Genomic DNA, 57,671 nt, shown 5'->3' on the forward strand with positions numbered 1-57,671 from the left:
GCCAACCTGTAATACCTTTCAGTTAAAAACTTAATAATTTAAGAATAATTTATATTAGTATTACAAATAGATTTTTTGGCTATATTATCTATCTACCTTAACACGTTTAAAGAAACTCTTCTTCAACATAAAAACTCATTTGCAGATTATTGCAAATGAGTTTTTAATCCCTAACTGACCACTATTTTTTATTTTTCTTAATTTAATTATTTTTCTCCAGACATTCATAAACAGCCATCATTTCCCGCTTATTCAACTCACGAATTCGATTAAATATTAGAATATCTGCAACATCCTCAGTTCGTAAGCCTTCATCCACAACATCACTAACTTTTCCAGTTAACCATGTTTGCACATCTATGCCATCAACAATTTCTTTAAGCCCTTCATCATTGATACCACTTGCATTACAAGTTACACATGGAATTGTTAATTTAAATACGCCATCATGCAGATTATCTTCGGTTATAGCTTTCTTTCCGTTACAGAATGCACATGGGTTACTTTTTTTAATTTTATTAATTTGGGTAACTAATTTTTTGTAACCAAATGCTTCATACACATATGTTAGTTTTTTATATTTACCATTTGTGAAATACTTATCTATAATGGTTTCTCTTGTTTCATAAACATTAGGAAAATCACAAACAGTTATTTGATTATTAACGCTAATGGATTCTATATTTCCTTTTATTTCGTCCCAGAATGGTAATACATTTTGCAACACCATTTCATAATTTGAAAAACTTGCCTGTTCTAATTCAAACATTTTCAATGCAGCTTGTGCTTTTCTTGGCAATAATGATACATCTTCTGTCAATCTCATATCGCCACCTACAATAGACTTTAATTTAACGAGTGCTGGTAAATCACCAACTGTTTTCAATACTTCATCAATAGGATGATTGATTATTTCGCGAATATCTGAGATGCCAAATTTAAGTGGTTTATGATGATTTAAAACAGTCCCCTCACAAATTGGGCATGTAATCATTTCTTTAGATTCCTTAATTTGTTCTTTAATAGCTGCCTTGGAAATAACAATATACCCACCAATAATTGTATTAAATCCTACCCATGTTCTACGTGTCTTACCTTTCTTATCATAAAATGACTTATCAAAATAGCCGTACCAAAATGTATGTTTTTCTTCTTCTGACATATCATTATAGCTCTTTGACAAATCGTGACCAAGTTCATTTTTAATTTCTTCAAATAGAAATTCTATTTTTTCATACTGATAAAATTTTAATACTTTCATGATTTCTGGATCGAATAGACCATCCCAAAATGGAACGTTTTTATCTTGAATTGTAATTTCTTTATCAAAGACTTCAATCTTAAGACGTCCTGAACAAGATGGACAATGCTTATCCTGTGAATAGAAATCAAAACTTCTCGTATCTTTATTAGTCGGATGGGCAGCTACAATATGATTAATCAATCCACCAAGTTCATACAAGAAACTATATTGACTATACAAATGTCTTTCAAGATCAATTGCAACAACAGGTGCAATTGTATCAGATTCGAATTCACCGTAAATTAATCGTGCCATTGAAGATAAACTTTTTAAAATACCACCCTTATAGATGTTTTCTGCATTTTTAAAATAAGCAATATGATTTTCTTCTAAATAGTTAATTCCATTTTGTTGATTGAGTGTTGAAGAAATTTGTAATGGACTAACTTTATCTACAGCATCTTTTTGACGATAATACTCAACATGACTCACAACATCAAGATGTTCTACAGATGCATGTTCTCTTTTACCAAAATCAACGATAAAATCAGAGTTTTCTAACATATAGGCATTATGTTCAATCATTACGATAGAAACTGATTCATCTTGTAAAATAGCCCGGACACTATCGATAAATTGATTTAAAATATTTTGTGATAAACCTTTTGAAGGCTCGTCAAAAATAAATAGTGTATGTGGGTTTCTTGAGTTTGCAAATAGCTCCGAAACTAAATGAACACATTGAAACTCACCAGTTGATAATGTTTGTGTTTTTCGTTCTAATGTCAAATAACCAAGTCCAAGTTTAATTAATAGGCTCAAGCGTTTATAAGCAATATCTTCATTAGGAAGTTCATCAATGATATCTTCAATCGAGCGTTCAAAAATGTCATCAATATCTTCACTATATTTAGTAAGTTTCTTTTTAATATCAAGAAAAGTCGCAACGGTTGAACGACTTGTAATTGATTGGTTTCGATCTTGTCCTACCATAACTAGTTTATCTTTTGGATATCGTTTCAGGAAATCTTTGGATATGCATTCATTAACAAGTGTTGATTTACCACATCCTGATTCACCTGTAACAGTGACAAGTCTATTTTTAGGAATCTGAAATTCAGTCATTTGGATGTTACGGCAATATAAATCATGGAATGCATAATATTCTGTTGGTATTTCATGATTTATTTCCCAAATTATTGGCTCTGGTCTTGGTGATTCTTCAACAATTGTTCCGCCATATTTCCCGCTACCTGGTCCAAAAAACAATTGCTCATCAGTTGTATCAAGCACTGTGTCTGAATGATCAATAACCCAAATTTGATTCTTACATCCTAATTGTTTAATCTCTTCTAAAATTTTTAATAGTGTTTTATGATCAAGACCTACTGAAATTTCATCAATGATAATTACAGTATTTTCACTTACTGCCATAAATTCTGCCAAGTACAGTCGTGTGATTTCTCCACCTGACAATGTACCCATAATCCGATTTAATGTTAAATAACCAATATTCATATTAACAATGTTTTGAAGCATATGTTGTTTCGCTTCGCTAATATTTAAAACTGCGGCTAATGAAAGAATAGATTCTACACTTAAATCATTAATATTTGAAATTGTATGTGGTTTATCAAATAATTCAATTGTATATTGTTCAATTTCTTTACTATATCTTCTTCCTTCGCATTTTTTACACTCAATATTTTTAGTAGTGCCGCGTCCTTTACAATCAGGACACCAACCTAACTGATTATTAAATGAAAAGACCTCAGGAGAAAGATTATATTTTTCAGCAAGTTGTTCACGTATCTCTTTAAAAACACCTGTATGAGTACCAATCGTTGAACGTGGATTAGAAGAAATAGATGATTTTCCTAGAAAAAGTACTAAAGGCATTTCTTCCATCTTAATAGCACTGAAATTAGTTTCCATAATATTAGGGAATAAATACTGATATTCAGCCTTTGGTAATAAGGAAACAAGGCGCTTTTTGGATTCTTCACCAATTGTTTGGCAAAAAGTTGTTTTACCAGATCCAGACAATCCAGCAATTCCAAATGATTTATTTACCGGTATTTCTGTGTCTAATTTATTTATATTGTTCGCAATTAATTGATTTACTTTCATATTAGCCTCTATTCTTATTGTTTTAAAAAAACGTTTTTATAAGATAATAATTACACAATAAATATCGATTATAGAATTAATATCCTTTCAACTCATCGGTCTTAACTTTATATTTGTCAAACCAATATTCCCACTCATCTTTTGAAAATTCTTTCTCTTCCTCTTCTAAAACTGAAGAAAAAAGATCTAAACAAATATGCCACCCTGCAACATCTTTCGGAGTATGATCTGTTAATTCATGAATAAATTCTTTAAGTAGTAAAAGTGAACCATTTTCCTCTTTATGTATTTCAAATCGGACACGATCTTTATCCCATGTGAATTCTAAAACTGAATTCATTTGACATTCTAAGATATCAATATTTATAAATGTACCATCCATCATATCAAACTTTATAATTCCACCTGTCCTAAGGTCTTCTATTTGTAAGTTAGACATCCACTTTTTTAACTTATTATTATCTGTTAATACAGACCAAAGTTCTTCTATCGAATGTGGAAAATGGCGATTAAATTGTACTACGTATTCATTACTTTGTTTATCTATTACAGCTAACATTATTAATTAACCTCCTTTTCACCAAAACGAATATACGTTCTGTTTTTATTTTACATGATTTCATTTGAAAAAGAAATCTCTATTACACTCCAATTAATTTAAGAAGTTTTTGTTAGCTCCAAAATTGATTGACTTATTATATACGAGGGCTCTAATCTAATTTCTCCCCCCTGACAAAATAAAAAGCAGAAAGAATATTTTCTGCTTTTTATAATAAATGGTACATTTCATATTGTGCTAAAGAGTTTTTTTCAAATCGACACTTTTTCAAATACCCCTGAATTAACCCATTATTAGGAAACCCCATTGATAAACTTGATAACTTCAATTCTTTACTTGCAAATTGTAATAATTGCGTCGCCATACCATTATTTCTATAGTCTTTATCTACAAATATAAAGCTAATTTTCCCTTGTTCATTTACACATAAAGAGCCTTTTAAATCATTATCGATATATGCCCCGTAAAATCTATTATTTGTTTTTTCGATATAATCCATATCATTTTGCCAATTTATATGGAAGTTAAGCCATTTCTGAATTTCGAATTTAAATGGTTGAAATTCTATTTGTTTTACTTCAATATCTTTAAAATCTTTATTAATTATTTTAGTTAGATCATTTAAATTATAATAAGAAAGTTCATATACTTTTTCATAACCAAATTTATTATAAAAATGCATCGCTCGATTATTCCCTACAATTACTTCAAGAAAAAGTTGCTTGCATCCATCTTGAATCGCCTCTTCTTTATGCAGCCCAAATAACTTTTGACTTACACCAATGCCGCGATAATCCGGATGAACCGCTAAAGTTCCACAGCGCATTGTTTTTATACTTTCATAAACTTTTATACCACCAAGTATTACACCAACAGATTTATCACCATCTAAAGCAAGAAAGGAGTGTTCTAACGAATTTCCTTCTGGACCAAAAAACCTTTTTATAAAATCTTCTTTTGAAACTTCCATTTTAATAATGTAATCTGAAAACCCGTCCTTAAAAGCTTCATACACTAAATCTATACTCACTTCACTACATCTTTTGTATTGAATCATATAAGTATAATCCTCCGCTTTGGCTTGTTATTTACTACATTCAAACACATGAAATGAATTCCCTTCACCATATCCATCCTTTATTTCATGAACAACAATTTGACTAAATCCATTAGCAATAAGTATATTTTCAAATTCTTTTAAATCATATAGTCTTATAGGAAAATCCATAATCTCAGTTTCTGCTATTTTCTCATCATGAATAACTTCATATTTTAGTTTAATATTTAAAAGTTTTTGTGCCTCATCATATGACACTTTTCTATACTCAACAATTAATTCATTGTTAATTTCTTTTCTATTTGTCTCTATCCAATCTAGAATTTGTTCTGTTTCACTTCCACCTTGTACAACAGTAAGAAGTAATTTTCCATTTTCCTTTAAGTTGTTTTTCATATTTTTAAGACTAATGTCTACTATATTATTTGGTAAAAGTGAAAATGAACCTATAGGAATCATAATAAGATCGTATTTTTTATCACTATAGTATTCTTCTATTCTTCCTTGTGACACAACCGGTTTTAAGTTTAATTTTTCTGCTTTATCTTTACAAACTTTAAGCATATCTTTCGAAATATCGAATCCTTCTATATTCACACCATTTTGCATAAAAGGAATTAACATTCTACCATTTCCACACATTGGTTCTAACACTTGTATGTTTTTGTCTTTTGCAAAAGAAAGATAAAAATCCAATTCTTTTCCACTCGCAATTGATTTATCACTTTCATATATTTTTGTACAAAGCTCTCCATAATACGTAATCAATATTATTTCACCTCTTAATTTGAAATAAATGGACATTCTCCTACTATCCATTGTTTACTACAGTTATTTCATAAACACGTAAAAAAGTAATTAAATGCTCACATGCTCTTTCACATGCTAACATTTTAAAAACCTTTTGTTCTTCTTTCGTTTTGTCATTCGCTTGATCTGAGGCAGCTTTTAAACATAGAAATGGTTTTTTATTTATATGACATACATAAGCGAATGCTGCCACTTCTTGATCAACGGCTAAAGCACCGTAAACAGTATGTAGTAAATATCTCATTTCTGAACTACGAATACGCTGATCTCCAGATAGAAATGTACCAAAATGGACCGGGTCATACGAACGCAATTTCTTCATTCGTTTTACGAGTGATTTAGTTGTTTCAATAGGTGCTGTTCTACCATCATATAGATTAAAACTATCTTCTCCTGAACCAGCCGCTGTAACATCATGCTGCAAAGTATTAAGAGCTACAACGATGTGTCCATTTTTCACTTTATCTGATAAACTCCCGCAAATTCCTGTCATAAATAACTGGTCTGGCTGAAATTCACTAATTAATAATTGTACACAACTAGCACAACTTACTTTTCCAACACCTGTCACGACTGATATCACTTCTAATTCATTAATAGAATGAAAATGAAATTCCCAAGCTGCTATCTTCTCTACACGCTCACTTGGATAATGTTGATGCAAATACGTAAGTTCTGGTTCCCATGCGGATACGATTGCGATACGTTTCATTACACGCTTCACTTCCCCTATTGTCATTGAAATAAGCTATCTATACTTTCTCGTTCATAATCTGGTATCCACTCTTTATACTTCTCATATAAATCCCGTATCATTTCTTTATTCTTCGCGATTACTTCACATCCTCTATCATCATAAATAAACATGATGATATCCTTTGTTACATTTATAAAAAATACATCTGGATATGAAATTTCTTTTTTTCGTCCTAGGCGTGGACGTAGGTCAGGGAAATCCTCATGATTAACAGCTTCAATAAGCGGTTCATATTTAATATCTTCCGCAAAACATTGTAAAGAAAATTGATATGTACAATATAATTCAGCTTCTTCATCTTCAAATAGAAAAGGGAATGTTTCTTGTCTTATATGAAACTTTAAATCCCTCTTTTTAATAAATCTATTGTATACATTTATTTTCTGCGAATTTTTTATATTTTCCTGTTTAAATCGATAAACATTTGTGACTAAAAAGACGGTATCTTCTTTTGAAAATATATCTTTAAAAAGACTTTTATTATACCTATATAGTTGTATGAAATATTCCATATTATACGTGTTACCATCTTCTTTGAATTGATATTTATCTTTCCCAAAGTCAAAATGAAGATGATTTTCCCACTGAAAGTACATGGACGGTACGAATGTAACTTCTGGGAATGTTTGATTCATATATTCTTTTAATTGCATTTTTATACCCTTTCTACTCTACAATTTCTTTTAAATGCCAATATGCTTCTTCTAGCCACGGGTGTATGACTTTTAATGTATCTTTTCTTTCCCACAAATATGAAATATATACAAAAGCAGCATGTTCTAAAGAGTTTCCTAAAGCTTTTTTTACATTTATCAAATATGAAGGTGTCCCTATTTGATCCCATTCTAATTTATCAGCAACAAATAGTACTAAATCCATCTTTGTAGCATGTTTACGCAATGTAGTGTGGCAACAGATAGCATTTAAAACTTCTTCGTCCTCTATTTTAAATATCTCTTTTGCAATTACTCTCGATAATTTTTGATGAATAATCATTGGAAATTCTCGTTCTTCTTGTAATATTTCTATTCCGAATTTTTCAGCAACTGCAATCCGCTCCTCGTTCGGAAAGATTGCACTAATATCATGTAAACACCCTGCAATCGCTGCTTTTTCTTCATCTTCATAAAATGTTTACGCAATTTTTCTTGCCTCATTTGCAACACGAATTGAATGTTTATATGTAACTTCTTTATTGTATTTTAATAGAAAAGCTTTAATATCATTTTCTATTTTTCCAGTTGGAGTAAATGAATATATATCATTATATAACATAGAAAATCCCCCTTATAACTAACTTTCATTATAATGTGGAGTTTAAATATCCTTCTTATTTTGTATTCGTTATGAATGTTTTAATTCCCTTTTTAATACGATACATGAAATTTTATGTAGAAACATTGCTACAAAATACATAAATGTTTGATATTATAGTAATGTTGATTAATTGTAAGGAAAGGAACTAACTATATAATGCATAAAAACATATTAATTATTGATGATGATAAGGATATTGTAGAATTACTCGCTGTTTATTTACGAAATGAAGGCTATAACATTTATAAAGCTTATGATGGTGATGAAGCATTACAAATGATATCTACATATGAAGTTGACCTTATGATTTTGGATATTATGATGCCAAAACGAAACGGATTAGAAGTTTGTCAAGAAGTGCGTGAAAATAATACTGTACCTATCCTTATGCTTAGTGCAAAGGCTGAAGATATGGATAAAATTTTAGGACTTATGACAGGCGCAGATGATTATATGATTAAACCGTTTAATCCACTAGAATTAGTTGCTAGAGTGAAAGCTTTGTTACGAAGATCCTCTTTCCAAAACGCTGCTACACCAAATAATGAAGATGGTATCATTCGCATTCGTACAGTTGAAATACATAAACATAATCATACCGTTAAAGTAAATGGTGAATATATTAAGCTCACCTCTATCGAATTTGATATTTTATATTTACTTGCGAGTAATACTGGAAGAGTATTTAGTTCTGAAGAAATATTCGAACGTGTTTGGAATGAAGATGGTTATGGTTCTAATAAAACGGTAATGGTCCATATTAGTAATTTACGGGATAAACTTGAAACAGTAATGAATGGTGAAAAACTGATTCATACGGTTTGGGGAGTAGGCTATAAAATTGAGAAATGAAGCATTTGATATATTAAAAGATATTCCAAAATGGAAGATTATTCTTTGGCTTTTATTAGCTATCACTCTTACACCTATTACCGAATTAATTATATATCGCCTCGTTACGAGTGTAATTGAGAGTTCACTTACTCTAAGCGAACTAAGTAAAGAATTCATTCGAATTTTTGGTTATGAAAAGTATAGAGGGATAAAGGAATCTTTATGGATGATGATCGTTTCTTATTTGTTTTTATTTACTATTTTTTCATCCTATCTTTACCTTTTTTATCGTCACGAAAAAAAACTATACTATGAAACTTGTATAAAAAAAATGATTGAGGAAATCCGTTATATTGCGAACGGACACTTTAATCATAAAATTTCAATTGCACATCATGAATACTTAGAAGAATTAGCAACTGGGGTCAATCAAATTGTTGAACAGTTAAAAGTATCAATTGATGAAGAAAGACAGGCGGAACAAGCAAAAAGCGAACTGATTACGAATGTATCACATGACTTACGAACGCCTCTTACATCTATAGTTGGATATGTAAATTTAATCCATCATGATAATTATAGAGATGAAGTGGAATTGCGTCATTACATACAAGTCATTTACGATAAAGTAACCCGTCTCAACGCATTAATGAATGATTTGTTTGAATATACACGTGTTCAAAATAAAGAGTTAAGTTTAAATTCTGTTCCCATTGATATTATAGAATTGCTTGGACAATTAACTGTCCAATTTCGGATACAGCTTCAAGAAGCTAATATTGATTGTCGACCTTCTTTCCCATCTCAAAAACTAATGGTACTAGCTGATGGAGATAAGTTAGTACGTGTGTTTGAAAATCTAATCATAAACGCTATTACTTATGGAAATGATGGAGATCATATTGACATTATCGCTTACGAAAGCAATAATACGATCGCAATTGATATAACAAATTACGGACAAGCTATCCCAAGTACTGATTTACCTCATATTTTCGAACGTTTTTATCGCGTAGAGAAATCACGATCGACAAACACCGGTGGATCTGGGCTCGGATTAGCAATTGCAAAAAGCATTGTCGAACTGCATAAAGGAACAATTGAAGTATATAGTGATGATGAAAAGACAACTTTCACTGTAAAATTACTTCCATACACATATTAATAAGACATATTTCTAGGTTCAATTTCTTATATGATAAGAAATTGAACCTTTAATTTTCCATCAAAATCCAAAATTAAAGAATTCCTTGAAATTCTTTAGAAATTCTTTACCTTTTCTTTCTTCCTAATTAAGCATTCCTTCTTACAATAATATTATTGATGTCATAGTAGGAGGATCGCTTATGCAATTCTTGAAAAAAATAACAATTTTATTATTATCTTTTCTTATTACTGCACTTATCGTTTTATATTTTTATCTTTATGTAAATGGTCCAATTATTCAAGCTAAATCAGCTATTTTAATAGATACTAATTCTGGTGAAATTGTTTATAAAAAAAATGAAAGTACTCCCATTCAGTCGGCCACTTTATCTAAATTAATGACAGAGTATATTGTGATGGAACAACTGAATGACGGCAAAATACAATTAGATGAATCAGTAAAAATAAGTAACGAAGTGTTCCAAGCGGAAGCGAGTCCTATTCAAGTAACATCAAAGGATAAAACGACGGTTCGCGATTTACTTCATGCATTGCTTTTAACAGGAAATAATCGTTCCGCACTTGCACTAGCGGAACACATTGCTGGAAATGAAGATAGCTTTACAATGATAATGAATGAAAAAGCAAAACAACTAAAGTTATCACAATCATCTCCATTTCTAAACTCTACTGGAGTAAATAACGATACAAATAAACAACCTAGTACAACAGCGATAGACGCAGCTAAACTAGCAACACAATTAGTAAAAGATTTTCCAGATGTGCTGAATATTACGAAACTAACCTCTTACAAATTTACCTTCAAAGATTTCCAAGTTTTTAACACGAATAAGATGATTTATTCCCTTAATGAAAAAATTAAACTTCATGGTGTTGATGGTTTGCAAACTAGTTTGTCAACTAACGGTAATTATAGTTTTGTTGGTACAGCAAAACAAGGAGATACAAGGTTTATTTCTGTAGTATTAGACGCCAATGAAGAAAACACGGCTTTTGTTGAAACAAAAAAGTTACTTCAATACGGTTTTGAACCTACCTCATATTCTGCACTCCAAGCTTTCCAAGACGCTATTACATCTTGGACCATTTTACTTCAGTTTAAAAATTTAATTATACAAACGATTATGATCTTTTTAATCATTACCACCTTAATGTTTTTACATATACGTCAGAAAAAATCAGAGGATTTTAACTAAGATTTCTCTTTTATATAAAAGCCGACTTGCATTTAAACAAGTCGGCCTCTAAATCTATAATCCTCTTCCAATTAAATTCGCTGAAATGGGCTGAAGGTTTAACTCCCTCGCCCATATAGATATCTGACCAATATGATGAATTTCATGTGCAATTACATGCCTTAAAACTTCACCGTATTTATATGTTTTATCTGTCCATGAAGCTTTTAATATTTTTGATTCGAAGTCGCCAGACCATAATTGCAAAAAGCTTTCTAATTCTCGTCTATATAAATCAGATAACGCTTTCACTTTTTTGATTGATTGATAATCTTTAAACTGTGGTTCGTTGTCTTCTTTTTCTTGAAGCGCACTAATCCAGCTGTACTCTACATCTACAATATGGAAGAGTGTTTCTAAAATACTCTCAACACCGCCAACACGTTTGCGAAGCAATTCTTCCTCAGTAAGCTGCTCACACAACTTAAACCAGCACATTTATCACTCCCCATATCTATTATCCACTTCACAGCATCTATTACATAACGAGAACTCCCATATGGAGTAAAGCAGCCTAGCGAAAGCTACCTGCTTTTTTTATTAAATAACTATTTTGTTAAATTTATAAAATACAATCACTTGTCTATTTCACTTTGTACCCTTCATTATCTTTTCTATAATTACAATGCCCTATTAGTAACTAAGTATTGATTATATGTCCCATAAGAACATCTCCATTTTGTTGACATATACTTTGAAAGAAAAAATATTTTTGAACATTTCACATTAAACATATGCCACAAATACTTTAAACTCATTTTCTAATTTAAATTATCAAGAAATACTTAACATTTAAATTTTTCAAAAGGAGGTATTTATGAGTCACAACAAAAAGTCAAACCCAACAAATCCGTGTGAAAAATTCCAATTCCCCTGTGTTATTCCTGTATCCCCTTGTAATCAAAATAATTGTTGTATACCTGTTTTTTTCTCAAATTCCCAACAACAAGAATTATTACAAATAATAAACAAATTAAACCAAGCCATCCTTTCTTTTTTTACAACACCAAATCCGACAACTATACAAATACTTCAATCAGCATTGCAGGCATTAAATGATTTATTAATAGCAGTACAACCAAATACACCAAATAGAAATTTAGTTATAAGAACTATAAATCAATTAATCAATTCTTTACCTACTGCATCTCTCACTCAAATCTCAGCATTATTCCAATTTCTATTCCAAAGTTTGTCTTCACTTATTAGTTGTTCAAATATATCGGACCCCTTGTTACAGCAGACATTTAACTTAATTCTACAAGGCGTCTTGAATAGTTCACTATTAAGCGTTACTGGACCAACGGGCGCAACTGGACCTACTGGACCTACTGGGACGGGAACTGGAATTCCAGGGCCTACTGGACCTCAAGGTATTCAAGGACCACAAGGACCTCAAGGCGTTCAAGGTATCCAAGGGTCTGAGGGACCTGAAGGGCCACAAGGACCTCAAGGTGTGCAAGGCATTCAGGGACCTCAAGGACCACAAGGACCTACTGGTTCGGGGACAGGAATGGGAGTTCCTGGGCCGCCAGGACCAACCGGACCTCAAGGTGTGCAAGGTATCCAGGGACCTGAAGGGCCTGAAGGACCAACAGGACCTCAAGGTGTGCAAGGTATCCAGGGACCTGAAGGGCCTGAAGGACCAACAGGGCCTCAAGGTGTGCAAGGTATTCAAGGACCTACTGGTCCAGCAGGAGAATGTGAGTGCCCAACTGGTCCAACCGGACCAACCGGACCAACCGGACCAACCGGACCAACCGGACCAACCGGACCGACTGTCCCTCCATGCAATTTCCTTGTATATGCTACAAATGCAGGAGCTATCGATGATCCTGCAGATGATACAGTATCTGTAATTAACTCTGGAACAAATACAGTTGTCGCTACAATTACTGTAGGAAATGCCCCACTTGAAGTAGCAGTTTCACCAAATGGGGTTCGTGCTTATGTTACAAATCTTTTTTCTAATACTGTTTCCGTTATTGATACTGCCACTAACACAGTTATCGCTACCATCCCTGTTGGAATTAATCCAATTGGTGTAGCTGTTTCTCCAGATAACACAACTGTTTATGTTGGAAACCATGGCAGTAATACCGTTTCTGTCATTAATGCTGCTACCAATACAGTCACTACTACCATCCCTGTTGGAATCAATCCACAAGGGATCACATTCAATCCAACTGGAACTCTTGCTTATGTTGCAAATGAATTAAGTAATACGATTTCTGTTATTGATACTGCTACCAATACAGTTATCGCTACCATTCCAGTCGGTAGCCGCCCTAGAATAATTGTCTTTACACCAGATGGCACTCTTGCTTATGTCACAAATCAAGCTAGTAATACCGTTTCAGTTATTAATACTGCTACTGATACAGTTATTAATACAATTAACGTAGGCGTCGAGCCTGTTGGTATAGCTATTACACCAGATGGTACTCGCATTTATGTTGTGAATAAAAATAGTGATAATGTTTCTGTAATAAGCACATTGACAAACACAGTAATTGATACCATTCCTGTTGCACTATCCCCGGATCAAGTAACCATCATACCAGATGGCACTCGTGCCTATGTTACAAATCAAGCTAGTAATACTGTTTCTGTTATTGATACTGCTACTAATGCCGTTATTGCTACTGTCCCGGTGGGTGTTGCTCCAACTGGTATAGCAACCGGAACTATTTGCAAATAATATAAAAATCAGAGTTAGTCATGTTTCTGTTTATAATTATGTCGAGGGAAAAAAATCACCCGGTACACGTACACTTCAGAAGATAGCAAATTATTTAAAAGTCCCAACCGATTATTTGTTAGGTTTATCTGATTCACCAGGTTTAACAGCGGACCAAGATTTACAGCTAACAAAAGAAGCACACGAAATTCTTCAAATCATTAATGACTTACCCGAAGAACAACGTAAAAAAACATTAGAACAATTAGAGATGTTTGTGAACTACGAGAAATCTAAAGGGAATATTTAGCGTAAAAAGACTATCCAAAAGTTAGATAGTCTTTTTACTTTACTTTTTCTCTTTTCTGTTCACTCAAACAGATAGAAAATAATGTCTCTTTCGGATTATCCTCTTCTTGCAAAATTAATAAAGCTTGTTTAATTAGATTAACTTCCCCTTCCTTGCTCTTCACCTTCTTCTATCTCCCTTTTTATTTTTTGTATTTTTTTACAAAAATTTCACATTGTTCCATTCGTATTCTAACATACTCATTTCCCATAAGTTCCAATACGTATCTCCTACTTTTCTCGCATCTCTTAATAAACCTTCTTTTACAAACCCTATTTTTTCGTAACATGAAATGGCTGACGTATTAAAATCATAAACACCAAGAGTAACTCTATGCAGTTTCAATTCTTCAAAAGCAATATGAGGTACTGCTTTCATCATATGTTTCCCTATAGAACGTCCTCTCATTTTCGTATCACCAACTAACACTTGTCCAATTCTAGCAGACTTATTTATATTATCTATTTGCCCAAGAGAAATATGACCAATAACTGTTTCAGTCTCTTCATCTATTACTTTGAATGCGAGTGTATTTGCACTTTCTGTGTATTCATCTAATTGCTGTTCATTTAAAGGGTATGTAAATGCATTTCCCGACCATTGTATTAAAAACTCTTCGGAATCGATCCAATTTATTAATTGTTTGAAATCGGACCTTGTAAATTTTTCAAGTTTTATCATTCCCATTCTCCTTTGATACACTCTTTTATTTACACTCAAACTTATTTCTATTTGAAAAATATATTCCCTTTTGTACAAAATAAAAAGCCATTCATAAGAATGGCTTTACACACAAAACAGCATAATTATGCTTTATTTGCTACGTCAACACCGTTAAAATCAAACTCAGCAGTAACAGTTGTAGCAGGTGGTAAAATTGCTTCAATTTTACAAAGAGATATAATTGCTGCGACTGAACCAGGAATAGCAGCTAGCTTAACAACATCGCAAGTTACCGAAGAAACAGTACCTATATAAGTACGTCCTTCAGTATTAATTCGCACTGTTTTATCAACTAATTTTTTTAGCTCATCTCTAATTCCTTGTACACAAGAGTTGTCACATTTCTCATGCTTTTCTTTTTTACACTCTTCAAAAATGTCCCAACAATCATCATGCTTACACGTACATTTCTTTCTACAATTATTAAATCGAGAACCCAAAACCTCACCCCCTAATCCTTTCTACTAGTAAAGTATGTCCAATAGCTTAAAAGTGTACGAGACAAAAGCATAGAAACAAAAAAAACAAACACTTGTACTAAACCTTCTTATTTATACCTTTAAAAACAAATATACTACTGTATGAATCCTCAATTCAAATACTCCAACTATGTAGCATTATTAGTATAAAAGTGCTTTCAACGACAATAAACATTCTTTTCTATATTAATTATAAAAACGGGCCTCTAACAATTAGAGGCCTGTTTAATGAGGGAACTTGAATTTAATTCTGCTGAATTTAAAATTTAGATAACCTCTTTCTCAAACGAATCTTTTTTCTTTTAATAAGCCGGCTCCTTTAAGAAGGACCAGCTTTTCCTATTACTTCACATTTACATAGGCTTTGTTTGCAGTAATATAGTATGTTTTTCCTTTGCTGTTGTGAAATATACATTCAGAAAAGCGTACTCCAAAATAAGATATTATTTAAAATCAGAACGTTTTCTTCAACAAGTATTTGTTGATCAATATCATAACCAGTAGTTCTCTCCACTATCTCTTGAAAATTAGCATAGTTTGTATGAATTCTATGTCTAGTAGAAAGCACTCTATCATATAAAGGTAAAATGATAGGTTAGTAAACAAGCCGTTTTTTTAATTTTTTGAAGGATTTTATTTAGTAACTTGCAAATCACATCTAACTTCCATAATATTACTTTTTGTGTTTTTTTCCGATTTACTTATCAGATGTTGACAAATTCTATCCAACTTACTATCTCGTTATATACTATCTATGCATCCAGATTGTCACCTTTAGATCGAACAGTTAGCTTTCGCTAGCTGTTCTTTTATTGCTTGTCCACTTCAACCCATTCACCATCGTATATCATCCAACCATCATGATCGTAAAATTCTGCTTGCATTTTCCTTTTACTTCGCTTCTTACTCTCGATACGTTCTTTAATTTTTCTTAATTATTCTTGCGCTTTTATATAATCGCTTTCCAGCTTCGTGATTTGCTTTTCGCTAAATTCCCCTCCTATGACGAGCAATCATAGGAGGGGAATTTATGATTTACGTGGAGCTGCTGTTGAATCAAGTTTAATTGCTTCAACACTCCCACCTATTCCCCCATTCACTTTACCAACAGGACCAACAGCAGTAGCGTGTTGTCCATGTACTAATGTTCTTGACAACCCTGGATTTGATGAGCTACCAATAATAACCGATCCAGTTCCTGGTTGGAATCAAACTGGGGATGTTACAGAAGTAGGTGCTCCAAACGCTCATAGTGGTCGTATCCTGTCAGATGGGACACTTAGTCTCTTAGCTGTGTCAATTGGACCAGGTGGAAGTATTAATCAATCAGTTGATGTTGACGAAGGCTGTTGTTTTACGTTTTCTTTTGCTGCAGATGTAAGGGATAATGCATTTCTTATAGCTTCTGTATCTTTTCCAGAACTTGGACATGGATGTCCTCCTCTCCCAATAACTCTTGGTCCATCAAATATTCCACATATTATACCTGTTGCGAATCAACCGCAATCCCTTTTCCAACATTATATTCTGGTTGTGTGTATACCTCCTGGTGTGACTACAGCATGTGTTGCTTTCCAAAATATTGCTACAGGTGGGGAAGGCGCAACAGCTTTTATTGACAATGTCGTATTTCAACCTACTGGTGGACCTTGTACTTCATGTTCACAAAATTTCTAATATATTGATGCACTTGCAGCTTTTCGTTTTGTTGGCGGACCCCATAAATATTAAAGAGAGCCTTTGGGCTCTCTTTAATATTAAGAATCACCATATATCCCCATATACTGCGCGCATTCCTGTATAGTCCCGATACATATGAGTGATTCACCTTTGTAAATGGTATACTCCTTTAGGTGCACTATTCCGCCCCCTGCTATTAAAATAGCGTTTTTGTTCGGTTATCATTTTCACTTCTTCCACGTTTACAATTCGATATGCAATATTCCATTTTTTATTATTGTAATATCTCTTTATCAACTACCGATTAATAGAACCTCATCAATAACACGCGATAAATCAACATTTGTAATTTAATTCCTTATTTTAATTCGACGATTTTATTTTTAAACGCTATATCTGGATAATTATATTGGGATTTCTCGCTCTACACATATATATAATTTTCGTTTATTATGTAGCAGAAGAGTAATTAAAAGACTTACTCTTTGCTATTGAGGGAAGAGCCTGAGAGCCATATCAGGCTCTTCTTTGTTTATATACCATGTAATCAAATAACGATTTTGCTTTAATCTTCTCCTCTATAAATGGCACTAATGTCATCTGCATTAAATGCACAAGGCAGATATAATCCATTTTTTAAATCAAAAAGCATAGTAAATTTTTCTTCATTCAAAAGATCCATAATGTCGCTAAAACTTTCATTACTAAATAGTGTTAACTGCTCTTTATTACTTTTTAGTAACACATATAAAGTCCGATACTTATCCAAGAGTTTCACCCATTCGCTACAAATTAAGGATTTTGTTAAACTCTTACACACATTTAATTTTCGTTATATAATGAAATCACTAATATATTAGAGGTGTTAAGTATGTCAGAAACAATAATGATTTTGTTATACATTTGCTTTGGAATGAGTGCTGTTTTTAGCTTAATAAAAGAATTTCGAAAGCCACAGAAAAACCAATTTTTGATTTTATTTGAATCTCTAATTTTGATAGGAGCTATATTTTTAATAGCTAACATCTTCATCTAAATTACATAACGAGCACTCTCCAGGGAACGGAGCAGCTAGCAAAAGCTAACTGCTTTTTTTATTAAATAACTATTTCATTTAAATATCTACCACTATTATTAGTAATATTAGATAATTGCCATGTTCCTCTTAAATACTCAATGAATATATTAATAATGAATCAAATAATAGGGGGTGAAATTTATGAGCCAATTTAATAAAAACCCACATTTACCATTCCCGTGCACTTTCCCTTTACCTGAAGTACCAAATGGATTACGACAATTTAAAGTGGGAGTTAACAGCGCTTCCCTTCCAAATTTAACAAGTTCAACATTTGTTCCTCTTTCAACAGTAAGCATCACTATTAATAATCCTAACGATATCATCAGATTCATGGCAACAATACAATCGCAAACTCTTTTCTCATCTGTAAGTTCTACTCCACTTAATGCAACTGTTGTCGGCTTTCGAATTAGACGTATAGCACCAGCTGCAACTATCCAATCTGTTCAAAATACGGATTTTGATGAATTAACTACTACTTTTACAGCTTTTGATAAACCCGGAGTCGGAACCTTTTTCTATGTATTAGAAGGAAACTTGGTACGTAGAACTACTCCTACGCTTATTGAAGGTATAGTATCTGTTATCCTCACTGCCGAAGAAATAGCACCTAATTAGCAACCGATAACTCTGATTATCCAAACATAAAGTCCCTTTTAATTTTTCAAAGGGACTTTATTAAAAATGTTTACATACACTTGACCCCAATCAGTAAGGCCATGTTAATCTTTTTAATGGTTCATATATAAATTGCTCTTTTTAGGCATGCAGAATTTTAATATCACATAACGCTTTTATTAAGAACTAATGATTTTTATATTCTTTAAGTTTGTCATCACAAATAATTTTTATAATTAGTTAAGTTCTCAATATAGTTTATGTATATAATTCCATTCAAAGATACATAATACCCACGTAACTATATAAAAATACATCGTTTTTATATCTAAGTTCAAAAAGGGGCTATATAACATGGATAAAAAAAATCTATTAAGTCAACAACTTGATCATGTGTCATCGGATGCGCTGAATACTCCTAGTAAAGCCCAAGAGCAAATGCAAGAAACATCTCAGGAGGCACATGATTCAAAAAAAAAGGACAGTACTCAAGCTTTACATGGCGAAGATTTACCAATTTCAGATGTATATAGAACAACGAACAAGCAGTAAATTTAAAAGGGGAAAATCTTAAGAACGAGTGAACTTAATTCTTTTCCCTTTTCCTATTTAATTAACACTTTTATATGAAACCCGTACACATTTTTGACACATCCACTATCACAATCTCCTGAAAATTCGTGATAATATTAATTTGTCGGATACGCCAAATTTCGACATTGAACGACAACGATATCTCCCTTATTGAATCCCTGTCCCCCAGGGATTTCTCCTTTTATTCATTACTTTTTTCTTCACTAAATTTTCATTCTTAACAAAATTCAATCACTCCATTGAATAGATATGCCACAGTATACTATTTTGATAAAAACTATAAAACAAACAGACATACTTAACACTTATAGTAGAATTTTTCTACTTCAAATTTACTTTTTCTCTCTCTTATCTTTTTGTAAACATTAAAAATGAGCTCTATTTACATAGAGCTCATTCGTAATTTTATAGTTGGCTAGACTGCAACCCCTGAATAAACGGAACTACTTCAGGATTTACTAGCGACGATAAATCTCCTAATTCTTTTCCTAAGTAAGCAGCTTTAATGACACGTCGCATTACTTTAGAATTTCGTGTTTTTGGTAAATCTTCTACAACGTGGATGTCTTTTGGGCATAATGCTTTTCCAATATGAGAGTTTACTAAACTCATTAATTCTTTCTTTAATTCTCCTGTGAATGTTACACCGTCTCGTAATACAACAAAACAATGACAAACTTCACCTTTTATATCGTCAGGTACACCGATTGAAGCAGCTTCTATTACATCATTATGTTTCACAAGAATAGATTCATATTCAGCAGGCCCAATGCGTTTTCCAGCAATGTTTAACGTATCATCTGAACGACCTGTAATGATATATTGCTCACCGTCATAAATAACCCAATCCCCATGGACCCATTTATTTTCAAAGCGTGACCAATATGTGTTTACATAACGCTCATCATCTTCCCAGAAACTTTTCGTCATACCTACCCAAGGTTTTTCTAAACATAACTCTCCGACTTCATCACGAATAGGTTTACCTTGATCATCAAGTACAACCGCTGCCATTCCTGGTAAAGACGCGTTAAAACTAATCGGTGCAATTGGTTTAATAAGGACGTTTCCGAAAATCCCACCAGAAATTTCAGTTCCTCCTGAATAGTTACAAATTGGTACTTTACCTTTACCAACTGTATTAAATAACCACATCCATGGGTCTGGATTCCAAGGTTCTCCTGTTGATGCGAATACTTCTAAACTCTTTAAAGAATGTTTATTCACATACTCATCACCTTTTGCCATTAAAGCACGGATTAATGTTGGTGAAATACCGAGATGTGTAATCTCATATTTATCGACTGTTTCCCATAAACGGTCTGCTTCTGGGAAGTCTGGGACACCTTCGTACATAACCATCGTTGCGCCATTAATTAAAGAGCCGAATAATAAAAATGGCCCCATCATCCAGCCCATATCTGTAACCCATAATACGCGGTCACCTTGTTTTATATTCATTCCAAACCCTGCATCAAATGCAGATTTCAAAGGGAAACCCGCATGTGTGTGTACTGTTCCTTTCGGTTTCCCAGTCGTTCCAGAAGTATATATGAGCATTAACGGATCAGCACTATTCATTTCTTCAGCATGTGTAAATGGTTTTTCTTTTTCTAACGTACTCCATGAAAAATCGTAATTATGCGGTGTAAAATCATTTCCTGCATGACGAACAATTACAACTTTTTCAACAGTTGGGCAATGTTCACAAGCTTTATCTACTTCATCTTTTAAAGAAACGATTTTCCCACGGCGTGAAAAGCCATCTGCGGTAATAATCATTTTTGAACCCGCTGCTTGTACACGTGTCATTACTGCATCAGCAGCAAAACCTGAGAATATTGGTGAAATAATCGCTCCAATTTTCATTACTGCTAACATAGCAACAACTGTTTCAGGAATCATTGGCATGTAAATTGTTACACGATCACCTTTTTCAATACCAGCATGTTTCAAACCGTTGGCAACACGGCTTACCCAGCTGTCAAGCTCTTCATATGTAAATGATTTCGAAGTTCCATTTTCCCCTTCATACATGAGTGCTGCTTGTGTTTTCATTTTATCGTCTGCAAGCCAGCGGGATAAAGCAGATTCTACAACGTTACAAGTGCCCCCAGTGTACCACTGTGCAAACGGTGTACCATTTTCTAAATCTAACACTTCTGTATATGGTTCCATCCACTGATAGCCAACTGCTTTCTCAGCCGCTCCCCAAAACCAAGCTGTTTCTTCAATTGACTTATTATAAAAAGCTTCGTAATCTTCATAACCTAATGATTTCATCCAACTAAATAATCGCGTTTTTTCTTTATACTCTTCTGTTGGAAACCAAACTGCTTGTTTCAATGTTTTCCCCTCCTTGACTTTTTGAGCAAGAAAGCCCTAAATAGGGCTTTTAAACTGGATATACAGGATGTTTACGATCCGTGAATACTTGATATTTGCTCATATACATTTCGAATCGTCCTTTTAACTCTTCACGTAAATTATTTGGATGAACAATACCATCAATCACCATCTCTGATGCTAAACGGTAAATATCAATATCTTTCTTATACTCTTCTCGTTTTTCAGCAATAAAGCTTGCACGCTCTTCTTCTGGTAAAGCAGCAATCTTATTTGCATATACAGCATTAACCGCTGCTTCTGGACCCATTACTGCAATAGAAGCTGTTGGTAATGCTAAGCAGCAATCTGGTTCAAATGCTGGGCCTGCCATAGCATATAAGCCAGCTCCATACGCTTTTCGAACGACGATAGAAATTTTCGGTACAGTTGCTTCACTCATTGCAGAGATCATTTTTGCACCGTGACGAATAATTCCGGCACGTTCTACTTTTGTACCAATCATAAATCCAGGTACATCTGCAAGGAATAATAATGGAATATGGTATGCATCGCATAAATTTATAAATTTCGCTGCTTTATCAGCTGAATCGTGGAATAATACGCCGCCCTTCATACGCGGCTGATTTGCAATAATACCAATTGGCTTACCATCAATACGTGCTAAACCTGTGATTAGCTCTTGAGCAAATAATTTTTTCACTTCAAAGAAAGAACCTTCATCAATAATTCTGTTAATGAGATCTTTCATATTGAAAGGAGCATTTTGATTTTCTGGAATGATTTCTTCTAACGTTTTATCGAACTGTTTCGGTTCTTGAGGTGTAATCAAAGGAGTCTTTTCTAAGTAGTTGCTTGGAAAATATGAAATGTATTGTCTAGCTTGCGTAATTGCATCTTCTTCTGTCTTACATAATACATCTCCGCATCCTGATACAGAGCAATGCATACGAGCTCCGCCCATCTCTTCTAAAGTTACCTTCTCGCCGATAACCATCTCAGCCATACGTGGAGACCCTAAATACATAGATGCATTTCCTTCCACCATCATAACAACATCACAAAATGCTGGAATATACGCACCACCAGCTGCTGAAGGCCCAAATAATAAGCAGATTTGCGGTACTTTACCTGATAATTTCACTTGATTATAAAAGATTCTTCCTGCACCGCGGCGTCCCGGGAACATTTCTACTTGATCGGTAATACGTGCCCCAGCAGAGTCAACTAAATAAAACAATGGCACACGTAATTTTTCAGCCGTTTCTTGAATACGTAAAATCTTTTCAACTGTACGTGCCCCCCATGATCCGGCTTTAACTGTTGAATCATTTGCCATTACGCATGCAGTACGACCATGTATTTTACCAGTTGCAGTTACAACACCATCAGCTGGTAATCCTGTTTGTTCACAATTTGCAAATAATGCATCTTCCACATATTCGCCATTATCAAATAGAAGAGCTAAACGATCTCGAACAAAAAGTTTGCCTTTTGCGTTGTTTTGCTCATGATATTTCGGTGCCCCGCCTTGCTTAATTGTTTCAACTCGTTCTTCAAATGAATTAGATTGTTGTTTTTGATCTAACATATTTACTCCCCCTTATACATTGGTTTGCGTTTTTCCTTGAATGCCTGTAATCCTTCTAATCTATCTTTCGTATGAATTACGCCTTCATACGCTTGTTTTTCCATTTGTAATCCGGTATGTAAATCTACTTGAATACCATTTGAAATTGCCTCTTTTGCTAATCGAACGGCAATTGGACCATTATTAGCAATTCGATCTGCAATTTCAATTGCTTTCTCTTCTAGTAAATCAGCTGGTACTACGAATTCTACTAAACCGTATTCTTTCGCTTCTTGCGCCGAAATACGTCTTCCTGTATAAATTAATTCTTTTGCTCTACCAACTCCAATTAATCTAGGTAAGCGCTGAGTACCACCCGCCCCAGGTATAATTGCAAGGGAAGTTTCAGTAAGACCTAGACTTGCAGTGTCAGAAGCAATTCTAAAATCACAAGCTAAGCTTAATTCAGTACCTCCACCAAGTGCGATTCCATTAATAGCAGCAATAACTGGTTGTGGTAATTGTTCAACCATCTCCATAGTAGAACGAATCATACCCACAGCATGGCGAACTTGTTCTTCATTCATGTTTGCACGCTCTTTTAAATCCGCACCAGCGCAAAACGCTTTTTCGCCAGCACCTGTTAAAATAACAACACGTGTATTTGATTCTTCGTTTATTTGAGTTAATATAATTTGTAATTCTTCTAATAATGCCAAAGATAATGAGTTTGCTTGTCTTTCACGATTTAACGAAATCTTTACAACGTGCGGTGTAACATAGTCAACGGAAATGTTTTGTAATTGTAGCATCTTCTCACCTACTTATCGTTTTATGTTGAAGCGCTCTATACACATGACTCGGTAATTGGATATTTAACTTACTTTGAATAAATTGACTAGCTCTCAATAACTTTTCTTCGTCTATATTTGTTTGGACACCTAACTTATGGAGCATATATACTAAGTCATCAGTAGCAACATTACCCGATGCTCCTGGTGCATAAGGGCATCCTCCAAGTCCACCACAAGAACTATCAAACGTTGTAATACCATGTTCTAAAGACTTAACTACATTTGCCAGTGCCATTCCATACGTATTATGAAAATGCATTGCAAACTGCGAAGCATCATACTTCTTTAATAAATGTTCTAATACTTGCTCTACTTGTAACGGATTCGCTACACCAATCGTGTCACCAAGAGAGATTTCATAAATGCCATATGAAAATAGTTGATTACATATTTCGTCAACCGCTTCAATACTTATATCTCCTTCATAAGGACATCCAAATACAGTAGAAACATAGCCCCTTACCTTTTTCCCTTCGAATGTTGCCTGTTTTGTTATATCTTCAATTACAGCTAATGCTTCTTTAATTGATTTATTAATATTACTTTTATTATGAGATTCACTTGCTGATAAAAAAACATTCACCTCATCTACATTTTGCAAAAAAGCTCGTTCCAAACCATTTTGATTTGGAACAAGCGCTGCATATGTAACATTTGGATCCCTTATTAGCTCAGAAAATACATCATTTGCATCCGCTAATGCAGGAACCCATTTGGGGTGAACGAATGAGGAAACTTCAACGTACGACAATCCCGCTTCTGTAAGTAGTTGAATCCATTTTACTTTATCTTTTGTGCCAACAATCTTTTTTTCATTCTGTAAGCCATCACGTGGCCCTACTTCTTTAATGACAGCAAAATTAGGTAGTTTCAATTCGCTTCCCCCTATATCTCCCTATTCAATTTCTAGTAATACATCTCCTTCATTTACAAAATCGCCTTCTTGTACGTTAATTTTCATAACAGTTCCGGCTTCTTCTGAAACGATTGGAATTTCCATTTTCATAGATTCCAAAATGACGACATCCTGTTCTTCCTCTACTGTGTCTCCTACTCCTACAACAATCTTCCAAACATTTCCTGCCATCGATGCATATACTTTCGTCATCATTTTTTCCCCCTTAATATTCATAAATCTTATTTTTTAACAAGTTGTTTCGTTACAAAACCCGTTGTATAAATACCACTTTTGAACACATCATCTTCCAATACTTGTAGTAGCATTGGTGTGTTTGTTTTAATACCTTCTACTTTTAACTCTTGCAACGCATCCTGTAATTTTGAAATCGCTTCTTCACGAGTTTCACCATGAGCGATTACTTTCGCAATCATTGGATCATAGAAAGGTGTAATCGTTACTTGATTCTCCAAAAAGTGATCAATACGTACACTTGTCGGTAACGTTAAATCTGTAATTTTCCCAGGTGATGGGAAGAATGTTTTCGGATCTTCTGCATAAATACGAGCCTCAATGGCATGACCACTACGTTTTACATCATCCTGTGTAAATGATAGCTTCTCACCATTTGCGATACGGAGTTGTTGTTCTACAAGGTCTAACCCAGTAATTTCTTCCGTAACCGGATGTTCTACTTGTAATCTCGTATTCATCTCTAAGAAATAGAAATTCTTCTGATCATCTACAAGAAACTCAACTGTGCCAGCATTTGTATAACCAAGGGCTTTAGCAGCTTGTACAGCAACTTCTCCCATAGCTTTTCGTGTACCTTCATCTAAAAATGGTGAAGGTGCTTCTTCAATTACTTTTTGATTTCGGCGCTGCACTGAACATTCGCGTTCCCATAAATACACTGTATTACCATGTGTATCTGCTAAAAGCTGAATTTCGATATGATGTGCATCTGCAATATAGCGCTCTAAATACATTTCTCCATTACCAAAGAAATTTTGCGCTCTTGTTTTATTACTTTCAAATGCTTTGGTGAGCGTTTGCTCAGTTTCCATCAACTGCATACCAATGCCTCCGCCGCCCGCGGATGCCTTAAGCATTAATGGATAACCAATTTGTTTTGCAATTTCAATTGCTTCTTCAGCAGTTTCAATATTTGTAGTAATGCCTGGAACTACTGGCACATCTGCTGCTTGCATTGCTATACGTGATTCAATTTTACTTCCCATCTTCGTAATGATCTCTTCTGAAGGACCGATAAATACGATTCCTTCTTCTTTACAGCGAATTGGAAAAGATGGATTCTCTGATAATAATCCGTAGCCAGGATGGATTGCTTCAGCATTTGTTTTTTTAGCTATTTCAATAATTTTTTCAAGGTTTAAATAGCTTTCTTGGACACGTGGGCCGCCTACTAAGTAAGATTCATTTGCCATTTTTACATGAAGGGCATTTTCATCAGCCTCAGAATAAATAGCAACAGTGCGAATGCCAAGTTTTTGACAAGTTTTCATAATACGAACTGCGATTTCCCCGCGATTAGCAATTAATATTTTTTGAAACATAGTGACTCCTCCTTTTTATCTACATCCTAAATGTCTTGCAATTACGAGACGTTGAATTTCAGAAGTTCCTTCACCAATTTCTAAAAGTTTTGCATCACGAATATGTCGTTCAACTTCATATTCACGCATATAGCCATATCCACCATGAATTTGTACCGCATGATTCGCGATACGACTAGCTGCTTCAGATGCAAACAACTTTGCCATAGCCGCTTCTTTACCGAAAGGTTTATCGTTATCTTTTAACCAAGCTGCTTTATGTACTAAAGTACGCGCTAATTCCACTTCAGTCGCCATATCAGCTAATTTAAATTGAATCGCTTGGAAATTAGAAATTGTTTTACCAAATTGTTGACGTTCTTTCGCATATTGTAATGCACGTTCAAATGCAGATTGTGCAATACCTACTGCTAATGCTGCGATTGAAATACGTCCTCCATCAAGTGTATGTAAGAATTGTTTAAATCCTTTATTTACATCACCAAGAATATTTTCTTTCGGTACACGCACACCATCAAGTACGATTTCACAAGTATTAGAAGCTCGAACACCCATCTTATCGTACGGACTTGAGATCGTTAATCCTTCACTAGTCGTCGGTACAATAAATGCAGAAATACGTTTCTTACCATTGTCTTCAGCACCGTTGATAGCGGTTACAATAATTGTATTTGCATACTCTGCATTTGTGATCCAACACTTTTCGCCACTAATTACATATTCATCGCCATCTAATATTGCTTTCGTTTGTGTGCCTCCTGCATCAGATCCAGCGTTTGGCTCAGTTAATCCGAAAGCACCTAATGTTTTACCTGACGCCATTGGGACTAAATACTTTTGTTTTTGTTCTTCTGTACCGAAATAATAAATTGGAGAAGCACCTAATGAAATTGTTGCAGCATAGCTTAAACCAGTACCACCACAAGCACGACCAATTTCTTCAACTGCTAACGCATACGATAACGTATCGCCACCTGAACCTCCATACTCTTCTGGGAATGGGATGCCTAATAATCCTAGTTCGCCCATTTTTTGAAATGTTTCATATGGAAATTCCGCAGTTTTGTCATAATATACAGCTTTCGGTGCGATTTCCTTTTCAGCAAAGTCACGTACCATTTCTTTAATCATTTGTTTTTCGCGAGTTAGAGTAAATTCCATTCCGCTACACACCCCTTATCGAATATTGAGTTTCGACAGCATGCGAGTTTCTACTACAAACATTACTTCTTAAAAGACACGAATATTAATTAGACAATTGCTATAATTCTGTCATAACTTAATTTTAAAACAGATTCTGTACCAATGCACAAAAAAATTCCTACATTGTTCTACAACAACATAGGAAGTTTTGTGTCGAATTGTGTAATTTATTGTTTAATAATCTCTACCTTTTCCCGAATCAGAAATTTCTACTAGCCCTTCAGGGTATGGCTCAAAATATGTTTGTCTTAATAAAGTGAAACTTTAATCAGTGGGGGTTTAGTTCATCCTCCACTGATTATTAGCCCGCACCAATCGGGCTTTTACGGACAGTTGATCTCCCACTTAACTTCTTTGCTTTACAGCCGAATTTTAAGGTGGGAGTCTTACTGCCCGTTAATACGGGATAAATACTTTTTATCAAATCAAATGGCCCCTGATTTTAAAATCATGGGCCATTTGCGAAGTGATATTTTCTTTTTAAAATACATGTGTAGAAGTTTTAAAAAATGAGCTTTTCTTATTATTTAGTTTCGTTTTGGAATATACAAAATATGCTCACATACATTTATATTTAATGTATATTGCTGTATGCACATTAATAATTCGTATAAATTCCTCGCATAATTCTCAAAAACAAACTCAGTTTGTTCTTGAGTTTGATTCGCAATAATACTCCCTAATTCTTTTTATTTCACTTGATTATATGCCCTAACAAATATATATTATCTAGTTAAATTTCTACGATTTGTTTCATATTATTAATCAGTTTTAAATGAGTAATTGGATACAAACTTAAAAGGAAATGCTCTCAAGTAATAAAATTCGACAATTTACCTTCTTCTTCAATTGCAAGGTGCTAAAAAAATTAAATACTGCACCGCAAAACAATCCAGCATTTTATTACCTCCGTGGTGTTAATCCGTACAATATAAATTGAATCGTATTTTCAATTTCCACTTCATCGTCCCATTTCTCTTCAGGCAATAATAAAAACCGAGTTAAAAGAAATCCTAAAACAGCTGATAAAGTAAGACGTAATACGGAAGATGGTGGCATTTCAATAATTTTCCCTTCTTCTTGAAACTTTACAATCAACTTTTTAAAATGTGAAAGTAGTTCTGTTTCTACTAATTGTTGTATTTCACTTTTTAGTTCCGGCTGAAATGGTACTTCTTGAATTAATATTTTTATCATTGGAAAGTGCTTTTTGGCAAATTCAAACCTATTATGAATTACTACTCTTAAAAGTCCTTCATACGATTCATAATTTGTTTTAAATATTTCCTTCGCAAAAGCTTGTATGAAAAATGGAGCAACGAACTTTGTTAAAGTCGGCATTACAACTGCAAACAATAAATCTTTTTTCGTTTTATAGTAGCGGAAGATTGTTCCTTCCGCTACACCAGCTCGCTTTGCAATTTCACTTGTTGAAGTTGAGGCGTACCCTTTTTCTCCAAACATATCAACAGCTGCCTCTAATATACGCATTTGACGTTCATTACGTTTATCAGTATTCGTTGCGGCAACTAATTCTTCCAGCCAATCCTTCTCCATCTATAATGCTCCTTTTTGTCGTTATTATATTTTGCGATGTTTCTTTAAAGCAAATACATTTCCTACTGCAAATAATAGTGAAAAAAGAAGTAAAACAGTAAGATCTAAAGCAATTTCTGCAAATCCTTGATTCCGAATCATTACTTGTCTCATAGCGTCAGCACCATATGTGAGTGGAAATAATTTACCTAACATTTGTAACCATGTATTCATGGATTCCATTGGAAACAACCCAGAAAAGAAGACTTGTGGCACGATAACAAGCGGTATAAACTGAATCATTTGAAATTCATTATTTGCGTATGCCGATAGAAATGTGCCTAATGTTAGTGCAGTTAAAGAAAGCATACATGTTATAAGTAGCGTTAGCCATATTGAGCCAGCTACATATAAATCTAAAATATAAACTGAAAAACTTACAATTATAATAGATTGTATAAATGCAAAGATTCCAAAACCAATAATATATCCTACAACTATTTCCCATCTTCTCACTGGTGTGGACAATAATCTCTCTAATGTACCACTTAAACGTTCTCTTACGAAAGAAACTCCGGACAATATAAATACAAAGAAAAATGTGAAGAAACCTATTAACACGGGACCAAGTCCATCAAACATCGTAATATCTTTAGAGCCATGTAAATAATCCACTTCAGGCTTCATCATTGATACATCATTCTTCTCTGTACTCTTTTGCAATACTTGAAGTACCGCACGATTTTTTGATGAATCACTACCTTCTAATAGAAGATTCATTTTTCCATTCTCTAGATGAATTACTGCATCTACCTTTTGCTTTTCTAACTCCGAAATTGCCTTGTCTTTACTATATTCATAAATTGATGCTTCTTGATTTTTCATTGCTTTTACTATAGGAGCAGGCACATCGACTACAGCAATATGCGGTATGTAGTCTTTTTGTGTAAATACTAGAGACAATAACCAAAGCAATAACATTGGTGCCCCAAACATCATTGCTAAAGAACGCTTATCTCGAAAAAATTGACGAATGATACGGATGACTACACCGTTAACTCTCATGATTCAATCACTCCTTCTAACATAAAGACATCTTCAATTCTTCCAGAAGATGTTTGTTTTTTCAATTCCTCCGGTGTGCCAATCGCAACTAAATTTCCTTCTCTAATTAGCCCTAGACGTTCGCAAAACTCAGCTTCATCCATAATGTGCGTTGTTACAATAATAGTTGTTCCTTTCTTTTTAAGATCATAAAACTTCTCCCAAATCGATTTTCGAAGAAGAGGATCTATCCCAACTGTTGGCTCATCTAAAATCAATATTTCAGGTTCATGAAGGAGTGCTATCGCCAATGATAAACGTTTTTTCATTCCACCTGAAAAATGCTGTACTTGCTTTTTCATATGCTCTGATAATTGTACAAGTTCAAAAACTTCTTCGATTCTCTCTTTCTTACGCTTACCTTTTAACCCATACATCGTTGCAATAAAATCTGCATTTTCATATGCCGATAGTTCTTCATATAATGCATCAGCCTGAGCCATATAACCAATTCTTTTCATTTCATTTAAATTAGGCATGTTTGTATTAAAAACAATGACATCCCCTGTAGTTGACTCATTAATACCTGCAATCATTTTAATAAGTGTTGTTTTCCCTGATCCGGAAGGTCCAACCAAGCCAAAAATCTCTGCTTTTTCTACTTGCAACGAAAGGTTATACAAAACTTCTTTTTTTCCAAATTTTTTTGATACATCTCGTAAAATAATTGAAGATTGCTGCACACTAAATCCCCCTTTTCTATAAAATGAGTGAGTACTCACTTTTATTTTACTCTCGAGTTATTATATGTCAAACAATACTAATAAATATTTTTTCTGTTAATTATTAAAACAATGAAACAGAGTCGACATTAGAATATCTTTTCTTAAAGTCGACTCTGTTTCATTGAAAATCATTCGATTTTTGTTATGTTTTTAAATTTAAATACCTTCTAATTCTAGCAACATCTAAAGAATATTCGATAACTATTTGCTGTATTGGTAAAATAACCGTTTCCGGATATAAATGTGCATATTGTAACGTTTCTGCATACTTTTCTAACCGTTTTTCTAAATACTTTACAATTTGTTCAGGATGACTTACTAATAAAGACGTACTATAATAATGAATTTGCTCCTCGATCGCCGTATATTCTTCAATTTCAAATTCTTTATGCATTTGTACACCCCTTTATATTTTTAATATCGTTTAATAATAACTATTTTAACTCGACTAATTTTTATTTTTTTGATTATTTACACTATAACAAACTCAATAGGTCAAATTTTGTTACTTTATGTAACGTTGAAAAATTTTAACAAAATTGTAATGGAAATTTGTACTGAAGAAAAACTACCTTTAAATTATTCCCCTGAACAAAAAAGCCGTACAGATTAATTTAACTGCACGACTACAATCTCAGGTCTATTAAAAATTCTTTGCGGAATGATACTATTGCCTAATCCTCTACTAACTATCATAGACGTATTTTGTTTTTCATATAAACCCGCTGTATATTTGGGCAGTATTCCTTGATTAGGAGCAACTAATCCCCCAATAAAAGGTAACCGAACTTGTCCCCCATGTGCATGACCCGATAAAACTAAATCTACTTTCTCGTCAGCATACTCTTCTAAAAATTCAGGCCTATGGGATAATAATACATTATACCTATCTGGCTGCGTTTCAATTTTTGCTTTTACAATTGCATCTTTTACAATACTTCCTTCATCAATATCTCCAGTATTAAATTCCGGATCATCAATTCCTAACAAGTTTATTTCGTGTCCTCCCTTTTGTATTATTACATGTTCATTTCTTAAAACAGTGACATGCTGTTTCTTTAATTCTTTTTCTAAACTGTTATATTTTCCTGACCATTTTTCATGATTTCCTGTCACAAAATATACCGGATATTCCTTTACAAGTTCTCGTATTACTTGCATACTAATTTCTGCATCGTACGATTTACTGTCTATTAAATCACCCGTAATAGCAATAATATCTGGATTTATGCTTTTTACTTTTTGAATTAAAACGTCTTGATTATCACCAAATTTTTTATTATGTAAATCTGAAATTTGTAGTATTTTATATCCTTTAAAAGAAGAGGGAATTTTACTAGAGGTTATTTTAACCTCAGTTATACTTATTAAATTGTTTTGTAAATATAAAAAGATACTAATGCCTACTAATATACCAATAATTAATATGATTCTTTTAGTCTTCTTGTTCATATTTCCTCCTAAAATCTTGATCAGTACTACAGTTCACAATAAATATTACGTGCCCTTCGCATTCAGAATAACTGAAATTTTTTAATTGATTTGTAGTATTTGTTATAGTTTTATACGCCACTTATAAAATTTTTCAATCGCATGCGTGTATGATGTCATGCTCATTTTTCAGTAATTTTATAGCAGATCACTGGAATCTCTTTATAATATTAACATTTATCTTACTTAGTTTGATAACTATATCATGATAATTCCTATAGTTTTTTATAAAAATATTGTGTACTTTTCTCGAAATATATACGACATTTGATTACAAATATATTATTACCACTACGATTTTAATTTGTTTAAAACGTACAAAGAGAGAATTGAAACACTAAATTGCCTTATGAAAAGGTATTACTGTATTATTTGTTAGAAAATTGAAAAAACATGTGTAGATAGCTATCATTGTAAGTGCATATATAATTAACTTTAATTTTCTGACATAATTTCACATAATTCTTAAACTAGTTTTTTGCATGCATTATGAAATAAAATATTGCCCCATGTCAGTCTTTAAAAAATTATATATCATAACTTTAAGGGAGGAAGAAAACTATGAAGATGAAAAGAAAAATCATGATGACGACAGCACTTGCAGCTACATTGGCTACAGGTGCACTACCAAGTACATCGGTGTTTGCTGCTGAAAAAGAGGCTCCTATCCAACAAGAAGAGACACAGATGAGTATTCAACCATTTGCACAAAATAATTTGGAAACAGCAGTTAAAGCTGCCTTAAATGGTCCAGAAGTTAAAAAAATTAAAGTATTTGAGCATGAATTTAATGTAAAACCAATTGAAGTAGTAAATTTAGGTGTCGGTAAAACATATGTTAAGGGACAAATTTCTCATCATTTAAGTTTTCGTCCAGATGATCAATTTTATTATGAGTTTACAGTGCAAGATGGAAAGGTAATAGATAAGCCTGTATTTAATATTGATAGAGGTGGTTGGACACCTTTTGCCGCTCCACTTTTATCAATTCTTGCTGCGTATAATGGGATTCCAGTTAATCCAAATGATTTAAATGCACTTGGTCAACAAATTGGGAAAGTTATAGATGGAAGCTGGGAACACGCAGCCCAATCTATCGCAACTGTAGTTAGTTTAAGTTTCAATGAGTAGAATTTTTTGATTTTTATAAGCCTTGCAGCGGCCCGTTTTTCGTAGATAACCTTATTATAAGAAATTCTGAAACAGCTATAAATAGATTTATACCACTCAGTCACATTATCTTGATTTGTTAACCACCTTATCATTCATTATATGTCACAAAATAGAAGTCTTTTTTAAGACTTCTGTTTTGTTTGTATACAGTACAGCGAAAAGTTTGTTTTTTTACTTATCTATGCTTCCATTCTTTAAGAATCCGTTTGGCTATTAGATAAAATTTATTACAACAATCTATTAAAATCTCAAGTAACTTACCACCCCTATTTTATATTTTTTTCAAACACAAACATTCATTACTTTAAGGATAAAAACAATAGATATAGTTAAAAATCACTTTATTTTATTATATCTATTGTTTAAAAGTCAGGAGAGATAAAATGCACAAAATAAAAATGAGAATGTTATTAAAAATTAGTATCTTTACTTGTTTTATACTAGCAAGTTTAAGTACATCATCTACTATTTTTGCTGATAGTCATCCCGGTTATTCCTATGAATCCAATATAGGCTATCAAAATCCAGCGTGGATGTCGAAAGTAGCAGATTCAACAAAATTAAGTGAAATATCTATTCCAGGGACTCACGGTACAATGGCTTTACATGGAGCAAGTTTTCTTGATGAAAATTTGACAAGAAATCAAACTATGAGTCTACCCCAACAATTAAATTCTGGAATTCGATATGTAGATATGCGTGTTAAACGTGTTAAAGGGTCTTTTGCAATGTACCATGGGATTGTAAATCAAAAAGCGATGTTTGAAGATGTATTAAAAGAGGCAATTCAATTTTTAAAAGATTATCCGACAGAAACAATTTTAATGCGCTTAAAAGAAGAAACTACTCCTGAAAGTGGCTCACTATCATTCGAAGAAATACTTAAAAAATACAAAGACCTTAATTCCTCCTATTTTTGGGATCCGAGTTCTGTACCAACTTCAAAAAGAAATAATCCTACTCTAGGCGATATCCGAGGGAAAATTGTAATCTTACAAAACTTTACAGCCTCTCAGCAATATGGTATTAATTACGATAGCTTAAATATACAAGATACATTTGAAATTGAAAACGGACCAGACGGAATGTATGAAAAATGGAATGCGGTGAAAACCCACCTTCAAAATGCAAATAATAATTTTAACAATGATAAAATCTATCTTAACCATTTTAGTGGCACAGGTGGTGCTGCTGCATTATTAAATAATGTTTATCCTTGGTTTGTTGCAAGTGGTAAAGAGAGCAGAAATACTGATAGTAACCCCAAGATGATTCAAAAAGCTACAACTAATGCGTGGAAAGATTTCCCACGTGATATAAATGGTCAAGTATTTTATGGTGGAATGAATACACTTGGAACTGAGCTATTACAACAAGGTGGAATTAAACATACTGGTATCATTGCAGCTGATTTTCCTGGACCAGGTTTAATTGATAGTATCATTAAATTAAATGGTATATATTCGAATGAAAAAGAAATATTAATTTCGCAAATTTCTTCCGAATCTAGTCCTTTATCCGGTCAAAAAAATCGATCCAGTCAAAACTTTAAAATTGATAGTTTACCTGTAGGTACCAAGGAATTAAAATGGATTATTGAGCCTTCAGAAAAAGATCATCCTTCTACTATTTCTTTCAATGTAATGATTGATGTTTCCCTAGGTACAGATTCTATTCGTTGGAAAAATATTTCACATGGATCTAGGACTGAAGCTTACACGAATACTAAATATTATATTGCAAGTCCAATTGGTGCCACTAACAAATTTACAGTGAAAATATACGCTATTACAAATTAGAAAATAAAAAATCCCAATGGTATTCCTTTTTGATGGAATACCATTGGGATTCTTTAATGATTTCATTTCGTATGTATTGGGATGGAGATTAAAAACTGCAGCCCTGTTCCGGTATTGCACATAGAATAAATGATAACTACCCTTTTCCACTTATCATTTATTTAAAACTGGCTTCCAAAGCGATAGTGCAAAAATCCAATTTGGATCGCCGTTCCCTTGATAACTTTGAACCGATTCATACACTTTTCCCTCATGTACTACTTTATCACCTTTATTGTATGCTTTTCTTGCATCCCATTTTTCATAAGTAGAGTCCTCTAGCTTTGTTGTTACAGCTAAATCAACCGCCGTAACTACATATTTATACGATGTATTTGCCTTTAAATTTTTATCCATAAAGGATGTATTATCCGTTGTCCCAATTTTATTCATAACCCCTGCGTTTTCTCTATATACAACATAATGGTCAACACCTACATTATCTTCAGACGGACTCCACATCAAATCAACAGTTGTCGCCGTTGTACCCATACTATGTAATCCTTTAGGTTGAGTCGGAGCCTCTATATCTGGAATTTCATTTGATGTCTTAATCTTTAGTTTTTCACTTTCTTTTGATATGTTTCCAGCGGCGTCTAATGCCTTTATTGTATACGTGTATTCCTTACCTGCTGTTAGGTTTTTATCAGTAAAAGTTATACCTGGTACCGTATCAATTACTTCTCCATTACGTAACACTTGATATTCTTTTACGCCTACATTATCAGTTGAAGTCTTCCATGTTAGTTCGATACCATTGGCAGTGACTTTAGATGCATTTAATCCTATTGGCTGACTCGGTGCTACTGTATCAGGAATTTCATTATTTACTAGATTTACATCAATTACGTTATAAAACGCATTTGATGTATCCGCTATATCCCATACAGCTAAAATAACATGATAACCATTACGATCAGTTGGTACATTAATTGTATGTGTTAAATTATTTGATGCTGCCGAACCATCATGATTTACAGTTCCAATTGGTTCTAATTCAGCTCGTGTTAATGGTTTATTAGAATCCCATCCCTTTTTGGTAATGTAATAATGCCATTTACTTGTAGAGTGTGCCGCTGTATATTTCCATGTAAATGTATTAGCTCCACCATTAATTATGTTTTTGAACCAGCGATTTGATGTTTGTTGGTCCAAACTGCCCCCAAACAGTCCTCCAGCTGATGCAATCTTCCCATCAATTGGTCCACCTTCAGGAAATCCTTTCGGAGCCTCTAAGCTTTGGGGTTCGTACATTATATTTCCGCAATTTAAATTTAACGCTCCATAATTCTGACTACATAAAGCAGCACGGCTACCTGGTTTTTCAACAAACCCATGTGCATATGCATTCTGAGGAATCATTGTAATTGCCGTCACTCCTACAGCTAAAACGCAAGCACCAATTCCTTTTTTACTTTTTCTTAATCTTTCTAATTTAGATGTTAATTTCAAGTTCATTCTTGTCCCCCCATATTTTGTTTACACTAATATAATAGCAATATAGGAATACACAAACAAATCACCTACTAATATAATAATATTTCACAAAGATAGGCACGTTTATTATATTTTTCAATCTCATATCAAGCTAAATTAAATAAAATAGCTCTATTTTGTATCATTATGTATTAAAAAAGAAATAAAAAACATACAAAATTTCACGAAATATTCAAATATTATGCTCGCAATTATTTAATCTTCTTCGATAGCTACATTATTAATGCAATATTATTCATACTAATTCAACAAAAATATAGGCTATTCTTTTTATGCATTCCTGCAAAAGTGAATAGCCTATATTCCGAGAAAGATTAATATAATCCTTCAGTAAATGAAATAAATACAATTTATTGTTAACAAACAGAAAAAAGCCTGGAAGAGACTGATTAACTCAGTTTTTTCCAGGCTTTTTTCTGTTGATATCCACATATAGTCACAGAATTATAAAAAACATGTATGATATATAAACACAAATTCTTAAATCCTAAACTTTTACTCCTAAGATTACAGCTTGCATAACCTAGAGAATAAGCAAGTTTTTTAACAATTAAATGATTCGATCGTCAGTTAAATTCAAAAATTGAATGCAAATTTAACTGTATAGTTATTATTAATGGCCATCTCCTGCTCTTTACTTCCTTACTCTTTTTTACCTACAGCCAAATCACAGGATTTTTATCACATTTTAATAAATTATTATATTATTTTTATCTAATAAGGCACAGAAACAAATAAAAAACCTTAGTGCTTATGAGAAAAACGTTTTTAGGGTGAAACATTTTTCAGGGTACTTTTTTACTGGTTTTTATTAAACGTTCCTGTACCTGATATTTAAATTAACTTATGTCACAATATTTTACAATGCAAGTATTAAACAATACATAACTGTATAGAATATGATACATTTCATCAGCATACCTTATCTGATCCTTATTTTAAATATAGAAAATACAGCTCTTATTGTTTAATTTTAAAAATAAAATAATAACAATTAAGGATACCAAGTTCATAATTGTCACAATTTAATTTTATATGAACCCTATAACATCCTTAATTTATTTAATCTGTAAATAGTCGATGTTGTTATATTTTTTCATTTTGTTATTGTACATTTGTACATTTGATGTTAGGATTATGCCTATTAAAATTGAATGTTATCGTTCTTCTTTAAGATTTCTATATTTTATTTGTGATAATTAGTTAATTTTTAGCACATTCCCACAGATATAACAGTTAACTAAACTTATAATAATCACACAAAAATAGAATTTTATTTACATTTACAAAATAAACATATTGTTATTATTAAATAATGTTGTAAAATACCTTTAGAATGGAAAGATTTATGTAACAACGTGTTAAGGGGTTACAGGGGGAACTAAAATGAGAAGCTTTTTTGATGATAAGTATAAAAATATTGAATTAAAAAGGAGGTTAATAAATTTAATAAGTGAAATTAGCGAGTTTAAAGGAAAATTAGTTGCTTATCAGGAACAAAATCCTGACATATTTAATAGTTTAGAAAAGACTATACCACTACATTACATTAAAAACTTCACTACTATTTATGAGGATATAAAAGTTCCTAATAAAAGATTAAAAGAACTTATTTTAGATGATGTAGTACCTCAAAACATCTCAGAAGATGCTACTTTTTGTTATTATCAAACACTTTCTTTTGTACATAAAAACTCCTGTACTTTATTAATTAACCCAGAAACTATACAGGAATTACATTTTCAACTAATACATTACATTACCTCTGACAGTGCCAAATGGCGCGAAAAACCATTTATCATTCCAGGTATCCCAGAATATGGAATGCATTTGAGTAGTTACCGCATTCTTCCACATGAGCTTATTCCACAGTTTATGGAACAATTATGTGATCAATACAACTCATTAAATACTAGTAAGGAGCTACATTCACTTTTATTAATAGCTCGTTTTATATTAAATTTTTATTGCATAGTCCCTTTCAATCAAGGTAATGGTAGACTGGCACTTATGTTAATGCAATTGTTATTAATTAAGAGTGGCCATACATTTGTAAAATATGTATGTTTGGATAAATATATCAAGAAAAATGAATCTGAATATTACAATTCAATTTATAAATCTTCGGTAAATTGGTACTGTGAGGAACATAATAGTAGCTTTTGGTTAAAAACGTTTTTAACTATTATATTAGAGGCTTACAAAGATCTTCATAATACAGTTCTAGATTCTATATGTAAACATACTAAAGTTGAGAGAATTCAGGATTTTATACTTAAACAAAAACAACCCTTTACTAAGGAGAGTATTCGTAACACATATCCAGACATAGCAGAGAGTACAATCAGTAAGGCTTTAAATTCCTTGCAATTGTTTGGCCATATTAAGCTAGTTAAAAAAGGAAGAAATGCAAGTTGGATTAAAATTTGACCATACTTTTAAAACACTTACGGTCCAAAAAAAGAAAATTATAACTTTATCATTTAATTTCATGACTTTGGACTCATATTCATTGAATTTCATTTTAATTTTAAGCTATTATTACTACCTTTAGTTATTTCTAATCCCAACAAAACATTTTATAAAAAAGGTATCTTTTCCCATGCCTTTTCCTATAAATATAGTATATAAGCACATAATAATTGTCGAAAAAAGTCGTATTTTAATGTTTTTTCTTTATTTTCTTGTTGTAAACGCTTCAATTTCATGTTACCATCTTAATCAAACAATAGATGGTGATAAAAATGAAAGTATTTTTTTCCCTTAGAAACATATAAACGTACGGTAATATCAAGAAAATAAGGCCAAAGAAATATTTGATACCTACCAAAATAACTAATAGGAATTTTGTCGCATTTATTTTTCTGTTAATTCAGAACAATAATTCGCATTTTGTCCCTAAACAAATTTGTTAGCGTGCAAAATTCAAATAAACTAAAACACCCAAATAAATAAAATGTCCTCTTTTATTGAGCATTGAGGTATGGAAAAAAAATTATTCCTACAAAATTCAGCTGAGTAACATAAAGACATCTAAATTACTACCTTTATCGCCATCTATCGTTGACAACATATTTACCAACTATAAAAAAGAACCTATCGAGGGTTCTTTTTTATTATAATCATTCAAATTTCAATTCTATCTTGTACTTAGATTTCTACACAAATTACATCTACTTTTTGCTCTCAATTATTGAATTTATAATATAGCACATCAAACTTAGTTATTCTTGATCTCAATCAGTTTAAATTAGTGAATAAAATTCAATCATATAATAATAATAAATACAACTAATCGTTATATATTAAAGAGGTGTCAATCTTGTCCTTAAATGAAGAGACCTTAGAAACTAAGACAGATATAACCATTGAAAAAATCCAAACAAGTAACTTAAATGAACTTAAAAATACATTAGATAACATCTTTGATATTAGTGCAGATTTGATTGAACATCCTTTGCAATTAAAAACAAACACGAATATTTTACTATATTATTTTGAAGGCCTTACAGATGGTGTTGCATTAAAAGGAAATGTTGTTACACCATTATTACAAGAAGTGAATGAAGACAGTCAAATATTTAATTCTAATATTATTGCTACTCATACGAAAATAGTATATACGTGGAATGAAATTAAAGAAGGATTACTTGAGGGACAATGTGTACTGTTTATGGAAGGAGAAAAGAGGTCCCTTCTAATAAATACAAAAGGTTGGGCAGAGAGAGCGATTCAAGAACCCATTTCAGAAGTTACTATTAAAGGCTCACATGATGGGTTTATTGAGAATGCCACAAAAAACATAGGCTTAATTCGTCGATATATTCCTTCTACTGAATTGAAAATTAAAAAATTGACAATTGGAGAACGCGCCACTTCTTTAGTCTATTTAATTTACTTAGGGGATGTAGCAAACGAAGATGTGGTCCAAGAAATAGAAACTAGAATCTGTAAAATTAAAACGGATGCGGTATTGAGCATTGGAGAATTATCTAATTTTACAAAGGATCAAAATTGGACTCCTTTTCCACAGGCTTATTTAAGTGAACGCCCAGATGCCATTTCTAATCATATACTTGATGGAAAAGTAGCAGTGTTAATTGATAGATCTCCTGGTGCGATGATTGTCCCAATGAATTTAATTGGATTTTTTCAGACTCCAGATGATTATAATATACATTGGCTCATTGCATCATTTTTTCGCTTATTACGATTTGCAGGATTTAATATAGCTATTTTTTTACCTGCATTTTATATTGCTATAGTCTCTTTTCACTTTGAAATCATTCCTTTAGATCTATACACTTCTATTGCAACGTCAAGAGTTAAAGTCCCTTTCTCTCCTTTATTAGAAGCTTTTATAATGGAAATCACACTAGAAATGCTACGTGAAGCTGGTATTCGCTTACCACAACCAATTGGACAAACAATTGGAATTGTTGGAGGGATTGTAATTGGGCAGGCGGCTGTTCAAGCTGGGCTTGTGAGTAATGTTATGGTTATTATCGTGTCTATTACTGCCATTGCATCATTTATTGTTTCTAATTATGATTTATCAAGTTGTATTCGGCTTATTCGTTTTCCAATGATGTTATTGGCCTATTTTTATGGGATTGTAGGTATTGTTAGTGGATTAATGCTCTTATTTGCTCATTTTGTTTCACTAACTTCCTATGGTTCACCATATGGATTGCCAATTGCACCTTTTCGTTTCCAAGAGTTAAAAGATTCTTTTGTAAGATTTCCTATTTCTATGATCACCACCCGCTCGAGTACAGGACAGCCGAAACAAAGAAAGAAAAAAGAAGGTGGTTCACATGGGGAATCTTAAATTCCAAAGCATAACCTTATTCGAATATATTGTTTTCATTCATTCACTGCAACTTGCATCAGGTATGTTAATTATGCCAAGCCCTCTTGCCACTACCGCTGGTACAGACGGCTGGATTTCTATCATTCTGGGATGGATAATTACTTCTATAATTGGCGTAATTATTATATTAATGTTACAAAAAAATCCCAACAAAAATTTCTCTCAGATCTTAAATACATACTTTGGTAAATGGCTAGGGACAATTTTTCTTCTTTTATATGCCTTTTATCTATTTTTTGCTGGTTTTAATACTTTATTAAAGGCAACTGATATTGTAAAAGTGTGGATATTCCCTTCCACTCCTGCTTATCAAATCGCCATATTATTACTATTGCCTTTTATCATTTTAGCCCTGAGTGGGTTAAGGGCTCTTACTAGTTATTCTATGCTTGTTTTCTTCTTCACTACTTGGATGCCACTATTTCTTCTTTTTTCATTAAAAAGTAACTACAATCCTTTACATCTACTACCTATTTTTAAAGATGGCATATACCCTATTCTAAAGGCAACAAAAGAAACCATTACTCCTTATGCAGGCTTAGAAATTGCATATTTTATTTATCCGTTCTTACAAAAAAAACAAAAAGCCATAAAAGGAATACTAATAGCGAATACTGGAACCATGTTTTTCTATATATATGTGACTATTCTTTCTTATATATACTTTAGTCCGGAGGGGATAAAAGACGTAATTTGGCCAGTATTTCATCTGTTAAAAGGGGTTCGTTTTTCTTTCGTAGAACGATTAGAAATTATATATATCGCTTACTATTTGATTGTATTTTCCACTACAATATATCCGTATTTATTTTTCAGTTTCGAATCTGTGACCATTTTATTTCAAAAAACCGTTCGCAATTGGGTGCTAGTTGGTTTTATGCTATTAATATTCGGCTTATTCGTTTTTCTAAATCCCGATGTGGATCAATATTTATTTATATATTCTCTTATGGATATATTAAATATCATTTTCTTTATTTTATTACCAATCTTCTTTTTCGCTTACAGCATTCTTTTTACTTGGTTTACTAGGAGGAAACAGCTTTGATTCGAAAATGGATATGGATTGTAATCTGTTGTGTATGTTTAATTGGTTGTAGTCAGAGAATTCCTCTTGAGAAGGTTTCATTAATCCTTTTAATTGCCTTGGATAGAAACTCTAATGGAGACGTCAAGGTGGGCACAAGCATACCACTCTTTCATCATAAACAGCAAAAAAGTACTATAGAGCATTGGACGCAGGCATCAACTGTATATAATGGATTCAGTAAGATAGATACGAAGTTAACGGGTTATATGACAGCCTCCAAAGCCGAAATCATTTTAATTGGAAAAAAATTAGCACAAGAAGCAAATTGGATGCAGGAGCTTGATTCTTCTTACCGTGATCCTTACGCTACCATTAATGCTAAAGTAGTACTTGTTGATGGACCTGTAGAAGAAATTTTCACAATTAATAAGCCCGATAAACCATCACTACCATCTTATATAAGTAGTGTAATCGAATCCTCCATTCAAAATAATCAATCCGTTTCTTCCACTATTCAACAATTAATGAGAGAAAAAAATGAAGAAGGAATGACACAAGCTGTTCCAGTTATCAAAAAAACAAAAAATGAAATTGACACGATAGGAATTGCACTTTTAGATCGACAAGGAAAATTTTTAACTCGTATCCCTAAAAAAGATGTTAAATTCTTCAATCTTATAAATAAGCCCAAAAATAAAGGTCGGATGATACTACACCTTGCGCTTCCTCCTAAAAAATCCAACAAAAAACCAAACACTTCTATCTTGGTACAGAATGCGACAAGGAAGGTAGATGTTAATTTTCAAAACGGAAAGTTTGTATTTAATCTCGATATAAATGCAAATGTAGCTTTAATAGAAAAAAACAATGCGAATTTAATTAAGGGACATTATGATAATAAAAAAAACATAAATAATTTAAAGAGCGCTATTCAAAAAGAAATTAATAAGAAGTTACAAGATATTTTGGATGAAATACAGCAGAATAAAATTGATCCAATCGGATTATCCCTATATGCTAGAGCTTTTCAATATAAAGAGTGGAAAAAACTAAAAGGAAATTGGTTGCAAGCGTTAGCAGAGGCTAAAATAAATGTAAAGACACACGTCAAAATAAAAGATACTGGGACCATTAGAAATTAGATCACCCTATTCTTGTATTTTATATAATTTCTCCTATGAATTTTCCTTCCTCCAGTATTATTATGTGAAGAGTGATTATACTTGAGGAAGGGTCTTTTGATTTGATTCTAGCCAATAGATTTTTTCTTTTATACTATTCATGATAGGAATACAAGAAAGCGATTCTTTTCACATTAAAAAGAATCGCTTTCCAAGTTCATATTTTCAATTACATTAAATAAAGAATTGAGAGATTATCACCTAAGAGCCTTAACTATAACTTCAGCTGCCTCTGCAATTAGTTGATTATCATAGGTAGCCTCTTTCTCATCTTTACTAGATAAAATTGCGATGATAATGGGTGCTCTATTCGGCGGCCAAACGATAGCAATATCATTTCGTGTCCCATAACTTCCAGCTCCTGATTTATCTCCAACTACCCAGTCAGTTGGTACGCCTGCACGAATAAGTTTGTCTCCTGTAGCATTTCCTTTCATCCACTCTGTAAGAATTTTACGTTTATCAGCTGGAAGTGCATTTCCGACCGTAAAAGCCTTAAGATTGGTAGCAATTGCTTTTGCTGTACTAGTGTCACGAATGTCTCCTGGAATAGCCTCGTTTAACTCTGTCTCAAAGCGATCAGCCATAGTAACCCGATCACCCATCTGTCTAAGCGCTTTTTCATATCCCTTAGGTCCGCCTATTTTATGAAATAAAATGTTCCCTGCAGTATTATCACTGGAACGAACAGCAGCCTCAGCAATTTCTCCTAGTGCCATTCCGGTATCTACATGTTTCTCAGTAACAGGTGAATATTCCACTAAGTCGTCTTTCGTATAAGTGATAACTTCATTTAATTTCTCAATTGAGTTTTGCTGTAGCAATACTCCTGCCGCTAATGCCTTGTAGGTTGATGCAAAGGCAAATCTTTCGTTAGGTCGATAAGCAATTGTTCGATTTGTACCAGTATCAATAGCATACACACCTAATCGAGCATCAAATTTTTTCTCAAGTTGAGAGAATTCTTTATACGTCGCATGATTTTTATGTTTAACTGGTCCGGTCTTTTCTTTCGCTTCAACTTGCAATGCCCCTCCTGTAAAAGCTTCTAGACTTGTAAGACTTAAACCTAATATACCAACGCATATACCTATTTTTAGCATCCTCTTGTTTTTCAAAATCATCATTCCTTTCAAATTTTCAATACTGAAAACAAGTAGTAAATTCAATACACTGTATCCTATTTGAACACCTGTTTTTATACGTACACATAATAGACCATCTAAGAAACAAGTTTGTTCCATAAATTTAAAACCTTTTTAACTAGTAGCCAAGATATTAACAAAAGTAAGAAATAGCAACTATGATAGCTGCTATTTCTCATTTCAAATCTCACTTTTTCTTTAACTTATAAAGGCTTTTATATAAACAGGGTCTCTTCCCCTGAGAAAAGTGCACAAATTTTACTAATTTTGATTCGAACTATCTGTACTAGCAGCTTCACCATGTATACGTTGCTTTTTTAAATCAAAGTATACATCTAAAATTTCCTTCCCAATTATAGAATTAATTCCATTTTTATCATCATGAAGCCATGGGACTACTACAGAAAATGCTACTTCTGGATTATCATATGGAGCATATCCAACTAATGTTAAGTTGTAACATTCCATACGTTCTCCTTTTGCATTTCTACCAATTGGATCATCTCCACCATATACAGTTTGAGCTGTCCCTGTCTTTCCTGCTGGTTTGTATGGAGCATTCTTGAAATACTTCACGCCAGTTCCATCACCTTCTTGGAATACCCATCTAAAGCCTTCTTTTATCCGATCAATATGTTCTTTCTTCATATCAACTCGATTTAATACGACAGGCTCTATAGAGCGTATAACTTTGCCAACTTCCTCTTCTTTTATTGATTGTTCTCTTATTTCTTGTACAATTTGGGGTTGCATTCTATATCCACCGTTAGCAATAGTTGAAATATATTGTGCCAATTGCAATGGCGTATAAGTATCATACTGACCGATAGAAAAATCTAGTAAAAACCCGGGTTGACTATCTACTTTTCTAGTTTGCCCAATTATTTCATTCGGTAAATCAATACCTGTTGGTACCCCTAAACCAAATTGTTTAAAATAATAACGCATCTTATCAAATGCTTCTTGTTTAATATCCAATGAACCATTCGGTACGTAATTAACTCCCGCAATTTTTAAAGCTGTCTGGAACATGTATACATTCGAAGATACTTGTAAAGCTCGTAAATCATTAATATTACCAAATCCGGATACATTCCATGATTTCTTGGCTTGTGTACCTTTAAATTTCATCGGTGCATCATAAAATTGATCTCCTGGCTGTATTGCCCCTGTCTCATATCCAGTTAATAACGTTGCGCCTTTTACAGCTGACCCTAGCTCATACGAAGTTGTCATGTTACCTAATGCCAAATCCTCAATCTCTATTTTCCCTTCTTTTTCTACAATCTTTTTGCCTGCCATAGATAAAATCTGTCCGTTATTTGGATTTGTCATGACGACAAACGCTCGGTCCAACAGTGGCTCTGAACTCTTAAAAGCTCTCAAATTTTTCTCTATACTTTCTTCCACTTTCTTTTGTAATTCCATATCAATCGTTAATGTTAAACTACTACCACTTTTTCCTTTAGAGATTATTTCTGTGTTTATAATGTTTCCTGATTTATCAGTAATGTTTTTCACTTCTTCTTTTGTGCCGTGTAATACATCTTCATATCGTTGTTCAATATAACTTTTTCCTACACGATCATTACGGTTATATCCACGTACCAAATAAGAATCTAAGTTTTCTTTCGGTAGTCCTTCTTCACTACTTGTAATATTCCCTAACACGGAACGAAATAAATTACCATTTACATAATTACGTTCCCAATCAACTGTTGTATCTACTCCTGGAAACTCCGCAAGGTTTTCACTTATCCGCGCATATTCTTGATCTGTCACATCTTTTTTAATAATTTGTGGTGTCAGTTGATAACCTGAACTCATTTTACTTTTAATAGCTAACACCTTTAAATCTTGTGCTGTTAATTCTGCCAATTCTACTTCTGTAACGCGACTTCGTCTTAAGTCTTGAATTTTTTTGTCTAGTTCTTTTCCCTCTATTCCCTTTTCTTTAAACTTTCCTATGTCTTTTTTAGTAATCTTTGATTCCGCACGTTTCGTATTCAATTGCATCCAGAAATCTTTTTTATCGATATCGGTTAACTTATTTATATCTTGTTCAGGCATTTCAAGTACTTTCGCCAATTCTTTTGCTGTTTTTAAAATATCTTCACTCTTTATCCCCTTCACCCTTGTATACGTAATTGCGCGAAGAGATTTATTATTAACGACCGTTTTCCCTTCTCGATCTAGAATTTGTCCACGTGGAACTGGTATACTAGTTGTTTCATTTTGACTGTTTTCCACTTGGTTCTTATAAGCCTCTCCCTCAACGATTTGTACTTTTCCTAGCTGCATAATAATAGCTGAGAATAGTACAAATATGCAAAGGAACATTATATTTAATCGAATAGATATATATGTCTTCTGCTTCTTTCCTTTTTGTTTTTTCATAAATCCTCCATATAATTCTTCCGGAACTCCTCACTAATACTTAGTAAATAAATATACTAAATACGTTCCCTATATATTAGAAACCACCATTCAGTTATAAATAGTGTCTTATCTTTTTTTCTAAATCCTTGTAAGCTTCAATTCCTTTTGGTTTAGCCTCGTAATTGATAAATCTCCCTTCCTGTTTTTCTCTCTATTTTTTTGTCGCTTGCATTAGAAATGCTAAACTGTATAATGACTCATATTAAACTTACACATAGACTTGCTAGTAACTTTTCATACTGATTATTCCTTTCTTCATGCTGTAATACTTAATAGACAACCTAAGTAATAAAGTTGTTCCACATTTACAAAAAAAATAATTAACTATAAGATGAAATAGGCTACATAAGGGAGGGTTATATGTTACATACAAAAAGATGGAGATTTTTTGCGGTTCTTTCTATTGTAGGTTTGGTTTTACTAATTTTATTAAAAATCAACTTCATTTCAATTACTATCGCAACTTCTTCAGCTGAAAGAGGAAAAATTTTTGATCAAAATGGTGTAATACTAGCTACAAATAAGAAAGTTAAGTCTCTATATTGCACTTCTAATGATGAAAAGCTATCGAATCAAGATACATCAAACACATTAGCTTTTTTCAATCAATTTTCAAGCGAGTTTCAACATGACATTTCTGCAGAGGACATAAAATCGCAATTACAACAATCTTGTAAAAAGCAGACTATGAATGATATACCGTTATACTCTGACATAAATGAGAATGAACTTACATTCATAAACAAGAACAAACCCAATAATGTAATAATCAAAGATGAATTGATTCGATATTATCCCAAACATGAAATTGGTTCACAGCTAATTGGGTATGTAGAAAATGACCTTAATTCTAAGTATGGAACTGTTGGAAAAAGTGGGATTGAGCTTCAATATGAAAATGATTTAAAAGGAAAACCAGGAAAAACTCTGATTTTTAAAATGAATAATAAAAAGTTCTTATGGAACATTCAAAAAGTACAAAACGGAAAAGATGTCTGGCTAGCTTTAGATTCTAATCTGCAGCAAAAAACAGAGGAAGCATTAAGAGCTCAAATTAAGAAAACACCTGATGCTAATGCTGGTTATGCTGTAGTGACCGATGTAAAAACTGGTGCAATTTTAACTATGGTCAACTCAGCAGTTTTTGATCCAAATACATTACATACACATGTATCATCTAAAAAAGAAAACATCAAATCATTGTCGCAAAATAAAGCAATTCAAAAATTAAAGTATGGTGAATCTTATGTAAATATGGCCTCTACTATAAAGCCACTTACTATTTTAATTGGATTAAACGAAAAGCTTTTTCAACCTGAAGATACTTATTTAGATAAAGGTACTTTTCAGTATGATAATCAAAATAACATTACTAATGCACCTGGAACGCCAACAGGTGAAATTACACCGAGCCAGGCTATCATTAATTCATCTAATACATTTATGACAGCAAAAGTAGCTCTACCCTTATTCAACCAAAATAATGGGAATATAGAAAAAGTAGCAAATATATGGACAAATTATTTAATGCAATTCGGCCTTCGTTCTAAAACTGGGATCGATTTACCCTTTGAAGAAGATGGAAAATATGAATTTCATCCATCTAATAAGTTTGAAAATGGAATCTCTGCTTTATTAAATGCTTCTTGGGGAGGAAATGAAGTGCACACTCCTCTTCAACTTGCTCAATATGCAGCAACTTTGGCAAGTAAAGGTGATAAATATAAACCTCAAATCGCAAGTGCTATTATTGGTCAGGACGGTAAGGAAACAAGAAAGTTTAAACCAATATTAGAAAGTTCAAATCGTTATCCTATGAAATTTTGGAGTGTCGTGCAAGGTGGGATGAGTCAAAATATAGAGGAGATTAAAAACTTGCCTTTTGATGTCGCAGGTAAAACGGGTATTACAGGTTCTCCGAACGAGCAAGAAAGAGTGATCAATCATTCTCTATTCATTGCATATGCTCCTGCCAAAGATCCACAAATAGCCATTTCTGTTGTTATTCCTGGTGGCAATTTAGAAAAAAACAGCGCTGCTCTCGTTACATCAAAAGTTTTAGAGTCTTGGAATACACTTCAAAAAGAGGATAAAGAGGAAGGTTCATTAAAGTGAACCTTCCTCTTTTACCATATAGAATCTATATTTGTTATTTTCCATATACCTTCATAATTTTTTTCTAATATGAAAGAATATTTAATATCAGTTAAAACATACTCTTTTTGTACATATCCAGTATTACCGTTAATAGTCGATATTTTTACATATCCATCCTTCTGCACTTTTTCCGGGATCCAAGCTTTCACCGTTTCATTAGATACTTCATATAAAACTTGTGATTCTCGATTTGGTTCAGCTAAAATTTTCGTTTTGTTTCCAGTAACAGTTGCAAATATAAAATGTTCTTGCTTTGATTGATTACTTTCTGTCAATCCACTTGGCACTTTGTAAACTTTCTTCGTATCATTCACAAATTCTCCTCCCATTGTAAGAGCAACTTGCAACTCATGGAAAATATCCTCATCAAGCTGTAATTCATCCTTCTTATACATACTCCCTTTAAATATAACTTCATCATTTAATGCTCTATACAAATCATTTTCATTTTTAGAATTTGTACTTCGATTTAAGTCCTTTATAAATTGTTTTAGTGAGGGATCTTGAGCAGATTCATCTTTTGTTTTAGGCTCAATTTGAGTACTACTTTGTACCGGTGATTTATTATCATCAAGCCAAGGTTGTTGAACAATAAAAAATAACATTGTACAAGCCAAAACAACTACAATAGGCAATACTTTTCTACGAAATGGTCTTTTGTATGTTGCAGAATCTACTTCACTATTTTGGTATACCGATTGCTTTATTTTATAAATAAATTCTTCTTCATCTTTACGATTCTCCATTGGTCCATTTTTTAATTTGCTATACCAGTCGGGATTTTTTTTATTGTTCATCACTTCTACCCTCCTCTATTAATTTTGAAACCTTACTTCTCGCTCGGCTTAATCTAGATTTTACAGTTCCAATTGACACTCCTAATGTTTCAGCCATTTCTTCATAAGATAATTCATATTTCGCGTCCAATATTAGTATTTCACGGTGTTTTTTAGGTAGTTTTAATACAACCTCCCACACTTCATTCATTTCCTCTTGCTTAAAAAATTCTTGTTCTGCCGATGGAGATTGCTTATCGTCACTAAAAAATCCCACTAAAGATATCCTTTTAAAATAAGAGGATTTCAAATAGTTTATTGCTGTATTTCTTGTGATTTTTAATATCCACGTTTTAATAGATGACTCCTTTCGAAACGAATGCCAATGTTTAAAAACCTTTATAAATACATCTTGCGTGATGTCATCTGATAAGTGTGGATCTTTCGTAATAATAAAGGAATAATTCCATACATCTTGCCAATAATCTTTAATAACATAGTCAAGCTCATCATGATTACACTTTTCAATAAACGTCTGTTCCATTTCCACACCTCAAACTTATTTGAATAAACATAAAGCTGCCCTCACTTTTAATATGGTTTCAATATATAGACATGATACAAGTTTCATTTGTTCCATTGTTTATCTTTTTTTTGATAGAAGAATTCTCCTGAAAAATGTAAAGGTATGCAATACATTTCATTACATAATCACCTTTACATTCTTTTTTATGACAGGCTCCAAAAAAACAAGTAATGCATACAATGTTAAAAATTTACTCGTAAAAATCTGATTATGATTTTTTAAATTTCACGCAACACTCGATTTGTATCACCTATTTTTTCTAAGAGCATACTTATTTGTGTGCTCTATTTATTTTTTTCTAAATAACTCTTTTATTAAAGTTTAAAATCACCCTCGTTTGTCTATTTCAATTTGTTCTTCTCTTATATTTACTATTAGCAACACCAAGATTTCAGATATGAAAATAAAAATGAACAAGTTTTTTATCACCAGCTGTATTAATACCTGTCCCAATCGGACTTGCACTTCCGACTGAACTCTCTGTTTTTAAATCAGCATTTAGGACAAACTACCAATCAGCCCGTACTTGCAAATAATGAATATGATGCGGTATCAACTTTCTAGAGTCACAACAAAATAGAAAAAGCATTCTCTATTAGAAAGAATGCTTTTTTTGAAACTTAATTGTTCTTTGTTTTGCCCAATCTATACCTTTAAGTTAAGCATACATATAATAAATTTAGTAAAAGGTTCCACCTTATAATTAAGTGTTATTTCTGAAAAACATGTTTTACTTTTTCACCTGGAACATTACTCCCCCCTCTTCCTTTTACATCTTCAATCATCATGGTAACAATCATGTCTGGTGCATTTGCATCAAAAGCTGCAAACCATCCCAGTTCCTTTCCATCTGCTTCTTTCGACTCCTTCAGTTCTGCTGTACCGGTTTTACCAGCAAGAGTTACACCATCAATCTTAGCAATTCTCCCAGCGCCATCAGGGTCATTAATGACTTTTATTAATGCACTCTTTACTATCTCTTGATTCTTTTTAGAGACCACGTTTTCTTTCCAATTCCCCGCTACTTTTGCTTCTTTTAACAGATGAGGCGACGGAATATTCCCTTCATTCACAATCGGTGCATATGTTAATGCTAAATGAAGTGGTGTCATTAATACTTGTCCTTGTCCATATCCCGTATCTGCTAGTTGAATATCGTTTTTTATCCCATCTTTTGCAATTGTTGAAATAGGAAATTCGTATTCGATTGGTAATTTTTCATGAAATCCGTATTTCTTAAATTCACTTACATACTGATCTTTCCCCATTTTCAAAGCTTGTTGAGCAAAATAAATATTATCAGAGTACTTCATTGCCTTATCAAAATCAATTGAACTAGCTTCCTTCACACGTGTTATATAATAATTTCCCCACGATGAATCTTTTGTCCATTTTAATCCTTGAATTTTAAATTCTTCTTTAGGATTTATTGTTTTCGTTTCCAAACCAATCGCACCTGTAATCGTTTTAAATACAGAACCTGGTACAAATGCTTTTGTGAAGCGATTCATCATTGGCAGTTTCGAGTCGTTATTCCATGCTTCTCTTTGGGCTTTTGACGCTCCTCTAACTATTATATTTGGATTATAAGCAGGGCTACTTACAAGTGCGATTGTTTCACCCGTTTTAGGATTGACCGCTGCACTAGATCCTGCTTCATTTTTCATCTCATTAAAGATTTTTTCTTGAATTGCAGCATCAATTGTTAACGTAACATTTCCCCCTTCTTTTGCTTCTTTTTTTGCTACGTTTTTAATCTCTTTCCCGTTCTCATCTTCCATAAATACGCGTCCACCCTTTTCACCACGCAATTTATTCTCTAATACTTTCTCTAAACCTGTCTTACCCACTAAATCATCTGCTTGATAACCTTTTTTTTGAAGCGATTTTAACTCCTCTGCATTCACCTTTCCTATATATCCTGTTAAGTGTGCCGCTGCTTCTCCTAATGGATACGTACGAATATTTACTGGGCGAGAGGAAACTCCATCTAATTCAATATAATCATTCTGTCTGGTTCCCTCTTTTAAAATACCAATTGGTACAAAGGAATCTGGTTTTATCCATTTCGCTGCGAGCTTCTGATCGACCTCTTCTATAGACATATCAAGTAATTGTGCTACTATTTCTTTCGTTTGCGCTGCCGTTTCACCTAGTTTCTCTGGAATAATTCCAACCTCAGACGCTTTACCGTTCGTTGCAAGCCCTTTTCCATTTCGATCATATATTTCTCCGCGTTTTCCTTGTTCTATTTGCATACGTACTTTGTAATCTTTTTTCATACCTGGGAAAATGAAGTCTGGTGTCCAATCTATTTTCCAAGATTTCTTATCTTTCACAAGTTTTGCTTCATGGATGAATGAAACTGTTCCTCCATACGTATCCATTTTAACTTCAAAAAGAAAACGTTCTTTATCTTTAGTATTCTCTCCTTTCGTTTTAATTTTTAAATTCTGAACTCCAATACCTTCATAGATTTTTTCATATTTCTCGGTAAAATCTTTTTTCGAAATCGTCTTTTTTGCATGTTCTGATAAATGATCATACATATTTGCAAATTTTTTATCATTCCATAAATTAATATATTCTTCAAATGCTTGTTTTGGCGGTTCGTTTTTATTACATCCTACCAACATAACTCCAAAACAAAAGAAAAGCAGCATCCATATTTTTTTCAATTCAATCTTCTCCCTTAGTTAAAAATGATTATTCCTTTCTAAATAAATTTAATAAAAAATGTTTTAACGCTTAATAGACAGTGTAAGTAATGAAATAGTTCCACATTTACAAAAAAAATTTATTTATGGTTATGCTGCATTCAAAAAGAGAAGATGTTAAGCTTCCTATAAACAAAAGAAGCGAATCTATTTAGCGAACGTTATCATTATTAGTGTTGTTTTGAAAAATTCATTTAAAATCCCTTTTAGTTCTTTTTCGCCGATCTTATCTTTTTTCTTTATAGATTTTTGATACAAAAAATAGAATCCTTATAATAAGGATTCTACATCAATAAATAACAAAAATATAAACAATACAAAAATCACTTAGAGTATAAGTGTCATCTTCATCACTTCGGGGCGTTAATATATACATATTGTTCATCATAATCTGTCACAACAACACTATGTTGATGATATATTTATTTTTCTTAACCTGATAGTGACCGGGTTCTACCCCATCTAGACGTATTGGTTTACTTTTCTGTAATGTTTACAAACTCGACAGCTCTCCTGTCCTCAGTGCCTAAAGCCGTTATTACTTTATCTATTTCCTTACTTAATTCTGGTGCTTTCCCTTGATTGACTAAATTAAGATTCCCAAAAGATTTATTAAAAGATAGAATCTGTCTAATTTTTTCTTTCCCATTTATTTCTTTAAATAATGTATCATCTACAATTAATAGGATTTCGTTGGATCCACCACGATATGGCGCTAGCCATACATCTCCTTCGTATTGAGTACTCATTTTTTTCCCATCATATGTTATCTCTTTTAAATCCTTATATTCTTTATTTGCAAATAAGATAGTTTCATCTTTTTCTATTTTTGGTAACGAATCAAGAGGGACTGATGATGTAAGCCCCTCGTTATTATCCCTTTCACGTATGAGCCCTTTTTTATTCATTTGCTCAGCAGTTGTTCTACTAATAAATAGTAAATTACTAGTAGCAGTATCCATAGAATCCCCAAAATTAGTCGGTAGCTTTATGTCGAGCTTGTTATTATCTATAGTCCCTTCTTTTAATTGATATAGGTCTTTTGAGCTTGTTATATCTTTGTATGAGTCAATTATAGAGCTTCTTGTTTGTTCGTTTATCGCTCCTACTTCTATTGAAATTCCATTTGCCGGAGAGTCTTTTGTACCAAATAATGAACATGCTCCTAACATGGTAATCGAAATACTAGCCACTATTAATAATCCAATCCTTTTTTTCAACCTATATTCTCCTTCTTTTAATTATATTTAAATTAAAAAATCATTTTATACATTTTTTTCAAGTATTGAGCACGAACAAAGTAAAAGTATATAATTTGCATGACTAAGAAACAAATCAATACCATAATTGAACTACCCAAAACTGAAAAATTGGCTAAATTTTGTAAGGCCATAAAAGCAACCGCACTATGTGCAATAGCAATTATAATTGGTAAAAAGAATAAAAGTGCAAGTTGACGTGACACAATTTTCTTTAATTCAGGTTTACTTAAACCGACCTTTGCTATCATTTTATATTGCTGCTGATTTCGTTCTAAGTCGGTGTATAATCGGAAATATAAAAAGCTTGCGGCAAACGTAAAGAAAACAATACCTATTAATACACTCATGATAGATGCAAGTCCAAACTCTTGCTTCATCACTATCCATGTAAGAATTAAAGTCGAAAATGTATATTTTTCGTTGTCTACTATATGCTCATTTATACCTTTATTATCCTTCTGAAAAGCAGCTACAATATTTTCCGCAACTTTTTTTGTTTTCTCCCAATCTTTCACAATAAAACCATTAATAGTGATTTCAAAATAGTAATTCTCTGGATCCGCTATCATTTGATTATATACAGCGTCTGGTACAATAATTGTCGTTACTTGTGTTTTTTGTAATTCTTTCGGAGTAAGTATTTTATTTACATGCATATCTTTTTTTATATTTCTATACAACAATTGAAAGTTATTTTGATTAGATTTTGTATTAGCAACTTTTCTTGAAGGTATGACAACACTATCATTTTCATCTTTTAAGCTTTCTTTTTCAAAACCAAATGCCTTAGCTAACTTATTATAATCACTTAATTTTATAACGGTTGATAATATATTACTGTTATAGAGAGTATCTCGAATTTGTTTTGTTGAATAAGTCACCTGTTTGAAATTAAACTCACCATCATGGAGTTCGCTTTCTATTTTTTTTAAATGTTCTTTTTCTAAATGGTTATCATTATAAGACTGATAAGAAAATGCAAAAGGACTTTTTGATTCAGCCATGGATGAGTTGCCTAATCCCATACAAGTCCCCACTGCAGTGAAGGCAACGGTAGAAATAATAGTGACCATAAAAAACATTTTTGCATTATCCTTTAATTGATACACTAAATCTGAGATGGTTAGTATGTTTGTTTTCTTAAAGAAAATATTTTCCCTTTTCTTTAATGCACGTAACACATACACACTGAGCTGGGTCAAGAAGAAGTACGTTCCAAGTACAACAAAGCTCACCCCTGTCGCCATCATGAATAATACATATTTCATATCCTTGTATTGAATTGCATTAACACTATGGAATACAGCCGTATATCCTAATCCAATACAAATAAGTGCGAATAAAGACAGCCAAAAGGATGCTTTGGGTTCAGGCTTTGGCTTTTCTTCTGCTTTTATTAATTCTACTAATTGCTCTACATTTACTAGTCGAGAAGTGAAAAGTGAAATAAATAAAAATAATAAGAAGAAAGCCCCAAATGTTATTCCAATTGCTTTAAAGGGCATGTAAAATGGGAGTCCTTTATCAATCATTAGCAGATTGTTGCTCATAATTAAAATAAACTTAGAGAACGCCATTCCAATTGTAATTCCTGTTAAAATAGAAGCGATTCCAATTATTATATTTTCAATAAATACTAATTTATTCAACTGTGAACGTGACATCCCATGTAGCATTAGAATTCCAAAATCTTTTTTTCTTGTTTTTAAAAATGCACTTACAGAATATAGGATAAAGAAGAATGAGAAGAAAAATATTAACCCCTGCGATATCTGTAATCCTGACTTTGCAAATGTATTGATTGTTACACTGGCAGCAAGATCGCCTTGTAAATTAGGATGAAATGCAAGTAATGCGTAAGTAAAGAAAATCATAATAGCAAACGTACTACTTAAAAAATGAGCCAAATATGTTCGTTTACTTCGAATGACGTTATTAAATGCGAACTGTCGAAAAGTCATTTGCATTTCCTCCTAATAATGCTAAAACCTCTAGAATTTTTTGATAGAATACTTTGCGATTATCTCCACAATAAATCTCATTGTATAACTGTCCATCTTTGATAAACACAATCCGATCACAATAACTTGCAGCCATTGCATCATGTGTCACTAACATCATCGTTGTGCTATTTTCTTTATTAAGCCTTGTCAATAATTCCATCACATCACTAGCAGATTTTGAATCCAGATTTCCTGTAGGCTCATCCGCAAGTAATAATTTCGGATTATGAATAGTAGCTCGTGCGATTGCTGTTCTTTGTGCCTGCCCACCAGAAATTTCATACGTACGTTTATCTAATATTTCAGTTATCCCTAGTTTTTCAGCAATAGCTTCCACTTTCCCTTCCATTTCTGTAGGGCTTACACCATCAAGCGTA

Annotated in this window: 46 protein-coding genes and 5 pseudogenes (1 of these 51 running past the window's edge); 16 read left to right on the forward strand and 35 right to left on the reverse strand. The window is 32.8% G+C overall.

Annotation, left to right across the window (positions count from 1 at the left end):
• Positions 1-202 precede the first annotated feature (202 nt).
• The 7 genes and pseudogenes from FT637_RS23870 to yqeK form a co-directional block, all read right to left on the reverse strand.
• Entirely contained in the window at positions 203-3,373 is a 3,171-nt protein-coding gene (locus tag FT637_RS23870; protein ID WP_193648393.1) for an ATP-binding cassette domain-containing protein, read from the reverse strand.
• A 76-nt stretch (positions 3,374-3,449) separates the two neighbouring features.
• A complete protein-coding gene (locus FT637_RS23875; protein ID WP_193648394.1) occupies positions 3,450-3,932 on the reverse strand; it encodes an SRPBCC family protein in 483 nt (160 codons plus the stop codon).
• Positions 3,933-4,140: 208 nt separating this feature from the next.
• Positions 4,141-4,989 carry a GNAT family N-acetyltransferase gene (locus tag FT637_RS23880; RefSeq protein WP_193648395.1) on the reverse strand — a complete coding sequence of 283 codons (849 nt, stop codon included), beginning with the start codon at positions 4,987-4,989 and terminating at the stop codon, positions 4,141-4,143.
• Positions 4,990-5,016: 27 nt separating this feature from the next.
• A complete protein-coding gene (locus FT637_RS23885) occupies positions 5,017-5,793 on the reverse strand; it encodes a class I SAM-dependent methyltransferase (protein WP_413773243.1) in 777 nt (258 codons plus the stop codon).
• 7 nt (positions 5,794-5,800) lie between these two features.
• Positions 5,801-6,538 (reverse strand): 5'-methylthioadenosine/S-adenosylhomocysteine nucleosidase, encoded by a 738-nt coding sequence (gene mtnN / locus FT637_RS23890; protein ID WP_193648397.1) that lies wholly within the window; start codon positions 6,536-6,538, stop codon positions 5,801-5,803.
• Positions 6,535-7,209 carry a DUF3885 domain-containing protein gene (locus FT637_RS23895; protein ID WP_193648398.1) on the reverse strand — a complete coding sequence of 225 codons (675 nt, stop codon included), beginning with the start codon at positions 7,207-7,209 and terminating at the stop codon, positions 6,535-6,537. Before FT637_RS23895 ends, mtnN begins: the two co-directional genes overlap by 4 nt.
• Positions 7,210-7,222: 13 nt before the next feature.
• Positions 7,223-7,831: pseudogene (gene yqeK, locus FT637_RS23900) on the reverse strand (bis(5'-nucleosyl)-tetraphosphatase (symmetrical) YqeK).
• A 198-nt stretch (positions 7,832-8,029) separates the two neighbouring features.
• Here yqeK and FT637_RS23905 point away from each other — a divergent pair.
• From FT637_RS23905 to FT637_RS23915, 3 genes are all read left to right on the forward strand, one after another.
• Positions 8,030-8,725: a response regulator transcription factor gene (locus FT637_RS23905; protein WP_193648399.1), complete on the forward strand. Its 696-nt coding sequence runs from the start codon at positions 8,030-8,032 to the stop codon at positions 8,723-8,725.
• A complete protein-coding gene (locus FT637_RS23910; protein WP_193648400.1) occupies positions 8,715-9,872 on the forward strand; it encodes a sensor histidine kinase in 1,158 nt (385 codons plus the stop codon). The genes FT637_RS23905 and FT637_RS23910 overlap by 11 nt, the downstream gene beginning before the upstream one ends.
• A 181-nt stretch (positions 9,873-10,053) precedes the next feature.
• On the forward strand, positions 10,054-11,070 hold the full coding sequence (locus tag FT637_RS23915) for a D-alanyl-D-alanine carboxypeptidase family protein (RefSeq protein WP_193648401.1): 1,017 nt from the start codon (positions 10,054-10,056) through the stop codon (positions 11,068-11,070).
• Between the two features lie 54 nt (positions 11,071-11,124).
• Here FT637_RS23915 and FT637_RS23920 read toward each other — a convergent pair whose 3' ends face one another.
• On the reverse strand, positions 11,125-11,547 hold the full coding sequence (locus FT637_RS23920; protein WP_193648402.1) for a DinB family protein: 423 nt from the start codon (positions 11,545-11,547) through the stop codon (positions 11,125-11,127).
• A gap of 379 nt (positions 11,548-11,926) precedes the next feature.
• Between FT637_RS23920 and FT637_RS23925 the strand changes: the two genes are divergently transcribed.
• Together FT637_RS23925 and FT637_RS23930 are read left to right on the forward strand one after the other, a co-directional pair.
• Complete coding sequence (locus tag FT637_RS23925) at positions 11,927-13,810, forward strand: beta-propeller fold lactonase family protein (protein WP_193648403.1); 1,884 nt, start codon at positions 11,927-11,929, stop codon at positions 13,808-13,810.
• A 7-nt stretch (positions 13,811-13,817) separates the two neighbouring features.
• A pseudogene (locus tag FT637_RS23930) lies at positions 13,818-14,099 on the forward strand (helix-turn-helix domain-containing protein); the annotation flags it as partial.
• A gap of 34 nt (positions 14,100-14,133) precedes the next feature.
• Here FT637_RS23930 and FT637_RS30350 read toward each other — a convergent pair.
• The 3 genes from FT637_RS30350 to FT637_RS23940 form a co-directional block, all read right to left on the reverse strand.
• Positions 14,134-14,262, reverse strand: a complete 129-nt coding sequence (locus tag FT637_RS30350; protein WP_319805963.1) for a hypothetical protein — start codon at positions 14,260-14,262, stop codon at positions 14,134-14,136.
• A gap of 35 nt (positions 14,263-14,297) precedes the next feature.
• Positions 14,298-14,825, reverse strand: coding sequence for a GNAT family N-acetyltransferase (locus FT637_RS23935; RefSeq protein ID WP_193648404.1), 528 nt, complete (start codon positions 14,823-14,825; stop codon positions 14,298-14,300).
• 119 nt (positions 14,826-14,944) lie between these two features.
• On the reverse strand, positions 14,945-15,301 hold the full coding sequence (locus FT637_RS23940) for a hypothetical protein (RefSeq protein ID WP_193648405.1): 357 nt from the start codon (positions 15,299-15,301) through the stop codon (positions 14,945-14,947).
• Positions 15,302-16,342: 1,041 nt separating this feature from the next.
• On the opposite strand from FT637_RS23940, the gene FT637_RS23945 reads away from it, so the two are divergent.
• On the forward strand, positions 16,343-17,017 hold the full coding sequence (locus tag FT637_RS23945; RefSeq protein WP_227493933.1) for an exosporium leader peptide-containing protein: 675 nt from the start codon (positions 16,343-16,345) through the stop codon (positions 17,015-17,017).
• A 568-nt stretch (positions 17,018-17,585) separates the two neighbouring features.
• Here FT637_RS23945 and FT637_RS23950 read toward each other — a convergent pair.
• Positions 17,586-17,798 carry a hypothetical protein gene (locus FT637_RS23950; RefSeq protein WP_193648406.1) on the reverse strand — a complete coding sequence of 71 codons (213 nt, stop codon included), beginning with the start codon at positions 17,796-17,798 and terminating at the stop codon, positions 17,586-17,588.
• A 441-nt stretch (positions 17,799-18,239) separates the two neighbouring features.
• On the opposite strand from FT637_RS23950, the gene FT637_RS23960 reads away from it, so the two are divergent.
• Together FT637_RS23960 and FT637_RS23965 are read left to right on the forward strand one after the other, a co-directional pair.
• A complete protein-coding gene (locus FT637_RS23960; protein ID WP_193648408.1) occupies positions 18,240-18,719 on the forward strand; it encodes a hypothetical protein in 480 nt (159 codons plus the stop codon).
• Positions 18,720-19,073: 354 nt separating this feature from the next.
• Positions 19,074-19,271, forward strand: coding sequence for a hypothetical protein (locus FT637_RS23965; RefSeq protein WP_193648409.1), 198 nt, complete (start codon positions 19,074-19,076; stop codon positions 19,269-19,271).
• 447 nt (positions 19,272-19,718) lie between these two features.
• Here FT637_RS23965 and FT637_RS23970 read toward each other — a convergent pair whose 3' ends face one another.
• The 14 genes and pseudogenes from FT637_RS23970 to FT637_RS24035 all read right to left on the reverse strand — a co-directional run bounded on the left by FT637_RS23970 (position 19,719) and on the right by FT637_RS24035 (position 32,578).
• Positions 19,719-21,659 carry an AMP-binding protein gene (locus FT637_RS23970; RefSeq protein WP_193648410.1) on the reverse strand — a complete coding sequence of 647 codons (1,941 nt, stop codon included), beginning with the start codon at positions 21,657-21,659 and terminating at the stop codon, positions 19,719-19,721.
• 49 nt (positions 21,660-21,708) lie between these two features.
• Complete coding sequence (locus tag FT637_RS23975) at positions 21,709-23,250, reverse strand: acyl-CoA carboxylase subunit beta (RefSeq protein ID WP_193648411.1); 1,542 nt, start codon at positions 23,248-23,250, stop codon at positions 21,709-21,711.
• 2 nt (positions 23,251-23,252) lie between these two features.
• On the reverse strand, positions 23,253-24,041 hold the full coding sequence (locus tag FT637_RS23980; RefSeq protein WP_193648412.1) for an enoyl-CoA hydratase: 789 nt from the start codon (positions 24,039-24,041) through the stop codon (positions 23,253-23,255).
• Positions 24,042-24,045: 4 nt separating this feature from the next.
• On the reverse strand, positions 24,046-24,957 hold the full coding sequence (mvaB, locus tag FT637_RS23985) for a hydroxymethylglutaryl-CoA lyase (protein WP_193648413.1): 912 nt from the start codon (positions 24,955-24,957) through the stop codon (positions 24,046-24,048).
• 21 nt (positions 24,958-24,978) lie between these two features.
• Positions 24,979-25,194 (reverse strand): acetyl-CoA carboxylase biotin carboxyl carrier protein subunit, encoded by a 216-nt coding sequence (locus FT637_RS23990; protein WP_001985297.1) that lies wholly within the window; start codon positions 25,192-25,194, stop codon positions 24,979-24,981.
• A gap of 26 nt (positions 25,195-25,220) precedes the next feature.
• On the reverse strand, positions 25,221-26,558 hold the full coding sequence (locus tag FT637_RS23995; RefSeq protein ID WP_193648414.1) for an acetyl-CoA carboxylase biotin carboxylase subunit: 1,338 nt from the start codon (positions 26,556-26,558) through the stop codon (positions 25,221-25,223).
• Between the two features lie 15 nt (positions 26,559-26,573).
• Positions 26,574-27,719: an acyl-CoA dehydrogenase gene (locus FT637_RS24000; RefSeq protein WP_193648415.1), complete on the reverse strand. Its 1,146-nt coding sequence runs from the start codon at positions 27,717-27,719 to the stop codon at positions 26,574-26,576.
• A 216-nt stretch (positions 27,720-27,935) separates the two neighbouring features.
• Positions 27,936-28,016, reverse strand: a pseudogene (locus tag FT637_RS24005) (DUF1722 domain-containing protein); the annotation flags it as partial.
• A 272-nt stretch (positions 28,017-28,288) separates the two neighbouring features.
• Positions 28,289-28,438: pseudogene (locus FT637_RS30695) on the reverse strand (DUF1722 domain-containing protein); the annotation flags it as partial.
• A 226-nt stretch (positions 28,439-28,664) separates the two neighbouring features.
• On the reverse strand, positions 28,665-29,318 hold the full coding sequence (locus FT637_RS24015; protein ID WP_193648416.1) for a TetR/AcrR family transcriptional regulator: 654 nt from the start codon (positions 29,316-29,318) through the stop codon (positions 28,665-28,667).
• 24 nt (positions 29,319-29,342) lie between these two features.
• Positions 29,343-30,362 carry an ABC transporter permease gene (locus FT637_RS24020; protein WP_193648417.1) on the reverse strand — a complete coding sequence of 340 codons (1,020 nt, stop codon included), beginning with the start codon at positions 30,360-30,362 and terminating at the stop codon, positions 29,343-29,345.
• The gene (locus FT637_RS24025; protein WP_193648418.1) at positions 30,359-31,084 is read right to left on the reverse strand and encodes an ABC transporter ATP-binding protein; all 726 of its coding nucleotides are present in this window, start codon (positions 31,082-31,084) and stop codon (positions 30,359-30,361) included. The genes FT637_RS24020 and FT637_RS24025 overlap by 4 nt, the downstream gene beginning before the upstream one ends.
• A gap of 184 nt (positions 31,085-31,268) precedes the next feature.
• Complete coding sequence (locus FT637_RS24030) at positions 31,269-31,520, reverse strand: hypothetical protein (RefSeq protein WP_002017002.1); 252 nt, start codon at positions 31,518-31,520, stop codon at positions 31,269-31,271.
• A gap of 215 nt (positions 31,521-31,735) precedes the next feature.
• Positions 31,736-32,578 (reverse strand): metallophosphoesterase, encoded by an 843-nt coding sequence (locus tag FT637_RS24035; RefSeq protein ID WP_193648419.1) that lies wholly within the window; start codon positions 32,576-32,578, stop codon positions 31,736-31,738.
• Between the two features lie 600 nt (positions 32,579-33,178).
• Between FT637_RS24035 and FT637_RS24040 the strand changes: the two genes are divergently transcribed.
• Together FT637_RS24040 and FT637_RS24045 are read left to right on the forward strand one after the other, a co-directional pair.
• Positions 33,179-33,748 (forward strand): methyltransferase, encoded by a 570-nt coding sequence (locus FT637_RS24040; protein WP_193648420.1) that lies wholly within the window; start codon positions 33,179-33,181, stop codon positions 33,746-33,748.
• Positions 33,749-34,173: 425 nt separating this feature from the next.
• A complete protein-coding gene (locus tag FT637_RS24045; protein ID WP_193648421.1) occupies positions 34,174-35,589 on the forward strand; it encodes a phosphatidylinositol-specific phospholipase C in 1,416 nt (471 codons plus the stop codon).
• A gap of 153 nt (positions 35,590-35,742) precedes the next feature.
• Here FT637_RS24045 and FT637_RS24050 read toward each other — a convergent pair whose 3' ends face one another.
• Entirely contained in the window at positions 35,743-37,086 is a 1,344-nt protein-coding gene (locus FT637_RS24050) for a lytic polysaccharide monooxygenase (RefSeq protein WP_193648422.1), read from the reverse strand.
• 1,425 nt (positions 37,087-38,511) lie between these two features.
• On the opposite strand from FT637_RS24050, the gene FT637_RS24055 reads away from it, so the two are divergent.
• The 5 genes and pseudogenes from FT637_RS24055 to FT637_RS30060 form a co-directional block, all read left to right on the forward strand.
• Positions 38,512-39,555: a Fic family protein gene (locus FT637_RS24055; protein ID WP_193648423.1), complete on the forward strand. Its 1,044-nt coding sequence runs from the start codon at positions 38,512-38,514 to the stop codon at positions 39,553-39,555.
• Between the two features lie 892 nt (positions 39,556-40,447).
• Entirely contained in the window at positions 40,448-41,956 is a 1,509-nt protein-coding gene (locus tag FT637_RS24060; RefSeq protein ID WP_193648424.1) for a spore germination protein, read from the forward strand.
• Positions 41,943-43,046, forward strand: a complete 1,104-nt coding sequence (locus FT637_RS24065) for a GerAB/ArcD/ProY family transporter (protein WP_193648425.1) — start codon at positions 41,943-41,945, stop codon at positions 43,044-43,046. Before FT637_RS24060 ends, FT637_RS24065 begins: the two co-directional genes overlap by 14 nt.
• A complete protein-coding gene (locus FT637_RS24070; protein WP_193648426.1) occupies positions 43,043-44,170 on the forward strand; it encodes a Ger(x)C family spore germination protein in 1,128 nt (375 codons plus the stop codon). The genes FT637_RS24065 and FT637_RS24070 overlap by 4 nt, the downstream gene beginning before the upstream one ends.
• 139 nt (positions 44,171-44,309) lie before the next feature.
• Positions 44,310-44,387, forward strand: a pseudogene (locus FT637_RS30060) (undecaprenyl-diphosphatase); the annotation flags it as partial.
• 19 nt (positions 44,388-44,406) lie between these two features.
• Here FT637_RS30060 and bla read toward each other — a convergent pair.
• On the reverse strand, positions 44,407-45,333 hold the full coding sequence (bla, locus tag FT637_RS24075) for a class A beta-lactamase Bla1 (protein ID WP_413773245.1): 927 nt from the start codon (positions 45,331-45,333) through the stop codon (positions 44,407-44,409).
• 282 nt (positions 45,334-45,615) lie between these two features.
• Positions 45,616-47,751, reverse strand: a complete 2,136-nt coding sequence (locus FT637_RS24080; protein WP_193648427.1) for a peptidoglycan D,D-transpeptidase FtsI family protein — start codon at positions 47,749-47,751, stop codon at positions 45,616-45,618.
• A 402-nt stretch (positions 47,752-48,153) separates the two neighbouring features.
• On the opposite strand from FT637_RS24080, the gene FT637_RS24085 reads away from it, so the two are divergent.
• Positions 48,154-49,908 carry a peptidoglycan D,D-transpeptidase FtsI family protein gene (locus FT637_RS24085; RefSeq protein WP_193648428.1) on the forward strand — a complete coding sequence of 585 codons (1,755 nt, stop codon included), beginning with the start codon at positions 48,154-48,156 and terminating at the stop codon, positions 49,906-49,908.
• 11 nt (positions 49,909-49,919) lie between these two features.
• Here FT637_RS24085 and FT637_RS24090 read toward each other — a convergent pair whose 3' ends face one another.
• The 6 genes from FT637_RS24090 to FT637_RS24115 form a co-directional block, all read right to left on the reverse strand.
• Entirely contained in the window at positions 49,920-50,747 is an 828-nt protein-coding gene (locus FT637_RS24090; protein WP_193648429.1) for an SH3 domain-containing protein, read from the reverse strand.
• Positions 50,737-51,270: an RNA polymerase sigma factor gene (locus FT637_RS24095; protein ID WP_193648430.1), complete on the reverse strand. Its 534-nt coding sequence runs from the start codon at positions 51,268-51,270 to the stop codon at positions 50,737-50,739. The genes FT637_RS24090 and FT637_RS24095 overlap by 11 nt, the downstream gene beginning before the upstream one ends.
• A gap of 752 nt (positions 51,271-52,022) precedes the next feature.
• Positions 52,023-53,990 (reverse strand): penicillin-binding transpeptidase domain-containing protein, encoded by a 1,968-nt coding sequence (locus FT637_RS24100; protein WP_193648431.1) that lies wholly within the window; start codon positions 53,988-53,990, stop codon positions 52,023-52,025.
• A gap of 515 nt (positions 53,991-54,505) precedes the next feature.
• Positions 54,506-55,249, reverse strand: coding sequence for a lipoprotein BA_5634 family protein (locus FT637_RS24105; protein WP_193648432.1), 744 nt, complete (start codon positions 55,247-55,249; stop codon positions 54,506-54,508).
• A 32-nt stretch (positions 55,250-55,281) separates the two neighbouring features.
• Positions 55,282-57,252: an FtsX-like permease family protein gene (locus FT637_RS24110; RefSeq protein ID WP_193648433.1), complete on the reverse strand. Its 1,971-nt coding sequence runs from the start codon at positions 57,250-57,252 to the stop codon at positions 55,282-55,284.
• Positions 57,227-57,671, reverse strand: the 3' portion of a protein-coding gene (locus tag FT637_RS24115; protein ID WP_319805964.1) for an ABC transporter ATP-binding protein. The gene runs 326 nt beyond the window's last position; 445 of the gene's 771 nt are visible here — the last part of the coding sequence; its start codon lies off the right edge, out of view; it ends in the stop codon at positions 57,227-57,229. Before FT637_RS24115 ends, FT637_RS24110 begins: the two co-directional genes overlap by 26 nt.

The sequence above is a fragment of the Bacillus cereus genome, from assembly GCF_015071065.1.
GTDB classification, from domain to species: Bacteria; Bacillota; Bacilli; order Bacillales; family Bacillaceae_G; genus Bacillus_A; species Bacillus_A cereus_BA.

Bases quoted from the DNA above. Each gene is read 5' to 3' on its own strand.
- FT637_RS24020 (WP_193648417.1), bottom strand. From the start codon at position 30,362: ATGAGAGTTAACGGTGTAGTCATCCGTATCATTCGTCAATTTTTTCGA.
- FT637_RS24000 (WP_193648415.1), bottom strand. From the start codon at position 27,719: ATGGAATTTACTCTAACTCGCGAAAAACAAATGATTAAAGAAATGGTA.
- bla (WP_413773245.1), bottom strand. From the start codon at position 45,333: ATGATTTTGAAAAACAAGAGGATGCTAAAAATAGGTATATGCGTTGGT.
- FT637_RS23975 (WP_193648411.1), bottom strand. From the start codon at position 23,250: ATGTTAGATCAAAAACAACAATCTAATTCATTTGAAGAACGAGTTGAA.
- FT637_RS24040 (WP_193648420.1), top strand. From the start codon at position 33,179: ATGAAGATGAAAAGAAAAATCATGATGACGACAGCACTTGCAGCTACA.
- FT637_RS23895 (WP_193648398.1), bottom strand. From the start codon at position 7,209: ATGCAATTAAAAGAATATATGAATCAAACATTCCCAGAAGTTACATTC.
- FT637_RS23905 (WP_193648399.1), top strand. From the start codon at position 8,030: ATGCATAAAAACATATTAATTATTGATGATGATAAGGATATTGTAGAA.
- FT637_RS23870 (WP_193648393.1), bottom strand. From the start codon at position 3,373: ATGAAAGTAAATCAATTAATTGCGAACAATATAAATAAATTAGACACA.
- FT637_RS23935 (WP_193648404.1), bottom strand. From the start codon at position 14,825: ATGGGAATGATAAAACTTGAAAAATTTACAAGGTCCGATTTCAAACAA.
- FT637_RS23920 (WP_193648402.1), bottom strand. From the start codon at position 11,547: ATGTGCTGGTTTAAGTTGTGTGAGCAGCTTACTGAGGAAGAATTGCTT.
- FT637_RS23980 (WP_193648412.1), bottom strand. From the start codon at position 24,041: ATGCTACAATTACAAAACATTTCCGTTGACTATGTTACACCGCACGTT.
- FT637_RS24035 (WP_193648419.1), bottom strand. From the start codon at position 32,578: ATGAACAAGAAGACTAAAAGAATCATATTAATTATTGGTATATTAGTA.
- FT637_RS24085 (WP_193648428.1), top strand. From the start codon at position 48,154: ATGTTACATACAAAAAGATGGAGATTTTTTGCGGTTCTTTCTATTGTA.
- FT637_RS24095 (WP_193648430.1), bottom strand. From the start codon at position 51,270: ATGGAACAGACGTTTATTGAAAAGTGTAATCATGATGAGCTTGACTAT.
- FT637_RS23960 (WP_193648408.1), top strand. From the start codon at position 18,240: ATGAGCCAATTTAATAAAAACCCACATTTACCATTCCCGTGCACTTTC.
- FT637_RS23965 (WP_193648409.1), top strand. From the start codon at position 19,074: ATGGATAAAAAAAATCTATTAAGTCAACAACTTGATCATGTGTCATCG.
- FT637_RS23915 (WP_193648401.1), top strand. From the start codon at position 10,054: ATGCAATTCTTGAAAAAAATAACAATTTTATTATTATCTTTTCTTATT.
- FT637_RS24050 (WP_193648422.1), bottom strand. From the start codon at position 37,086: ATGAACTTGAAATTAACATCTAAATTAGAAAGATTAAGAAAAAGTAAA.
- FT637_RS24090 (WP_193648429.1), bottom strand. From the start codon at position 50,747: ATGAACAATAAAAAAAATCCCGACTGGTATAGCAAATTAAAAAATGGA.
- FT637_RS24015 (WP_193648416.1), bottom strand. From the start codon at position 29,318: ATGGAGAAGGATTGGCTGGAAGAATTAGTTGCCGCAACGAATACTGAT.
- FT637_RS23990 (WP_001985297.1), bottom strand. From the start codon at position 25,194: ATGATGACGAAAGTATATGCATCGATGGCAGGAAATGTTTGGAAGATT.
- FT637_RS23945 (WP_227493933.1), top strand. From the start codon at position 16,343: ATGACGAGCAATCATAGGAGGGGAATTTATGATTTACGTGGAGCTGCT.
- FT637_RS24065 (WP_193648425.1), top strand. From the start codon at position 41,943: ATGGGGAATCTTAAATTCCAAAGCATAACCTTATTCGAATATATTGTT.
- FT637_RS24045 (WP_193648421.1), top strand. From the start codon at position 34,174: ATGCACAAAATAAAAATGAGAATGTTATTAAAAATTAGTATCTTTACT.
- FT637_RS24110 (WP_193648433.1), bottom strand. From the start codon at position 57,252: ATGACTTTTCGACAGTTCGCATTTAATAACGTCATTCGAAGTAAACGA.
- FT637_RS24055 (WP_193648423.1), top strand. From the start codon at position 38,512: ATGAGAAGCTTTTTTGATGATAAGTATAAAAATATTGAATTAAAAAGG.
- FT637_RS23925 (WP_193648403.1), top strand. From the start codon at position 11,927: ATGAGTCACAACAAAAAGTCAAACCCAACAAATCCGTGTGAAAAATTC.
- mtnN (WP_193648397.1), bottom strand. From the start codon at position 6,538: ATGACAATAGGGGAAGTGAAGCGTGTAATGAAACGTATCGCAATCGTA.
- FT637_RS23885 (WP_413773243.1), bottom strand. From the start codon at position 5,793: ATGTCCATTTATTTCAAATTAAGAGGTGAAATAATATTGATTACGTAT.
- FT637_RS23875 (WP_193648394.1), bottom strand. From the start codon at position 3,932: ATGTTAGCTGTAATAGATAAACAAAGTAATGAATACGTAGTACAATTT.
- FT637_RS24080 (WP_193648427.1), bottom strand. From the start codon at position 47,751: ATGAAAAAACAAAAAGGAAAGAAGCAGAAGACATATATATCTATTCGA.
- FT637_RS23880 (WP_193648395.1), bottom strand. From the start codon at position 4,989: ATGATTCAATACAAAAGATGTAGTGAAGTGAGTATAGATTTAGTGTAT.
- FT637_RS23995 (WP_193648414.1), bottom strand. From the start codon at position 26,558: ATGTTTCAAAAAATATTAATTGCTAATCGCGGGGAAATCGCAGTTCGT.
- FT637_RS24030 (WP_002017002.1), bottom strand. From the start codon at position 31,520: ATGCATAAAGAATTTGAAATTGAAGAATATACGGCGATCGAGGAGCAA.